53 protein-coding genes and 1 tRNA gene are annotated in these 54,796 nt (G+C 62.9%); 34 read left to right on the top strand and 20 right to left on the bottom strand.

Annotated elements, in window-relative coordinates; translation table 11 throughout:
* Positions 1–65 precede the first annotated feature (65 nt).
* Entirely contained in the window at positions 66–392 is a 327-nt protein-coding gene (locus tag DTW89_RS06590) for a DUF1653 domain-containing protein (protein ID WP_236637056.1), read from the bottom strand.
* Positions 393–585: 193 nt separating this feature from the next.
* On the opposite strand from DTW89_RS06590, the gene DTW89_RS06585 reads away from it, so the two are divergent.
* On the top strand, positions 586–1,860 hold the full coding sequence (locus tag DTW89_RS06585) for an RsmB/NOP family class I SAM-dependent RNA methyltransferase (RefSeq protein ID WP_114655355.1): 1,275 nt from the start codon (positions 586–588) through the stop codon (positions 1,858–1,860).
* A 207-nt stretch (positions 1,861–2,067) separates the two neighbouring features.
* Complete coding sequence (locus DTW89_RS06580; protein WP_114655361.1) at positions 2,068–3,282, top strand: DesA family fatty acid desaturase; 1,215 nt, start codon at positions 2,068–2,070, stop codon at positions 3,280–3,282.
* A 149-nt stretch (positions 3,283–3,431) separates the two neighbouring features.
* Here the strand turns inward: DTW89_RS06580 and rpmG are convergent, their stop codons facing one another.
* The 3 genes from rpmG to trxB all read right to left on the bottom strand — a co-directional run bounded on the left by rpmG (position 3,432) and on the right by trxB (position 5,067).
* The gene (gene rpmG / locus DTW89_RS06575) at positions 3,432–3,602 is read right to left on the bottom strand and encodes a 50S ribosomal protein L33 (protein WP_005797189.1); all 171 of its coding nucleotides are present in this window, start codon (positions 3,600–3,602) and stop codon (positions 3,432–3,434) included.
* 11 nt (positions 3,603–3,613) lie between these two features.
* Positions 3,614–3,847 (bottom strand): 50S ribosomal protein L28, encoded by a 234-nt coding sequence (rpmB, locus tag DTW89_RS06570; protein ID WP_007859763.1) that lies wholly within the window; start codon positions 3,845–3,847, stop codon positions 3,614–3,616.
* A gap of 266 nt (positions 3,848–4,113) precedes the next feature.
* Positions 4,114–5,067: a thioredoxin-disulfide reductase gene (gene trxB, locus DTW89_RS06565; protein ID WP_114655354.1), complete on the bottom strand. Its 954-nt coding sequence runs from the start codon at positions 5,065–5,067 to the stop codon at positions 4,114–4,116.
* Between the two features lie 335 nt (positions 5,068–5,402).
* Between trxB and DTW89_RS06560 the strand changes: the two genes are divergently transcribed.
* Together DTW89_RS06560 and lolA are read left to right on the top strand one after the other, a co-directional pair.
* Positions 5,403–7,733: a DNA translocase FtsK gene (locus DTW89_RS06560; RefSeq protein WP_114655353.1), complete on the top strand. Its 2,331-nt coding sequence runs from the start codon at positions 5,403–5,405 to the stop codon at positions 7,731–7,733.
* A 51-nt stretch (positions 7,734–7,784) separates the two neighbouring features.
* Entirely contained in the window at positions 7,785–8,417 is a 633-nt protein-coding gene (gene lolA / locus DTW89_RS06555) for an outer membrane lipoprotein chaperone LolA (protein ID WP_114655352.1), read from the top strand.
* A gap of 24 nt (positions 8,418–8,441) precedes the next feature.
* Here lolA and DTW89_RS06550 read toward each other — a convergent pair whose 3' ends face one another.
* Positions 8,442–9,326, bottom strand: coding sequence for a prenyltransferase (locus DTW89_RS06550; RefSeq protein WP_236637055.1), 885 nt, complete (start codon positions 9,324–9,326; stop codon positions 8,442–8,444).
* Between the two features lie 205 nt (positions 9,327–9,531).
* Here DTW89_RS06550 and DTW89_RS06545 point away from each other — a divergent pair, with 205 nt between their 5' ends.
* The 8 genes from DTW89_RS06545 to DTW89_RS06510 all read left to right on the top strand — a co-directional run bounded on the left by DTW89_RS06545 (position 9,532) and on the right by DTW89_RS06510 (position 17,155).
* Positions 9,532–10,884, top strand: a complete 1,353-nt coding sequence (locus DTW89_RS06545) for a replication-associated recombination protein A (RefSeq protein ID WP_114655351.1) — start codon at positions 9,532–9,534, stop codon at positions 10,882–10,884.
* Between the two features lie 347 nt (positions 10,885–11,231).
* Positions 11,232–12,161 (top strand): branched-chain amino acid ABC transporter permease, encoded by a 930-nt coding sequence (locus DTW89_RS06540; protein WP_114655350.1) that lies wholly within the window; start codon positions 11,232–11,234, stop codon positions 12,159–12,161.
* A gap of 13 nt (positions 12,162–12,174) precedes the next feature.
* Positions 12,175–13,251 (top strand): ABC transporter permease subunit, encoded by a 1,077-nt coding sequence (locus tag DTW89_RS06535; RefSeq protein WP_024814310.1) that lies wholly within the window; start codon positions 12,175–12,177, stop codon positions 13,249–13,251.
* Positions 13,252–13,271: 20 nt separating this feature from the next.
* Positions 13,272–14,054: an ABC transporter ATP-binding protein gene (locus tag DTW89_RS06530; protein WP_024814311.1), complete on the top strand. Its 783-nt coding sequence runs from the start codon at positions 13,272–13,274 to the stop codon at positions 14,052–14,054.
* Positions 14,055–14,056: 2 nt separating this feature from the next.
* Positions 14,057–14,785 carry an ABC transporter ATP-binding protein gene (locus DTW89_RS06525; RefSeq protein ID WP_114655349.1) on the top strand — a complete coding sequence of 243 codons (729 nt, stop codon included), beginning with the start codon at positions 14,057–14,059 and terminating at the stop codon, positions 14,783–14,785.
* Between the two features lie 182 nt (positions 14,786–14,967).
* Positions 14,968–15,330 carry a DMT family protein gene (locus DTW89_RS06520; RefSeq protein ID WP_024814313.1) on the top strand — a complete coding sequence of 121 codons (363 nt, stop codon included), beginning with the start codon at positions 14,968–14,970 and terminating at the stop codon, positions 15,328–15,330.
* A 148-nt stretch (positions 15,331–15,478) separates the two neighbouring features.
* A complete protein-coding gene (locus DTW89_RS06515; RefSeq protein WP_114655348.1) occupies positions 15,479–16,126 on the top strand; it encodes a DUF47 domain-containing protein in 648 nt (215 codons plus the stop codon).
* Positions 16,127–16,144: 18 nt separating this feature from the next.
* On the top strand, positions 16,145–17,155 hold the full coding sequence (locus tag DTW89_RS06510) for an inorganic phosphate transporter (protein ID WP_024814315.1): 1,011 nt from the start codon (positions 16,145–16,147) through the stop codon (positions 17,153–17,155).
* An 81-nt stretch (positions 17,156–17,236) separates the two neighbouring features.
* Here the strand turns inward: DTW89_RS06510 and DTW89_RS06505 are convergent, their stop codons facing one another.
* Entirely contained in the window at positions 17,237–17,683 is a 447-nt protein-coding gene (locus DTW89_RS06505) for a hypothetical protein (RefSeq protein WP_024814316.1), read from the bottom strand.
* A 256-nt stretch (positions 17,684–17,939) separates the two neighbouring features.
* On the bottom strand, positions 17,940–18,461 hold the full coding sequence (locus tag DTW89_RS06500) for a GNAT family N-acetyltransferase (RefSeq protein ID WP_024814317.1): 522 nt from the start codon (positions 18,459–18,461) through the stop codon (positions 17,940–17,942).
* Positions 18,462–18,608: 147 nt separating this feature from the next.
* Here DTW89_RS06500 and rpsP point away from each other — a divergent pair, with 147 nt between their 5' ends.
* From rpsP to DTW89_RS06470, 6 genes are all read left to right on the top strand, one after another.
* Positions 18,609–18,860 (top strand): 30S ribosomal protein S16, encoded by a 252-nt coding sequence (gene rpsP, locus DTW89_RS06495; RefSeq protein ID WP_024814318.1) that lies wholly within the window; start codon positions 18,609–18,611, stop codon positions 18,858–18,860.
* 75 nt (positions 18,861–18,935) lie between these two features.
* The gene (gene rimM / locus DTW89_RS06490; protein ID WP_114655347.1) at positions 18,936–19,505 is read left to right on the top strand and encodes a ribosome maturation factor RimM; all 570 of its coding nucleotides are present in this window, start codon (positions 18,936–18,938) and stop codon (positions 19,503–19,505) included.
* A gap of 28 nt (positions 19,506–19,533) precedes the next feature.
* Complete coding sequence (trmD, locus tag DTW89_RS06485; protein ID WP_114655346.1) at positions 19,534–20,292, top strand: tRNA (guanosine(37)-N1)-methyltransferase TrmD; 759 nt, start codon at positions 19,534–19,536, stop codon at positions 20,290–20,292.
* A gap of 127 nt (positions 20,293–20,419) precedes the next feature.
* The gene (gene rplS / locus DTW89_RS06480; RefSeq protein ID WP_024814321.1) at positions 20,420–20,806 is read left to right on the top strand and encodes a 50S ribosomal protein L19; all 387 of its coding nucleotides are present in this window, start codon (positions 20,420–20,422) and stop codon (positions 20,804–20,806) included.
* A gap of 97 nt (positions 20,807–20,903) precedes the next feature.
* The gene (locus DTW89_RS06475) at positions 20,904–21,623 is read left to right on the top strand and encodes a CoA pyrophosphatase (RefSeq protein ID WP_201740957.1); all 720 of its coding nucleotides are present in this window, start codon (positions 20,904–20,906) and stop codon (positions 21,621–21,623) included.
* Positions 21,624–21,681: 58 nt separating this feature from the next.
* On the top strand, positions 21,682–22,668 hold the full coding sequence (locus DTW89_RS06470) for a CobD/CbiB family protein (RefSeq protein WP_111866106.1): 987 nt from the start codon (positions 21,682–21,684) through the stop codon (positions 22,666–22,668).
* Positions 22,669–22,707: 39 nt separating this feature from the next.
* Here the strand turns inward: DTW89_RS06470 and rsgA are convergent, their stop codons facing one another.
* Genes rsgA through DTW89_RS06455 form a run of 3 tightly spaced genes read right to left on the bottom strand, consistent with a single transcriptional unit; the run spans position 22,708 to position 25,310 of the window.
* Positions 22,708–23,652 (bottom strand): ribosome small subunit-dependent GTPase A, encoded by a 945-nt coding sequence (gene rsgA, locus DTW89_RS06465; RefSeq protein ID WP_114655345.1) that lies wholly within the window; start codon positions 23,650–23,652, stop codon positions 22,708–22,710.
* Between the two features lie 18 nt (positions 23,653–23,670).
* On the bottom strand, positions 23,671–24,006 hold the full coding sequence (locus DTW89_RS06460) for a 4a-hydroxytetrahydrobiopterin dehydratase (protein ID WP_114655344.1): 336 nt from the start codon (positions 24,004–24,006) through the stop codon (positions 23,671–23,673).
* Entirely contained in the window at positions 24,003–25,310 is a 1,308-nt protein-coding gene (locus tag DTW89_RS06455) for a M48 family metallopeptidase (RefSeq protein WP_114655343.1), read from the bottom strand. Before DTW89_RS06455 ends, DTW89_RS06460 begins: the two co-directional genes overlap by 4 nt.
* 38 nt (positions 25,311–25,348) lie before the next feature.
* Between DTW89_RS06455 and orn the strand changes: the two genes are divergently transcribed.
* On the top strand, positions 25,349–25,927 hold the full coding sequence (gene orn / locus DTW89_RS06450; RefSeq protein WP_114655358.1) for an oligoribonuclease: 579 nt from the start codon (positions 25,349–25,351) through the stop codon (positions 25,925–25,927).
* Between the two features lie 326 nt (positions 25,928–26,253).
* Positions 26,254–28,134, top strand: a complete 1,881-nt coding sequence (locus DTW89_RS06445; protein ID WP_114655342.1) for a DEAD/DEAH box helicase — start codon at positions 26,254–26,256, stop codon at positions 28,132–28,134.
* A 99-nt stretch (positions 28,135–28,233) separates the two neighbouring features.
* Here DTW89_RS06445 and DTW89_RS06440 read toward each other — a convergent pair whose 3' ends face one another.
* Positions 28,234–29,373 carry an HD-GYP domain-containing protein gene (locus tag DTW89_RS06440; RefSeq protein ID WP_114655341.1) on the bottom strand — a complete coding sequence of 380 codons (1,140 nt, stop codon included), beginning with the start codon at positions 29,371–29,373 and terminating at the stop codon, positions 28,234–28,236.
* A gap of 107 nt (positions 29,374–29,480) precedes the next feature.
* Positions 29,481–30,713, bottom strand: coding sequence for a multidrug effflux MFS transporter (locus tag DTW89_RS06435; protein WP_114655340.1), 1,233 nt, complete (start codon positions 30,711–30,713; stop codon positions 29,481–29,483).
* A 437-nt stretch (positions 30,714–31,150) separates the two neighbouring features.
* Here DTW89_RS06435 and DTW89_RS06430 point away from each other — a divergent pair, with 437 nt between their 5' ends.
* The 10 genes from DTW89_RS06430 to DTW89_RS06385 all read left to right on the top strand — a co-directional run bounded on the left by DTW89_RS06430 (position 31,151) and on the right by DTW89_RS06385 (position 38,624).
* Complete coding sequence (locus tag DTW89_RS06430; RefSeq protein WP_114655339.1) at positions 31,151–32,485, top strand: tyrosine-type recombinase/integrase; 1,335 nt, start codon at positions 31,151–31,153, stop codon at positions 32,483–32,485.
* A 103-nt stretch (positions 32,486–32,588) separates the two neighbouring features.
* Positions 32,589–32,852 carry a hypothetical protein gene (locus tag DTW89_RS06425; RefSeq protein ID WP_114655338.1) on the top strand — a complete coding sequence of 88 codons (264 nt, stop codon included), beginning with the start codon at positions 32,589–32,591 and terminating at the stop codon, positions 32,850–32,852.
* A 95-nt stretch (positions 32,853–32,947) separates the two neighbouring features.
* A complete protein-coding gene (locus tag DTW89_RS19500; protein WP_201740956.1) occupies positions 32,948–33,766 on the top strand; it encodes a helix-turn-helix domain-containing protein in 819 nt (272 codons plus the stop codon).
* 359 nt (positions 33,767–34,125) lie between these two features.
* Positions 34,126–34,311, top strand: coding sequence for a hypothetical protein (locus tag DTW89_RS06410; protein ID WP_114655336.1), 186 nt, complete (start codon positions 34,126–34,128; stop codon positions 34,309–34,311).
* Between the two features lie 79 nt (positions 34,312–34,390).
* On the top strand, positions 34,391–34,876 hold the full coding sequence (locus tag DTW89_RS06405; protein ID WP_114655335.1) for a hypothetical protein: 486 nt from the start codon (positions 34,391–34,393) through the stop codon (positions 34,874–34,876).
* Positions 34,870–36,834, top strand: coding sequence for an AAA family ATPase (locus DTW89_RS06400; protein WP_236637054.1), 1,965 nt, complete (start codon positions 34,870–34,872; stop codon positions 36,832–36,834). Before DTW89_RS06405 ends, DTW89_RS06400 begins: the two co-directional genes overlap by 7 nt.
* A 117-nt stretch (positions 36,835–36,951) precedes the next feature.
* Entirely contained in the window at positions 36,952–37,311 is a 360-nt protein-coding gene (locus tag DTW89_RS06395; RefSeq protein ID WP_114655334.1) for a VRR-NUC domain-containing protein, read from the top strand.
* 21 nt (positions 37,312–37,332) lie between these two features.
* On the top strand, positions 37,333–37,758 hold the full coding sequence (locus DTW89_RS06390; protein ID WP_269089830.1) for a DUF5681 domain-containing protein: 426 nt from the start codon (positions 37,333–37,335) through the stop codon (positions 37,756–37,758).
* Complete coding sequence (locus tag DTW89_RS19285) at positions 37,745–38,014, top strand: hypothetical protein (protein ID WP_147277634.1); 270 nt, start codon at positions 37,745–37,747, stop codon at positions 38,012–38,014. Before DTW89_RS06390 ends, DTW89_RS19285 begins: the two co-directional genes overlap by 14 nt.
* A gap of 82 nt (positions 38,015–38,096) precedes the next feature.
* Positions 38,097–38,624, top strand: coding sequence for an SET domain-containing protein (locus DTW89_RS06385; protein WP_114655332.1), 528 nt, complete (start codon positions 38,097–38,099; stop codon positions 38,622–38,624).
* 208 nt (positions 38,625–38,832) lie between these two features.
* Here the strand turns inward: DTW89_RS06385 and DTW89_RS06380 are convergent.
* Together DTW89_RS06380 and DTW89_RS06375 are read right to left on the bottom strand one after the other, a co-directional pair.
* Positions 38,833–38,908 (bottom strand) — tRNA-Lys (locus DTW89_RS06380).
* A gap of 81 nt (positions 38,909–38,989) precedes the next feature.
* Positions 38,990–39,913, bottom strand: coding sequence for an NAD(P)-dependent oxidoreductase (locus tag DTW89_RS06375; RefSeq protein WP_406563444.1), 924 nt, complete (start codon positions 39,911–39,913; stop codon positions 38,990–38,992).
* 87 nt (positions 39,914–40,000) lie between these two features.
* Here DTW89_RS06375 and DTW89_RS06370 point away from each other — a divergent pair, with 87 nt between their 5' ends.
* Complete coding sequence (locus DTW89_RS06370; RefSeq protein WP_114655331.1) at positions 40,001–40,882, top strand: alpha/beta hydrolase; 882 nt, start codon at positions 40,001–40,003, stop codon at positions 40,880–40,882.
* A 27-nt stretch (positions 40,883–40,909) separates the two neighbouring features.
* Here the strand turns inward: DTW89_RS06370 and DTW89_RS06365 are convergent, their stop codons facing one another.
* The gene (locus DTW89_RS06365) at positions 40,910–41,887 is read right to left on the bottom strand and encodes a GMP reductase (protein WP_024814333.1); all 978 of its coding nucleotides are present in this window, start codon (positions 41,885–41,887) and stop codon (positions 40,910–40,912) included.
* A gap of 563 nt (positions 41,888–42,450) precedes the next feature.
* On the opposite strand from DTW89_RS06365, the gene DTW89_RS06360 reads away from it, so the two are divergent.
* Both DTW89_RS06360 and DTW89_RS06355 read left to right on the top strand, forming a co-directional pair.
* The gene (locus DTW89_RS06360; RefSeq protein WP_114655330.1) at positions 42,451–44,913 is read left to right on the top strand and encodes a UvrD-helicase domain-containing protein; all 2,463 of its coding nucleotides are present in this window, start codon (positions 42,451–42,453) and stop codon (positions 44,911–44,913) included.
* A 30-nt stretch (positions 44,914–44,943) separates the two neighbouring features.
* Positions 44,944–46,074 (top strand): FUSC family protein, encoded by a 1,131-nt coding sequence (locus DTW89_RS06355; RefSeq protein ID WP_114655329.1) that lies wholly within the window; start codon positions 44,944–44,946, stop codon positions 46,072–46,074.
* A gap of 195 nt (positions 46,075–46,269) precedes the next feature.
* Here DTW89_RS06355 and DTW89_RS06350 read toward each other — a convergent pair whose 3' ends face one another.
* The 5 genes from DTW89_RS06350 to DTW89_RS06330 all read right to left on the bottom strand — a co-directional run bounded on the left by DTW89_RS06350 (position 46,270) and on the right by DTW89_RS06330 (position 51,512).
* Positions 46,270–48,210, bottom strand: a complete 1,941-nt coding sequence (locus DTW89_RS06350; protein WP_114655328.1) for a PhoX family protein — start codon at positions 48,208–48,210, stop codon at positions 46,270–46,272.
* Positions 48,211–48,631: 421 nt separating this feature from the next.
* A complete protein-coding gene (locus tag DTW89_RS06345; protein WP_114655327.1) occupies positions 48,632–49,474 on the bottom strand; it encodes a BPSS1780 family membrane protein in 843 nt (280 codons plus the stop codon).
* Between the two features lie 100 nt (positions 49,475–49,574).
* Positions 49,575–50,525, bottom strand: coding sequence for a homoserine kinase (locus tag DTW89_RS06340; protein WP_114655326.1), 951 nt, complete (start codon positions 50,523–50,525; stop codon positions 49,575–49,577).
* Between the two features lie 57 nt (positions 50,526–50,582).
* The gene (locus tag DTW89_RS06335) at positions 50,583–50,942 is read right to left on the bottom strand and encodes a hypothetical protein (protein WP_114655325.1); all 360 of its coding nucleotides are present in this window, start codon (positions 50,940–50,942) and stop codon (positions 50,583–50,585) included.
* A gap of 150 nt (positions 50,943–51,092) precedes the next feature.
* Entirely contained in the window at positions 51,093–51,512 is a 420-nt protein-coding gene (locus DTW89_RS06330; RefSeq protein ID WP_111866073.1) for a hypothetical protein, read from the bottom strand.
* 211 nt (positions 51,513–51,723) lie between these two features.
* On the opposite strand from DTW89_RS06330, the gene polA reads away from it, so the two are divergent.
* A complete protein-coding gene (gene polA, locus DTW89_RS06325) occupies positions 51,724–54,516 on the top strand; it encodes a DNA polymerase I (RefSeq protein ID WP_114655324.1) in 2,793 nt (930 codons plus the stop codon).
* Positions 54,517–54,796: the final 280 nt, after the last annotated feature.

The raw sequence follows: 54,796 nt of genomic DNA, 5'->3' as shown, positions 1-54,796 counted from the left end.
GCGGTGTATGCACTGAACCACCGGCCACGCAAGTGCCTGGGCTGGCGTACTCCGCATGAGGTGTTCTATGGGCTGGAGATCACTCCGCTTAGACTTGAGACTCGCGCACTTCGTACTTGAATCCGCGACTCAAATTCATTGCCGGAGCCCGCGCAATCGCCGTACCGCTCAAACCGTGGCCGCACCACGCCGTCGATGAGCACCTGTTCTTCAAACATGGCGGCGGGGCGCACCCACAGGCCGCGCTGGCCATAGAGCGCGCGGTACAGCGTCATGGGCTCCAGGGTCTCGCTGTGGCGCACGGTGTCGAGCACCTCATAGAGCATTCCCTTGTAGTGGCGGTACAGGCCCGGTGGCGTGCGGATAAGTGCGGGCAGGTCGTCGTCGGTCATTGCGGCAGTGGCGGGTGATAAGAGAAACGCGGGGAGACGGATTGCAAACCCCGTAGATTGTCAACGCCCGCTGCGCAGGACTGGGCATGGCAGCGCTGCAGGAAGTGCGGGGGATGCAGCCGTGTCGCTGAACCTTGGGAACCTTGGATAGGGGGGCACGCGCTGATCGGGGTGTCGGTGGGACAATCGGGGCATGCACCCCAAAGTACTTATCGATGCTTGTGCCGAACTCATCCGGCTCACACTCACCTTTGAACACCCCGCCGACGCCGTGGTCTCGCGGTTTTTCCGCGACAACCGGGGCCTTGGTCCCCGCGAACGCGCCACGCTGGCCGAGACGGTCTACACCGTGTTGCGCAAAAAACTGTTGTTTGACCACATGGCCCCTTCGGGTTCCGGCCCCAAAGAGCGCCGCCTGGCCATCCTGGGGTTCCATGGCCCGCGCGACTTTTTGCTGGGCGGCCTGACCGATCAAGAAAAGAACTGGCTCGAACAATGCGACTCCGTCAAGCCCGATGACCTGATGGAGCGGCACCGCCATAACCTGCCCGAATGGCTGGTGCAGCCCCTCAAGGACCAGTTGGGCGCAGGCTTTTGGCCGCTGGTAGAGAGCCTGTCGCAAAGTGCGCCCCTCGATCTGCGCGTCAATGCCTTGAAGGAAAAACGGGCAGATGTGCAGAAGGAGCTTGCGAAAGCAGCTATTAAATCAGTAACGACTCCTTATTCTCCGTGGGGCCTGCGCATTGAGGGCAAGCCCGCGCTGACCAAGCTCGATGCGTTCACGCGCGGCGCCATCGAGGTGCAGGACGAAGGCTCGCAGCTGCTGGCCCTGCTGCTCGACGCCAAGCGTGGCGAGATGGTGGTGGATTTTTGCGCGGGCGCGGGCGGCAAGACGCTGGCCATTGGCGCCACCATGCGCAGCACCGGCCGGCTGTATGCGTTTGATGTGTCGGCCCACCGGCTCGATGCGCTCAAGCCCCGGCTGGCGCGCAGCGGCCTGTCGAACGTGCACCCGGCGGCCATTGCCCATGAGCGCGACGAGCGCATCAAGCGCCTGGCGGGCAAGATTGATCGCGTGCTGGTGGATGCACCTTGTTCGGGCCTGGGCACGCTGCGCCGCAACCCCGACCTCAAATGGCGCCAGTCGGCCAAAAGCGTGCAGGAACTGGTGGCCAAACAAACCGCCATCCTGGACAGCGCCGCCCGCCTGCTCAAGTCGGGTGGGCGACTGGTGTATGCCACCTGCAGCATCCTGCCCCAGGAAAACGAGGCCATCGCCGAGGCGTTCAGTGCCGCGCACCCGGATTTCGAGATGCTTGAGGCCGGTGAATTGCTGGAGCAACTGAAAGTGGCAGATGCCCGCAGCCTGTGCAGCGGCGGTGCCTCGGGCACTGGCTATTTGCGTCTGTGGCCCCACCTGCACCAGACCGACGGGTTTTTCGCGGCAGTCTGGGCCAAAAAGGCCTGAGAAGGGTGAAACAACCCGGGACGCCCGCTTAGGCGCTCCGGGTTCATTCACACTTTCTTACCCGATCAGCGGGGGCGCGCACCGGCTCCGTCGGTTGAAAATGGGCCTGAACGCGTTGCCATGCACCGAACTCACGCGAGGCGTGGCACTCCAGGAGTTGCAGTCCGTTCTGTTGGGTGCGGGTTTGCTGAAGCAAGGGGTCTGATGATGCTGTTACCCGATGGGGCTGTATTGAACGCCACCGTGGATTGGCTGGGCCATGGCTTGTGGCGCCTGACCTGGTGGCAGATCGTGCTGTACACCCTGGCAACCACCCACCTCACCATTGCAGCGGTCACGATTTTTCTGCACCGCTCACAGGCGCACCGCGCACTCGATCTGCACGCCATTCCCGCGCATTTCTTTCGTTTCTGGCTGTGGATGGGCACGGGCATGGTCACCAGGGAATGGGTGGCGATTCACCGCAAGCACCACGCCAGATGTGAAACCTTGGACGACCCCCACAGCCCGCAGACGCGCGGCCTGGGCACCGTGATGTGGCGCGGCGCCGAGCTGTACCGTGCCGAGTCGAAGAACCTGGAAACAATCAAAAAGTTTGGCCACGGCACACCGAACGACTGGATCGAGCGCAACCTGTACAGCCGCTTCAGCTGGCAGGGGGTGGCGCTGATGCTGATTCTGGATCTGGCCCTGTTTGGTGCGCTGGGCGCTGCTGTGTGGGCCGTGCAGATGGTCTGGATACCTTTTTGGGCGGCTGGCGTGGTCAATGGCGTGGGCCACTACTGGGGCTATCGCAACTTCGAGGCGCACGACGCCAGCACCAACCTCTTGCCCTGGGGCATCGTCATTGGCGGCGAAGAGCTGCACAACAACCACCACACTTACCCCACGTCGGCCAAGTTCTCGGTGAAGCGCTATGAGTTCGATATCGGATGGGCCTACATCCGCCTGATGCAGGCGATGGGCTGGGCCACGGTCAAAAAAGTGCCGCCCAGATTGCAACTAGGCGAGGTCAAGCCCGTGGCCGATGAAAAGACGCTGGAGGCCCTGATTGCCAACCGCTATGAAGTGATGGCCGCTTATGGGCGCGGTGTGCGCCAGGCCTGTCGTGCCGAGCTGGCCGCGTTGCAGGCGCGCCAGGCTGATGCAACGGTGCTCAAGGTGGCCAGGCGCTGGCTGCACCGTGATGTGGAAAAGGTGCCCGCCATGGCATTGCCGCAATTGGCGCAGGTGCGCGCCGCTTCGCCCGTGCTCGACACCATGATCACCATGCGCGAGGAGTTGCGCCAGCTGTGGCTGAACACCTCGCGCTCGCGTGAGCAGCTCACGCTGGATCTGCAGGCCTGGTGCCGCCGGGCCGAGGAGAGTGGCATTGCGGCGCTGCATGATTTTTCGATGCGCTTGCGCGCGGCGCAGGCCTGACGGTTGCCCTGATGATGATTGAGCCCCGCCCGCCGGGGCGACAACGCAGCGGGTGTTTTGGCAAATTCGCCTTCGCATGGTGGGCGCGGGCATGAAAAAACCGCCCAACCTTGCGGCAGGGCGGTTTTTCCGAAAGACCTGAGGCTGAATTACTTCAGCTTCATTTCCTTGTATTCCACATGCTTGCGAGCCTTGGGATCAAACTTCATGATCGCCATCTTCTCGGGCATGGTCTTCTTGTTCTTGGTCGTGGTGTAGAAATGACCGGTACCCGCAGTGGATTCCAGCTTGATCTTGTCGCGTCCGCCTTTGCTTGCCATGGTGCTTCTCCTTAAGCCTGACCACGTGCGCGCAGGTCTGCGAGCACCGAGTCGATACCGTTCTTGTCGATCAAACGCAGGGCAGCGCTCGAAACACGCAGGCGAACCCAGCGGTTTTCGGTCTCAACCCAGAAACGGCGGTATTGCAGGTTCGGCAGGAACCGGCGCTTGGTTTTATTGTTGGCGTGGGAAACGTTGTTCCCGACCATGGGCTTCTTGCCCGTTACGTCGCAGACGCGTGCCATGAGGACACTCCGATACTTTTTAACGGCCGTTCGCTGGGCCCTGGGCTTGTTTGCCCAGGTTGGCTAGCGGCCTCACCTCGCCAGAAAGGGTGGCGGTAACCCGATTTGCCTGTTTCGGAGGACCGCAAAAACGGGCCGAATTCAGCAAAGCCACAGATTATAGCCTGCGGCTCACTTTTTGTCGCCGGGCCGCCCCAAGACAGATAAGCCCCCAGCGGGAGGCGGCGACCCGCACAGCGACGGAGTCTGGGGACGCCCTGGCTTTCTCAAGACTCCTGTTCGAGGAAGCGCTGGGCGTCCAGGGCCGCCATGCAGCCGGTGCCTGCACTGGTGATGGCCTGGCGGTACACATGGTCCTGCACGTCGCCCGCGGCAAAGATGCCAGGCACGCTGGTCTGCGTGGCAAAGCCCTTGAGGCCGCCTTGCGTGACGATATAGCCATTTTCCATGGTCAGCTGGCCCTGGAAGATGTCGGTATTGGGCGCATGGCCAATGGCGATGAAGCAGCCTTGCAGCGCGATGTCCTGCGTGCTGCCATCCACCGTGCTCTTGATGCGGATGCCCGTCACGCCCGTGTTGTCGCCCAGCACCTCGTCGAGGGTGTGGAACACCTTGAGCTCGATCTTGCCGGCAGCCACCTTTTCGTTGAGCTTGTCCACCAGGATGGGCTCGGCCTTGAATTTGTCGCGCCGGTGCACCAGCGTCACCTTGCGTGCAATGTTCGACAGGTACAGGGCCTCTTCCACGGCCGTGTTGCCGCCGCCTACCACGCACACGTCCTGGTCGCGGTAGAAGAAGCCATCGCAGGTGGCACAGCCCGAAACGCCCTTGCCCATGAAAGCCTCTTCGGAGGGCAGGCCCAGGTATTTGGCCGATGCGCCGGTGGCGATGATGAGCGAGTCGCAGGTGTAGGTGCCGCTGTCGCCCGTCAGCGTGAAGGGGCGCTGGCTGAAATCGACCTTGTTGATGTGGTCAAAAATGATCTGTGTCTTGAAGCGCTCGGCATGCTCCAGAAAGCGCTGCATCAGGTCCGGGCCCTGCACGCCGTGCACGTCGGCTGGCCAGTTGTCCACCTCGGTGGTGGTCATGAGCTGGCCGCCCTGCGCGATGCCGGTGATGAGCACCGGGTTCAGGTTGGCGCGCGCCGCATAGACAGCCGCCGTATAGCCTGCAGGGCCAGATCCGAGGATCAGAACTTTCGCGTGTTGGGTGGTGGACATGGACTAAACCTGTGTTTTGCATTGGCCTCAAGCCAGATGCTGTTGAAAAAATGCGGAATCAACCGTCAAGTATCCACCGCACGCGGCCTTTTCAGGTGACCCCTTATCAATCAGCGCGATTGTAAGAACCCATGAAAAACCTGTTGCGGCACAGGTCGCATGGCACCAAAACAACGCGCGCTGTGCGTATGTGTGCGGTACGAGTGCCCTGTGTTCGCCCCAAAACAGCAAGATAGAGTCACTGGCGTTACCGGATGTTTATGGGTGGGGCTGGGTTGCCACTGCGGGACGGTGTGACCCCTGTGGTGCATGGGGTAAGCTTGCCCGGCACGCTTATGACCTATTCACTCAATACCCTGAATGCTTCTTCTTCGGCCCGGTCTGCACCCCGCACCGGTGCAGCCCGCTTCGGCCACGAAATAGGCCTTGTCGTGGGCCTGCTGGCGCTGGTTTTCTGGCTGCTGGCGCTGTCCAGCTACTCCGCACAGGACGCTGCCTGGTCCACCTCGGGCACGCGCGGCGACCGGTTGGTGGCCAACTGGGCAGGGCGGTTTGGTGCCTGGCTGGCTGACGGCAGCTATTTCATGCTGGGGTTTTCGGTGTGGTGGTGTGTGGCGGCAGGGGTGCGTGCCTGGATTGCTTCGCTGGCGCGCTGGATGCGTGGCGGCGAACCTGTGGTGGGTGCCGCAAGCCCCGCCGTGCGCCGTGCGTTGTTCTGGGGTGGGCTGGCGCTGCTCATGAGCGCCAGTACGGCGCTGGAATGGTCGCGCCTTTACCGCCTCGAAGCGCTGCTGCCGGGGCATGCGGGGGGCGTGCTGGGCTACATCGTGGGGCCTGCCAGTGTGAAATGGCTGGGTTTTACGGGCTCGGGCTTGCTGGGCATCGTGGTCCTGGTGCTGGGGGCTGCCCTGGTGTTCCGTTTTTCCTGGGGTCATGTGGCAGAGGTGCTGGGTGCCCGCATTGATACCCTGGTGCGGTCGCGCCTGGCCCGGCGCGAAGTGGCCAAGGATGTGGCCGTGGGCCGAAAGGCCGCGCGCGAGCGCGCTGTGGTGGTGCTGGAAGAGCGCACCGAAAGCGAAGAGCACCATCCTGCGCCGGTGCAGATCATCGAGCCGGTGCTGGCGGATGTGCCCCAAAGCGCCCGTGTGGTCAAAGAGCGGCAAAAGCCCCTGTTCACCGAAATGCCCGACAGCAAGCTGCCGCTGGTGGACCTGCTCGACGGCCCGCTGCTGCGCCAGGAGACCGTGGCACCCGAGACACTGGAGATGACCAGCCGCCTCATCGAGAAAAAGCTCAAGGACTTCGGCGTGGAGGTGCGCGTGGTGGCGGCCATGCCCGGCCCGGTGATCACCCGCTACGAAATCGAGCCGGCCACGGGCGTGAAAGGCTCGCAGATCGTGGGCCTGGCCAAGGACTTGGCGCGCTCGCTCAGCCTGGTGTCCATCCGCGTGGTGGAGACCATTCCCGGTAAAAACTATATGGCGCTGGAGCTGCCCAACGCCAAGCGCCAGTCCATCCGCCTGTCTGAAATTCTGGGCTCGCAGGTCTACCACGAAGCTAAGAGCATGCTCACCATGGGCCTGGGCAAGGACATCGTGGGCAACCCGGTGGTGGCCGACCTGGCCAAGATGCCGCATGTGCTGGTGGCCGGCACCACCGGATCGGGCAAATCGGTCGGTATCAACGCCATGATTTTGTCGCTGCTTTACAAGGCCGAGGCGCGCGATGTGCGCCTGTTGATGATCGACCCCAAAATGCTGGAAATGTCGGTGTACGAAGGCATTCCGCACCTGCTGGCGCCCGTAGTCACCGACATGAAGCAGGCCGCCAATGCACTGAACTGGTGTGTGGCCGAGATGGAGCGGCGCTACAAGCTCATGTCCAAGCTCGGTGTGCGCAACCTGGCGGGCTACAACGTCAAGATCGACGAAGCCAAGGCGCGCGAAGAATTCATCTACAACCCCTTCAGCCTCACGCCCGAAAGTCCTGAGCCGCTGCAGCGCCTGCCGCACATCGTGGTCATCATCGACGAGCTGGCCGACCTGATGATGGTGGTGGGCAAGAAGATCGAAGAGCTGATCGCGCGCCTGGCGCAGAAGGCGCGCGCGGCGGGCATTCACCTGATTTTGGCCACCCAGCGCCCCAGTGTGGATGTGATCACGGGCCTCATCAAGGCCAACATTCCCACCCGCATTGCGTTTTCGGTAGGCTCCAAGATCGACAGCCGCACCATCCTCGACCAGATGGGTGCCGAGGCCCTGCTGGGCATGGGCGACATGCTCTACATGGCCAGCGGCACCGGCCTGCCGATCCGTGTGCACGGCGCCTTTGTCAGTGACGAAGAGGTGCACCGCGTGGTGAGCTACCTCAAGAGCCAGGGCGACCCTGATTACATTGAGGGCGTGCTCGAAGGGGGAACTGTGGACGGCGACAGTGATCTGACCGCAGACGGTGGTGACGGCGGCGAGAAAGACCCCATGTACGACCAGGCCGTGGAAGTGGTGCTCAAAGACCGCAAGGCCAGCATCTCCTACGTGCAGCGCAAGCTGCGCATTGGCTACAACCGCTCGGCACGCCTGCTTGAAGACATGGAAAAGGCGGGTCTGGTCAGTGGCCTCACCACCAGCGGCCAGCGTGAAGTGCTGGTACCCGCACGCAGTGAATGACGGGGGCAGGGCAATGAGCCCGGCCCTGCGGTCACCCCAAAGGAGTTTCTGTTGAAAAAAATCGCTATTGCAATTTTGATAGCAGCTGGCGCACAGCTGGCAAGCGCTGACGGGCTAAAAAGCCTTGAATCCTTCATGAAGGGCAGCCAGACCGGCCGCGCCGACTTTACCCAGGTGGTCACCTCGCCCCCGAAAGACGGCCAGGTCGCGCGCACCAAAACCAGCAGTGGCACATTCGAGTTCCAGCGGCCGGGGCGGTTCAAGTTCGTTTACAAAAAGCCTTTCGAACAGACCATCGTGGCCGATGGGCAAACGCTGTGGCTTTACGACACCGATCTGAACCAGGTCACCCAGCGTGCCCAGTCCCAGGCTTTGGGCAGCACGCCCGCCGCGCTGCTGGCCTCTGCGCCCGACCTGTCGGCGCTGAAGGCCGATTTCACGCTGGAAGCCGCCCCCGACCAGGATGGCCTGCAATGGGTGCTGGCGCGTCCCAAGACCAAAGATGGCCAACTGCAGAGCGTGCGCGTAGGCTTTGCGGGTGAACAACTGGCCGCGCTCGACATTCTGGACAGCTTTGGCCAGCGCTCGGCCATCCGCTTCACTGGCATGCAGGCCAATGCAGCGCTGCCACCCGCCACCTTCCAGTTCAAGCCGCCGCAAGGGGCGGATGTAGTACGGCAGTAAATTTTTTGGCGACTGAATCGGGGTTCAGCCCCAGGCCAACGACATCAACCCGGCGGAAACCGCAAGCGCGTGGACCACAGCGGCGGCAATGGTGAGCACCATCGCCGGTTGCAGGCGTTGTGCCGCGTGGGCATGGTGCATCAGTGACGCGGCCGCTGCCAGGGACAGGGGCAGGGACACCATGCCCCACAACGCAGTCGTGGGCGGGATCAGCAGCCATACGCCGAGCGCGAGCCACCCGTGCGCCGCCAGGGCGATCCCCAGATAGAGCCAGGCGGCGCGGCGTGCTCCCATGCGCACCACCAGCGTCTTTTTGCCCACCTGTGCGTCCGAGGGGGCGTCTGCAAAGCCGGCAATCAACAGGATATTGGCGACCAGCAGCCCGAAACTCACGGCGGACACCGCCGGTATCAAGAAGAAATGGCGCCGCTGAACATAGTCGGCCCCCAGTACCACCAGCCACCAAGCGACGGCTGCGGTCACTTCACCGAGCCCTCGTGACATCAGCTTGAATGGCGGCGCAGAGTAAGCCCAGGCCAAAAAAAGCCCCGCCATGCCAATCAAGAGCAAGCCGCCGCCCGTTTTGACCGCCAGCAACAGGCCTGCGGGGATCAGCAACAGCAGCAGCAACGCTGCCCAGCGGGCCGTGTCCAGCGCGGACACCTGCCCCTGCTGGATCAGCCGGGCGCCACCCGAAAACGGATACAGCCCCTGCTGATTGGCCGCGTCTGCGCCGTTGCGGGCGTCGTGGTAGTCGTTGAGCACGTTGGCTCCTGCGTGCGCCATGATGGCCAGCACCATGGTGGCTGCCGCCCTGGCGGGATCGAACCCGCAGCCGCAGGCCACGGCAAATGACATCCCCAGCACGCACGCCGCTGCGGTCAAAAGCAAAAAGTGTGGCCGCGTCATGCGCAGCAGCATTCGCCAGCCCGGTGATGGCGGGGGCGTCGTGTCGAGGGATGCTGGGGGGAGGGGGATGGAAGGCACAGCGAATGGATCCGTAGGCGGTACCATTTTCGCCTGTGCTGCTGCACAGTGTGTTGTGCTCCGTCAGGTTGCCGTGGCGGTGGCATGATTGCCGTGCCAGGCATGTGAGCCGCAATGCCCGTTATTCATGACAGATGCCCCCAAAGCGGCCAGCGTGCCGCATTCTCATACTCCACTCGCCGAGTTGCTGCGCCCGCGCAGCCTTGCGCAGGTGATTGGCCAGCAGCATGTGCTGGGGCCGGGCATGCCGCTGCGCCTGGCGTTTGAGTCGGGGCGGCCGCACAGCTGCATTCTGTGGGGGCCGCCGGGTGTGGGCAAGACAACGATTGCGCGGCTCATGGCCTATGCGTTTGATGCGCAGTTCATCAGCATCAGCGCAGTGCTGGGCGGGGTCAAGGACATCCGCGAGGCTGTCGAGCGGGCACAGGTTGCGCGTGATGGGCTGATGCAGCAGCACACCCTGGTGTTCGTTGATGAAGTGCACCGCTTCAACAAGAGCCAGCAGGACGCGTTTTTGCCCCATGTCGAAAGCGGCCTGTTCACGTTCATCGGCGCGACCACTGAGAACCCGTCGTTTGAAGTCAACTCGGCCCTGCTGTCGCGCGCGGCGGTGTATGTGCTGCAGCCATTGTCGGTCGATGATTTGAAGCAAATTGTGGCTCTAGCCCAATCGCAGAAAGCGCTACGTGCTATTGAAAATGAAGCGGTCGAGCGGCTTGTGGCGTATTCCGATGGCGATGCCCGGCGCCTGCTCAACACGCTGGAGACGCTGGAGATGGCGGCGCAGCAGGAGCAGCTGGCCGAAATCACCGACGCCTGGCTGCTCAAGGTGCTGGGCGAGCGCATGCGACGCTATGACAAAGGCGGCGAGCAGTTCTACGACACCATCAGCGCGCTGCACAAATCGGTGCGCGGCTCCGACCCCGACGCGGCGCTGTACTGGCTGGTGCGCATGCTCGACGGCGGCGCCGACCCGCGCTACATGGCGCGCCGCCTGGTGCGCATGGCCAGCGAAGACATTGGCCTGGCCGACCCGCGCGCGCTGCGCCTGGCACTCGACTGCGCCGAGGTGTACGAGCGCCTGGGCAGCCCCGAGGGCGAGCTGGCGCTGGCCGAATGCGTGGTCTACCTGGCCGTGGCGCCCAAGTCCAACGCCGTCTACAAGGCCTACAACGCCGCCCGCGCCCTGGTAAAGCAGGACAGCACGCGCCCCGTGCCCATGCACCTGCGCAACGCGCCCACCAAGCTCATGAAAGCGCTGGACTATGGCAAGGGCTACCGCTACGCGCACGACGAGGAGGGCGGTTTTGCCGCCGGCGAGCGCTACCTGCCCGACGGCATGGACGAGCCGGGCTTCTACCAGCCGGTCGAGCGGGGCCTGGAAATCAAGATTGCGCAAAAGCTGCGGGACATGCGCGCGCGCAATGCGGCCGTCGCTGTCACAGCCGCTGCCATCGACCCGGATCCGCAGACGCCTTGAACGCAACCTGCGGGCTGCACTGAATGCCATGGCCGCAGACGCCGCGATGGGCGTTGGCGGTGTGGCGGACGCATGGGCACGCTTGCGGTGATAAATCTGAACGTCTTGTGCGGCAGGTCCATCAACCTTGCTTATGCACGGCGTCCCTGGCTGATGGGCCTGAAACCCAAGGGAAAACCCCGCCGACCAGGGCCCGGGCGGCCACAGACTACTCGCTACAATCCCGTCCTCAAACCCGCACAGCTGCACTCCTGGCGGGTTTTTTGCTACATGGCAGTCGGGCCCACAAGGCTGTACCGATTTCGGTGCCAAAGCGGTGGGTACGTCACAAACGAAGGACTTCTCTTATGGACATTTTGCTGCAGCAGATCATCAACGGTCTGGTTCTCGGCAGCATGTACGCCTTGATAGCCTTGGGCTACACGATGGTGTACGGCATTATTCAGCTGATCAATTTTGCCCATGGCGAAGTGCTCATGGTCGGCGCTCTCACCAGTTGGAGTTGCATAGGGCTCATGCAGGACGCCATGCCAGGCGCCCCCGGCTGGCTCATCCTGCTGCTGGCCACCATCATTGCCTGCGTGGTGGCTGCCACGCTCAATTTCGTGATCGAGAAGGTGGCTTACAAACCGCTGCGCACCAGCCCGCGCCTGGCGCCGCTGATCACGGCCATCGGCATGTCGATCCTGCTGCAGACGCTGGCCATGATCATCTGGAAGCCCAACTACAAGTCGTACCCCACCTTGCTGCCGGCCGCGCCGTTCGAGGTGGGCGGGGCGGTCATCACATCCACCCAGATTTTGATTCTGGGCGTGACCGTGGTGGCCCTGGCAGCGCTTATGTACCTGGTGAATTACACCAAGCTCGGCCGCGCCATGCGTGCCACGGCAGAAAACCCCCGCGTGGCCTCGCTCATGGGCGTCAAACCCGACATGGTGATCTCGGCCACCTTCATCATCGGCGCCGTCCTGGCCGCCATCGCCGGCATCATGTATGCGTCCAACTACGGCACGGCGCAGCACACCATGGGCTTCCTTCCAGGGCTCAAGGCCTTCACGGCGGCGGTTTTTGGCGGCATCGGCAATCTGGCCGGCGCCGTGGTGGGGGGCATCCTGCTGGGCCTGATCGAGGCCATCGGTTCGGGCTACATCGGTGCGCTCACGGGCGGTGTGCTGGGCAGCCACTACACCGACATCTTTGCGTTCATCGTGCTCATCATCATCCTGACGCTGCGCCCCTCGGGCCTGCTGGGTGAGCGTGTGGCGGATCGCGCCTGAGGAGCACCAGACCATGAAAAACACCAAACTCAACTGGATCCTGGGCGGCATTGCCCTGCTGGTCCTGCCACTGATCCTGCAATATTTCGGCAACGCCTGGGTGCGCATTGCCGACCTGGCGCTGCTCTATGTGATGCTGGCCCTGGGCCTGAACATCGTGGTCGGCTATGCCGGCCTGCTCGACCTGGGCTATGTGGCGTTTTATGCCGTGGGTGCCTACCTGTTTGCCCTGATGGCATCGCCGCACCTGGCGGACAACTTTGCGGCATTTGCCGCCATGTTTCCCAACGGGCTGCACACCTCGCTGTGGCTCGTGATACCACTGGCGGCGCTGGTGGCGGCGATCTTCGGGGCGGTGCTGGGGGCTCCGACGCTCAAGCTGCGCGGCGATTACCTGGCCATCGTGACCCTGGGCTTTGGCGAAATCATCCGCATCTTCCTGAACAACCTCGATCACCCCGTCAACCTGACCAACGGCCCCAAGGGCATGGGCCAGATCGACTCGGTCAAGATCTTCGGGCTCGATCTGGGCAAGCGGCTGGAGCTGTTTGGCTTTGACATCAACTCCGTCACGCTCTACTACTACCTGTTCCTGGTGCTGGTGGTCGTCAGCGTCATCATTTGCTACCGCCTGCAGGACTCGCGCATCGGCCGCGCCTGGATGGCCATCCGCGAAGACGAAATCGCCGCCAAGGCCATGGGCATCAACACGCGCAACATGAAGCTGCTGGCCTTTGGCATGGGGGCCTCGTTCGGCGGCGTGTCGGGCGCCATGTTCGGTGCCTTTCAGGGCTTTGTCTCGCCCGAATCCTTCAGCCTGATGGAGTCGGTCATGATCGTCGCCATGGTGGTGCTGGGCGGCATTGGCCACATTCCGGGCGTGATCCTGGGCGCCGTGCTGCTGTCGGCCCTGCCCGAGGTGCTGCGCTATGTGGCCGGCCCGCTGCAGGCCATGACCGACGGGCGCATTGACTCTGCCATCCTGCGCCAGCTGCTCATCGCGCTGGCCATGATCGTCATCATGCTGTTGCGTCCCCGTGGTCTGTGGCCAGCGCCCGAGCGCGGCAAGAGCCTCACACAGAAGACCTGAACACCACAGAGAGCGAAAACATGGCAGAACAAAACAAAGATGTGGTGCTGCGGGTTGCCGGCATCTCCAAGCGCTTTGGCGGCTTGCAGGCGCTGTCCGACGTGGGCATCACCATTGAACGCGGCCAGGTTTATGGCCTGATCGGCCCCAACGGTGCTGGCAAGACCACGTTTTTCAACGTGATCACCGGCCTCTATACCCCCGACAGCGGCACCTTCGAGCTGGCCGGCAAGCCCTACGAGCCCACCGCCGTGCACGAAGTGGCCAAGGCGGGCATCGCCCGCACCTTCCAGAACATTCGCCTGTTCGCCGAAATGACGGCCCTGGAGAACGTGATGGTGGGCCGCCATATCCGCACCAAATCGGGCCTGCTGGGCGCCGTGCTGCGCACCAAGAGCTTCAAGGAAGAAGAGGCCGCCATTGCCAAGCGGGCGCAAGAGCTGCTTGAATACGTGGGCATTGGCAAGTTTGCCGACTACAAGGCGCGCACCCTGAGCTATGGCGACCAACGCCGCCTGGAGATTGCCCGGGCCCTGGCCACCGACCCCCAGCTGATCGCGCTGGACGAGCCCGCCGCCGGCATGAACGCCACCGAAAAGGTGCAGCTGCGCGAGCTGATCGACCGCATTCGCAACGACAACCGCACCATCTTGCTGATCGAGCATGACGTGAAGCTGGTGATGGGCCTGTGCGACCGCGTGACGGTGCTCGACTACGGCAAGCAGATTGCCGAAGGCACCCCTGCCACCGTGCAGAAGAACGAAAAAGTGATTGAGGCCTATCTGGGCACCGGAGGACATTGAGAATGGCCGAGAAATCCAACAAGGTACTGCTGCAGGTCAAGGGCCTGAAGGTGGCCTACGGCGGTATCCAGGCCGTCAAGGGCGTGGACTTTGAAGTGCGCGAAGGCGAGCTGGTGTCGCTGATCGGCTCCAACGGCGCGGGCAAGACCACCACCATGAAGGCCATCACCGGCACACTGCCCATCAACGATGGCGACATCGAATACCTGGGCGAGAGCATCAAAGGCAAAGGCGCCTGGGACTTGGTGAAAAAGGGCTTGGTCATGGTGCCGGAAGGCCGCGGCGTGTTCGCCCGCATGACCATCACTGAAAACCTGCAGATGGGCGCCTACATCCGCAAGGACAAGGCGGGCATCCTGGCTGACATCGAGAAGATGTTCACCATCTTCCCGCGCCTGCGCGAACGCAAGGACCAGCTGGCCGGCACCATGTCGGGCGGTGAACAGCAAATGCTGGCCATGGGCCGCGCGCTGATGAGCCAGCCCAAGGTGCTGCTGCTCGACGAGCCCTCCATGGGCCTGTCGCCCATCATGGTGGACAAGATTTTTGAGGTGGTGCGCGACGTGTACCAGCTCGGCGTCACCATCTTGCTGGTCGAACAAAATGCCAGCCGCGCACTGGCCATTGCCGACCGCGGCTATGTGATGGAGTCGGGTCTGATCACCATGACCGGCCCTGGCCAGGAATTGCTGAGCGACCCGCGCGTGCGCGCCGCCTACCTGGGCGAGTGAGCGAGGCGCCCTTGGGCGCTGGCGTTCTTTCAAAGGCACTGCCGTGGCGGCAGTGCCTTTTTTTGTGACCGCGTGGTGGATATAAAATGCTATATTATTTATAGCTATTTGCGCTTATTCAATAAGGGCTAGAGCCGTATTTGGCTTGTATTTTGTTTTTATCGCTCTATGGCATGGTGTCCATGAACTATCTGCAATCGCTTCCCGTTGGTCTGCAAACCGTGATGTTGCTGGTGGCCGGCAATGTCTTCATGACCTTTGCCTGGTATGGCCACTTGAAGAACATGGCCACATCGCCCTGGTACATGGCGGCAGTGGTCAGTTGGGGCATTGCGCTGTTCGAGTATCTGCTGCAGGTGCCTGCCAACCGCATCGGCTACACGCAGTTCAATGTGGGGCAACTCAAGATCTTGCAAGAAGTCATCACGCTGTCGGTTTTTGTGCCTTTTGCGGTGTTTTATCTCGACCAGCCCCTGAAATGGGACTACCTGTGGGCGGGCCTGTGCATGCTGGGTGCGGTGTATTTCATCTTCCGCAGCGGGTGATTCTGGTGTGGCGCGCAGCGTCTGCGCCGGGCGTGAATTGGCGGGCGGTTAAACTTCGCGCATTCTTAAATGTCACAAATTGGTCACTTTTCCGTCATGAACGGATGGTAAGTGGCCATTTTTATTCCGATCCGTCCTAGGAGCTCCCATGCTGTTTGGCAAGCTATTGCCGCGCGAAGGCAATTTTTTCGAAATGTTCAACCAGCATGCGGACCGCATCGTCGAGGCCGCCCGGGCCTTTTCGCAGCTGGTGGCCAACTACAGTGATCCCCACCTGCGCGACAAGTACAACCAGGACGTGGACAACGCAGAGCGCGCTGCCGACCGCGTCACCCAGGATGTCAATCGGCTGATCCACAAGACGTTCATCACGCCGATCGACCGTGAGCAGATCCACTCGCTCATCAACACCATGGACGATGTGGCCGACCTGATCCAGGATTCGGCCGAGACCATGGCGCTGTACGACGTGCACCACATGACCGAGGAGATCACGCGCCTGACCGATCTGAGCCTTAAATGCTGCGAGCGTCTGCGCGACGCCGTGAAGCTGCTGGGCAAGATTGCGGACCCGGCCGTGGCGGAAGCCGCGCTCAAGACCTGTGAAGAAATCGACCGCCTCGAAAGCGATGCCGACCGCGTGATGCGCAGCGCCATGAGCAAGCTGTTTCGCGAAGAGCCCGATGTGCGCGAGGTAATCAAGCTCAAGGCCATTTACGAGCTGCTGGAGACCATCACCGACAAGTGCGAGGACGTGGCCAACTGCATCGAGGGCATCGTCCTCGAAAACTCCTGACCAACCGGGCGGATCAACATGGAAACCGTACAAGCAGCCCTGTGGGTTGTGGTTCTGCTCGTTGTCTTGGCGCTCCTGTTCGATTTCATGAACGGGTTTCACGACGCCGCCAATTCGATCGCCACGGTGGTGTCCACCGGCGTGCTCAAACCTGCCCAGGCCGTCCTGTTTGCCGCGTTCTTCAACGTGGTGGCCATTTTTGTCTTTCACCTGAGCGTGGCGGCCACGGTGGGCAAAGGCATTGTCCAGCCGGGCGTGGTGGACACCCATGTGGTGTTTGGCGCGCTGGTGGGGGCGATCACCTGGAACGTGATCACCTGGTACTACGGCATTCCCAGCAGCTCCTCGCATGCGCTGATTGGCGGCATCGTGGGTGCCGTGATCGCCAAGGCGGGTGCCGGCTCGCTGGTGTCCACCGGCATCCTCAAGACGGTGGCCTTCATTTTTGTGTCGCCATTGCTGGGCTTTTTGCTGGGCTCGCTGATGATGGTTGCGGTGTCATGGATGTTCAGGCGCGCACGCCCCAGCAGGGTGGACAAGTGGTTTCGCCGCCTGCAACTGGTATCGGCCGGAGCCTATAGCCTCGGGCACGGTGGTAACGATGCCCAAAAGACCATCGGCATCATCTGGCTGCTGCTGATCGCCACGGGTTATGCGTCGACCGCGGATGCCTCTCCGCCCACGTGGACCATCGTGAGCTGTTACCTGGCCATCGGTTTGGGCACCATGTTCGGTGGCTGGCGCATCGTGAAAACGATGGGGCAGAAAATCACCAAGCTCAAGCCCGTGGGCGGGTTCTGCGCCGAGACGGGCGGGGCGATGACGCTGTTCCTGGCCACCGCGATGGGGATTCCCGTGTCCACCACGCACACCATCACCGGCGCCATTGTCGGCGTGGGCTCCACGCAGCGCGCCAGCGCGGTGCGCTGGGGCGTGGCGGGCAACATCATCTGGGCCTGGGTTCTGACCATTCCGGCCAGCGCCTTCGTTGCGGCCATTGCCTACTGGGTCAGTCTACAGCTGTATTGATTCTGCAATTTGCTATCAAAAAAAGAGCTGCAGGCGCTTGTCAATAAAGCGCTTGCAGCTTTTTTTGCTTGAAATCAGCCGTTATTGAGAGATCTTGCGTGCTTCCTCGATCTGGTATTCAAAGTAGCGCTGAAAGCTGAACGCCAGACTGGCCATCAACACGGTCGTGCCGATCATCAGCGCGAGGCCGATGGCGAAAATGGTGGCCCACCGGGTGCGGCCAGCAGGTGCGTCCGGTGCGGCCGCCGGGTTGAAGCGGTCATTCCATTTCTCGGGGGCCATGAGGCCATACAGAATGGCTTGCAGCGCACAGCCTGCGATGGTGAACCCGAGCAGCGGGATCAGCACCCAGCTGTAGTGATCATCCTGCCCCAGCGCCTGCACCCGCTGGATGCCGTACAGGCCCAGTGCCGTGGGAATGGGCAGCAGCCAGCCGATCATGTCGGAAAGGCCATGCAGATAAAAGCGGTGCAGGCCCAAAGGCCCGCCCACAAAGGCGAGCCAGGCCGCCACGGTTTTGTTTTTCATCGTCGGGCCGCCCCAAGATGAAAAGCGGCCCCCTCGGGGGGCAGCGACCACACGGAGTGGGGAGCGTGGGGGTTATTTTTCATCGCCGGGCCGCCCCAAGATGAAAAGCGGCCCCCTCGGGGGGCAGCGACCACATGAAGTGGGGAGCGTGGGGGTTATTTTTCATCGCCGGGCCGCCCCAAGATGAAAAGCGGCCCCCTTGGGGGGCAGCGACCACACGAAGTGGGGAGCGTGGGGGTAATGTTTCATGCCCCGATTATTCTGGCGAAGTGGTATCGCCGGCGCCCAGGGTCTTTTCCATCAGCACGATGTCGCGCCAGGCGCCGAACTTCCAGCCCATCGACCGCAGGGTGCCCACGTCGGTGAAGCCCAGCGCACGGTGCAATCCGATCGAACCGGCGTTGGCCGAATCGCCAATCACGGCCAGCAGCTTGCGCACGCCGGCGGCTTCGGCCTGCAACGCCAGTTCTGCCAGCAGCTTGCGCCCTACGCCCATGCCGCGTGTGCTGTCGGCCACATAAATCGAGTCCTCGGCCGAGAAGCGGTAGGCCGGTCGTGGCTTGAACCAGTTGGCATAGGCAAAGCCCAGAATCTGCCCTTCTTTTTCGGCCACGAGCCAAGGCAGACCGCGCGCCAGCACGTCCGCGCGGCGTGTCGCCATGTCGGCTTCGGTGGGGGGATCGATCTCGAATGTGCCCGTGCCGTGCAGCACATGGTGTTGGTAAATGGCAGTGATGGCGGGAATATCGCTGTCGGTGCTGGGACGAATATTGGGCATGAAAGGGGGAAATGGATATAATCGCGGGCTTTGCAGCGTGTCGCTGGCCGGGTGGCCATGTCGCGTGTCTCAAGCGTTGCGAATATGGTTGCAAATACTGTGGCTCAAGGCAAATGTTGCCGGAGTTCACCACCCGAAGGATAAATCATGGTCGTCATTCGACTTTCCCGCGGCGGCTCCAAAGGTCGTCCTTTCTTCAACATCGTCGTTGCCGACAAGCGCGTGCGCCGTGATGGCCGCTTTATCGAGCGCATCGGTTTCTACAACCCCACCGCCAAGGAAAACGAAGAAGGCCTGCGCATCGTGCAAGACCGTCTGACGTACTGGAAGAGCGTGGGCGCCCAGTCTTCGCCTACGGTGGACCGCCTGATCAAGCAAGCCGCCAAGAAGGCTGCTTAAAGTCCCCCGAAAAGGGCGGGTTCCGTTGGCTTGCCCGGCGGAACCCGCCCTTTTCTTTTTTTCACGAGGTACACCATGGCCGCACCCCTGACGCTCGAACCCGCCGAACTCCCTGCCGATGCTGTTGAGGTCGGGCGCATTGCCGACGCCTGGGGCGTCAAGGGCTGGTTCAAGGTGTTGTCCCACAGTGCCAATGCAGAGGCGTTGTTTGCGGCGAAGCGCTGGTATTTGCAGCCCTCCGAGCGCGGGGCCAAGACATTCTCTGGCACGGTGCTGTTGCTGATTCGCCAGTCCAAGGTCCATTCCGACACGGTGGTGGCCTGGGCGCAGGGCATTGATGACCGTGATGCCGCAGAGGCGCTGCGTGGCGCGCGCATCTTTGTGCCCCGTTCGAGCTTTCCTGCTACCACGCAAGACGAGTATTACTGGGTCGATTTGATCGGTCTTCAGGTTGTCAACCGCGAAGGCGTGGAGCTGGGCCAGGTGCAGGAGCTGATGTCCACCGGCCCGCAGACGGTGCTGGTGCTAGCCTATGAGCAGGACGGCAAGTCCCTGGAGCGCATGATTCCGTTCGTCTCGGCATTTGTCGACAAGGTGGATCTGCCCGAGAAACGCATCACGGTTGACTGGCAGCCTGACTACTGACCGGCCTGGCTCCGGCGAGCCGCGCACCATGCGTTTTGACATCATCACCCTGTTCCCGGAGTTGTTTGCGCCGTTTCTGGCCGGCGGCGTAACCCGCCGCGCCTATGCCAGCGGGCAGGTCGATGTGCATCTGTGGAATCCGCGCGACCATGCCGAAGGCAACTACCGTCGCGTGGACGACCGCCCCTTTGGCGGTGGCCCCGGCATGGTGATGCTGGCCGAACCGCTGGCGCGGTGCCTTGCCGCCATCCGGGCCGAACGCGGCGAACCCGAAGACGCCCAGGCGCCGCTGGTCCTTTTTTCGCCCATCGGCGAAACCCTTAACCACGCGGCGGTAGAGCGCTGGTCGGCCAGTGCGGGCGCTGTTTTGTTGTGTGGGCGCTACGAAGGCATCGATCAGCGCTTCATCGACGCCCATGTCGATGTGCAGATGAGCCTGGGCGATTTCGTGCTGTCGGGTGGTGAAATTGCGGCCATGGCCTTGCTGGATGCCGTGGCGCGGTTGCAACCCGGCGTGCTCAACGATGAGGGCAGCCACCAGCTCGACAGCTTCAATCCGGCGCTCGATGGCCTGCTCGATTGCCCCCACTACACCCGCCCCGAGGAATGGGCGGGGCGCCCGGTGCCCGCGCCGCTGATGTCCGGGCACCACGCGCAGATTGAGCGCTGGCGGCGCGATCAGCGCCTGGCCATCACCGCAAAGCACCGGCCCGACCTGATCGATGCTGCGCGCAAGGCGGGGCGCTTGGTACCCGCCGATGAAGCGGTATTGGCCAAGCTCGGCTGAATTGCTATAATCAAAGGCTTTTCGATCCTCTGCCCGGCCGTTTTGACAGGGAGTTCTCCCGCAAAACACTGAGACGTCAATCCCGACGCAGCCATTTTTGGCGCGGACAAGATCGTTGGACACCAAAATGAACCTGATCCAGACCCTGGAAGCGGAAGAAATTGCCCGCTTGAACAAGACCATTCCCGTGTTTGCCCCTGGCGACACGGTCATCGTGAGCGTGAACGTGGTTGAAGGCACGCGCAAGCGCGTGCAGGCCTACGAAGGCGTGGTGATTGCCAAGCGCAATCGCGGCCTGAACAGCGGTTTCACGGTGCGCAAGATTTCCAGCGGCGAAGGCGTGGAGCGCACTTTCCAGACCTACAGCCCCCTGATCGCCAAGATCGAAGTCAAGCGCCGTGGTGACGTGCGCCGCGCCAAGCTGTACTACCTGCGTGAGCGCAGCGGCAAGTCGGCACGTATCAAGGAAAAGCTGCCTTCGCGTGTCAAGGTGGCTGCACCCGTCGCCGCATAAGGCACAGGCAACTTCCCCTGACCGGAGCCGCTACAGCATCTGCCTGTAGCGGCTTTTTGTTTTTTGCGGCCCTTGTGCCGTGTGTTCCTGGCTTGTCGTGAATCCGTCGCCCATTCCTGCTCCATCGGTCACGCCTGCGTCGCTTTCGACTCTGCCCGATTTTGATCCCCGTGCCGTTCCGGTGGTGGGGGTGGATGCGCATCTGCCCGCTGTTCCGCTACACGCACAGACACCGCAGGCCCTGCGGGCGCGCTTTGCCCACCCACCGCTTTGGACGCCTGAGGTGGTGCTGGAAAAGAAATTCATGAATCGCCAGCCTGCCCACGCCTCCGTGCTGGTGCCTATCGTGCTGCGCGAGCAGCCCATGGTGCTGCTGACGCAGCGGACGGCGCACCTGTCCACCCATTCGGGCCAGGTGGCTTTTCCCGGTGGACGGGCGGACGCGGAAGATGTCTCCACCGCTGACACGGCCTTGCGCGAGGCCGAGGAAGAAGTGGGCCTGGAGCGGCGCTTTGTCGAAGTGCTGGGCGTGCTGCCCACCTATGTCACCGGTTCATCGTTCATCATCACCCCGGTGGTGGCGCTGGTGCAGCCCGACTGCGTGCTGCACCCCAACCCCTACGAAGTGGCCGATGTGTTCGAGGTGCCCCTGGCGTTTTTGCTGAATCCTGCCCACCATCAGCGCCATATGTTCGAGTGGGAGGGTGTGCGCCGCGAGTGGTTCTCCATGCCCTATCAGGATGGCGAAAAGAATCGTTATATCTGGGGTGCCACGGCCGGTATGTTGCGCAATTTTTATCGATTCATGCTGGCGTGATGGCGGGGCGAGCGCTCGTGCGGCCCAAATGCACGCTACGCCAGTATCATTGCCCTCCATGAGTTTCTTTGCCATCCTGTTCGCTCTGCTGATCGAGCAGGCCCGTCCTCTGGCTCGCACCAACCCCATCCACGCGGGGCTCCGCGCGTGGGCCCTTTCAGTCAGCCGCAACTTTGACGCGGGCAAGCCGCACCACGGCTGGGTGGCTTGGGGTCTGGCTGTGCTGGTACCGGCGCTGGTCACCCTCGGAATTCACTGGTTGCTGATGTTGCTGCTGGGATGGCCGTTTGCGGTGGTCTGGAGTGTGGCGGTGCTGTATGTCACCCTGGGGTTTCGCCAGTTCAGCCACCATTTCACCGGCATCCGTGATGCGCTGGAAGAGGGCGATGAAGATCGTGCGCGTGAGCGCCTGGCCCATTGGCAGCAGGTGGATGTCGGCGCGCTGCCGCGCAGCGAGATCGTGCGCCATGTGATCGAATACTCGGTGTTGGCGGCGCACCGGCATGTGTTTGGTGTGCTGGCATGGTTTTCTGTGCTGGCTGCACTGGGTCTGGGGCCTAGTGGTGCGGTGCTGTACCGGCTGGCCGAATTTGTCTCGCGCCACTGGCATCACAGGGAGCGCTCGGGCGCACAACCTGCCAGCCAGTCGTTGCAGCAAGCCTCGGTGCGGGCCTGGACCATCATCGACTGGCTGCCCGCGCGCATGACTGCGTTGAGTTTTGCCGTGGTGGGCAGTTTTGAAGAGGCCATCGAGGGCTGGCGCTTTCATGCGCAGCGCTTTCCCAATGACAACGATGGCGTGGTGCTGGCCGCCACGGCGGGGGCCATCAATGTGCGCCTTGGCGGCGAGGCCCTGCGTGCCCGCGCCGATCTGCAGACACCACAGGGGCTTGAAATAGAGGCTGACATGGGTGACAGCGACAGCACTCCCGGCCGCGAGCCGGAGGTGGGGCATCTGCGCAGCGTGGTGGGCCTGGTCTGGCGCTCCGTGGTGGTGTGGATGCTGCTGCTGGCGCTGTTGACCTTGGCCCGCCTGCTGGGTTGACCGGATACCCCGGGCCGGGCGGCCAATGTGGGATGTGGCTCAGTAGCGGGTGTGGCTCAATTCGGCAAACAGGTCGCTATAAATTTTGTAGCGATTTGCACCTATTCCATCTGCTCCGGTGCCGTTTTTGAGTGCGGTGAGTACGCCGCAGCCCGGTTCGTGCAGGTGTGAGCAGTTGTAGAACTTGCAGTCGGTGGCGTGGGCCGCAATGTCGGGCATGCACGACGCCAGTTGCATGGGCGCGATGTGCTGCAGGCCAAACTCCTGAAAGCCTGGCGAATCGATCAAGGCAGTGGTGCGGGCGCTGTCCACCCAATACCAGTTGGTGCTGGTGGTGGTGTGCTTGCCCGAGTTCAAAGCCTGTGAGATCTCGCCCGTCAGCACGGTGGCGCCCGGCACCAGCAGGTTGATCAGCGTGCTCTTGCCCGAGCCCGAGGGCCCCAGCACCAGGGTGGTTTTGCCCTGCAGGTGTTGCATCAGCAGGGCGCGGTCCACGTCCCCCGACAGCGACAACGACAGCGGCAGCACGCCATAGTGGTGCCCGCCGCCCATGTGGCGGTAAGGCAGCAGGCGCTCCCAAGCGCGGGCAAAGGGCTCTACCAGATCGCTCTTGTTGAGCGCAATCAGGGGCTTGATGCCAGCGGCCTCCGCTGCGATCAGGGCGCGGGCCAGCTGGCTTTCGGAAAACACCGGCTCGGCGGCGATCAGGATCAGGATCTGATCGAGGTTGGCAGCAAAGGACTTGGTGCGGATCTCGTCCTGACGGTAAAACAGGTTGCGTCGCTCCAGCACTTTTTCGATGGTGCCTTCTTCGCCCTGGCCTTTCGGAGGGGCCTGCCACAGCACCCGGTCGCCCACGACGGCCTGGCTCTTCTTGCCGCGCGGATGACAGATGCGGCGCTGACCGTCGGCGGTCTCCACCATGCAGTGGCGCCCGTGTCCGGCCACCACAAATCCTTCCATGAGGGCGCTGCGTTCAGTCATGGGAGCACGCGGTGGGGTTCATGCCAGCAGGGCGTCGAACCGGGACGCGCAATCGAAATCGGTGGCAGAGATGCCCTGCACGTCGTGCGTGTTCAGGCGCACCACGCAGCGGTTGAACTGCACTGACAGGTCCGGGTGGTGGTCTTGTGCGTTGGCCACAAAGGCTACGGCATTCACGAAGGAAATGGTTTCGTAGTAGTTGGCGAAATGGTAGGTTTTTTCGATGGCCACCTGGGCGCCATCACCGCTGAGGGACCAGCCTTCGATCTTGGCCAGGTTTGCTACTATTTCCGTAGCTGTCAGCGCACGTCGGTTATGCGCCGACCAGTCTTTCTTCTTCAGCATTGTGGTCATGGTTGGGCGGACGATGGCATGCGTGCCAGCCGTTCAGTAGCGGGCGGGTGCGAGTAGTAGAACTTCACATACACCGGGTCGGGGGTGAGTGTGGAGGCGTTGTCTTCGTAGAGCTTGAGCAGCGCAGTGGAAAGATCGGCCCCGTTGGTCTGGGCCACTGCATAGGCGTCGGCTTCAAATTCGTGGCGACGCGAAAGCCCTGCAAAAACGGGCGCAATGAACAGCGTGAAAACGGGCACTGCCAGCAGGAACAGCAGCAGGGCCAGCGCATCGTTGGGCACTGAAGGCGCCGCCAGATCAAGGGAAATGTAGGGGCGCACGCCCAGCCCCGTGTAAAACCATACTTGGGTGGAGAGCCAACCGAGCAGGGCAAAGCCGGCCAGGCTCAGGGCAAATAGGCTGGCCACACGCTTGAGGATGTGGCGGTGCTTGAAGTGTCCCAGCTCATGGGCCAGTACGGCTTCTACTTCGCCTGGCGAGAGCTGGCGCAGCAGGGTGTCATAAAAAACCACGCGCTTGGCGGCGCCAAAGCCGGTGAAATAGGCGTTGGCATGGGCGCTGCGGCGGCTGCCATCCATCACGAACAGACCCTTGGCCGCAAAGCCGCAACGCTGCATCAGCGCCGTGACGCGGGTTTTGATCGATTCGTCTTCGAGTGGCTGGAACTTGTTGAACAGGGGGGCAATGAAGGTGGGGTAGATCACCATCAAAAGCAGGTTGAATGCCATCCACAGGCCCCAGGCCCACAGCCACCACGATGGCCCTGCAGCGCCCATCAGCCAAAGGATCAGCGCCGCAATCGGCAGACCGATGAGGGTGCCCACCAGGGTGGATTTGGCCAGATCCGCCAGCCACAGTGCCAGCGTCATCTTGTTGAAGCCAAAGCGCTGCTCGATCACGAAGGTCTGGTACAGCGTGACCGGCAGGTCGACGGCCGCACTGATGACGACAAACGCTCCCAGCAGTGCCAGTTGCTGCACCATGCCACCGCCCAATGCACCCAAAAGGGCCTGATTCAGGGCGTCGAGCCCGCCCAGCAGCGTCCAGCCCATCAACACAGCGGCGCCCAGCGCCATCTCCAGCAAACTCAAGCGTGCCTTGGTGATGGTGTAGTCGGCGGCCTTTTGGTGGGCTGCCAGTGAAATGCGCGCGGCAAAGGCGTCGGGCACGCTGGATCGGTTCTGGGCCACATGGCGAATCTGGCGTGAAGTCAGCCAGAATTTGAGCAGCAGACCGGCACAAATCGCAGCGGCAAAGGCGATGGTGAGGGCACTGGAGGGCGAAAAAGCGTCGGAGATAGGCATGTGGGCGCGAGTTTAGGCCATCAGCGACAATGCCCGCCATGTCTGAAGCCAACAACCCCGTACCCCCCGTGCTTTCCAAATCGGACCAGAACCTGGTCTGGCTGGACTGCGAAATGACCGGCCTGGAGCCCGATACCGACCGACTGCTGGAAATCGCTGTGATCGTGACAGGCCCCCAACTGGAGCCACGCATCGAAGGCCCTGTGTTTGCCATTCATCAGGCAGACGAATTGCTGAACAAGATGGACGCCTGGAACAAGGGCACGCACGGCCGCAGCGGCCTGATCGACAAGGTGAAAGCCTCTGCTGTGACCGAGGCCGAGGCCGAGCAACAGATACTGGAATTTCTGGCCCGTTACGTGCCCAAGGGCACCGCGCCCATGTGTGGCAACAGCATTGGACAGGATCGGCGCTTTCTGGTGCGCTACATGCCCAAGCTGGAGCGCTTCTTTCACTACCGCAACGTGGATGTGAGCACCCTGAAGGAGCTTGCCAAGCGCTGGAAGCCCGAGGCTTACAGCAGCTTCAAGAAGGCGCAAAAGCACACCGCCCTGGCCGATGTGCATGAAAGCATTGACGAGCTGGCGCACTATCGCAAGCACCTGCTGTCCGTTTGACGCTGGCTGGACGCCCCGTTGCAGTGGCGGATCACAAGCCACCTACAAGGCGGCTTGTGATGAACAGGGTGGGGGGGGGGCTTGCGGGGAAACCCCTATTCATGCGATAATTGCGGGCTGCGCAGGAAACTGTACGCAGATTGTGCATCTCCCCTCACACACCGGGCTTGCCAGCCGGCTGTCTCAGACAGCGCAGGACTGGCGAACAACGCCCACCAGCATCCGCCCAGAGCGCATGCAGGTTTCGTTTGATGGTTGATGTTTTTTAACCATTGACGAAGCCATCGCGGGCTACGCTTGCGACCGTCTTCGTGAGAGAAAAATTCATGACCGACACCACTTTGGTGCAGGGCGATTTCGCGCCTGCAGATACTTCTATTGCTGCCGTTATTGCCGAGCAGTCCACCCTTGACACTTCCATTGAATCCACCAGCGAGGCAGTCACTGCTGAGCCCAATGGTTTCATCGAGCTGGGCCTGGCCCCTGAACTGGTGCAGGCTGTGGCCGATCTGGGCTACACCCAGCCCACCAGCGTGCAGCTCAAGGCCATTCCCTTGGCAATGGGCAGCGATGCCTCCAAGTTCATCGACCTGATGGTTTCCAGCCAGACGGGTAGCGGCAAGACTGCCGCCTTCCTGCTGCCCGTGCTGCATACGCTGATCAACCAGCAAGCCGAAGCCGAAGCCGAAGAGCGCGCCGCCTTCGACCGCGCTGTGGCCGAAGCCGCTGCCCGTGGCGAACCCGCTCCCAAGCGCGCCAAGCGCAAGGACCCCACGAGCTCGCGCAACTTCAAGGCCGCCACCCCCGGCGCCCTGATCCTGTGCCCTACCCGTGAACTGGCACAGCAAGTCGCACACGACGCCATCGATCTGGTCAAGCATTGCCGTGGCCTGCGCGTGGCCAACGTGGTGGGTGGCATGCCTTACCAGTTGCAGATCGCCAAGCTGCAAAATGCAGACCTCGTGGTGGCCACTCCTGGTCGTCTGCTGGATCTGCAGCGCTCGATGCAGATCAAGCTCGACAAGGTGCAGTTTTTGGTTGTCGACGAAGCCGACCGCATGCTCGACCTGGGCTTCTCGGATGACCTGGCCGAGCTGAACCAGCTGACCGCCCAGCGCAAGCAGACCATGATGTTCAGCGCCACGTTTGCGCCCCGCATCCAACAGCTGGCCATGCGCGTGATGCATGACGGTGGTTCGTCGGTGCAGAAGGTCACCATCGATTCTCCGCAAGAGAAGCACGCCAACATCAAGCAGATGCTGTACTGGGCCGACAACGCCCAGCACAAGCGCAAGATGCTCGACCACTGGCTGCGTGACACCACAATCAACCAGGCCATCGTTTTTGCCAGCACCCAGGTGGAGTGCGACGGCCTGGCCAACGACCTGCAGCAGGAAGGCTTCTCGGCCGTTGCCCTGCACGGCGCCCTGAGCCAGGGTTTGCGCAACCGCCGTTTGATGGCGCTGCGCGCTGGCCAGGTGCAGATCCTGGTGGCCACCGATGTGGCGGCACGCGGTATTGACGTACCCACCATTACCCACGTGTTCAACTTCGGCCTGCCCATGAAGGCCGAGGACTACACCCACCGCATTGGCCGTACCGGCCGTGCGGGCCGCGATGGCCTGGCCATCACGTTTGCCGAGTTCCGCGATCGCCGCAAAATCTACGACATTGAGTCGTACAGCCGCCAGCAGTTCAAGGCCGAAGTGATTCCTGGCATGGAGCCCTCGCAGCGCGCGCCGCAGGCACCTCGCGGTGGCGATTTCGGTGGTGGTGGCCGTGGCGCCCCTGGCCGTTCGTATGACAACCGTGACAACCAGTCGCGCGGCCGCTTCGGTGGTCCCGCACGTGGCGGCAATGACCGTGGTGGCTTCGGCGGTGGTTTTGGCGGCGGCTTTGCTGGTCGTGACAACCGTGGCGCTCCTGCCTCCCGTGGTGAAGGCGGCGGTGGCGGCGGCTTTGCTGGCCGTGACGACCGTGGTGGTGACCGTGGTTTTGCGCCCCGCCGTGATGGCGAGTCGTTTGGCCGCAAGCCTGGGTTTGGCGACGCTGGCCGTGCTGGCTTTGCCCCCCGTGGCGATGCTGGCGCACCTCGCGGTGACTTCGCTCCCCGCAAGCCCGCTTTCTCCAAGCCGGCAGGTGCTGGTGGTGGCAAGCCTTTTGTGCCCCATGATGCCCGCAAACGCCCAGCGCGCCCTGCACGCTGAGTTGTCTGCAGAATTGCTGACGAGTTGAAGAGGGCTGGTTCCGAAAGGGGCCAGCCCTTTTTTCGTCAGGGGTGGCGGCTGTGGGGCCGCCGCGCACGCTCAGGTCAGCGCGCACGCCTGTGCATAGCCATAAAGGCGCTCGGGGGGCACCCGCGAAAGCAGGTGTTTGTCGTCTGCTGCGAGGCCGGTGATGGCATGGGCAGGGTCTGCGGTGTTGCGATGCAGGGTGGTGGTGACGCTGCGGCCCTGTGCGTCGGTGACGGCGGCCACCAAAGGTGTGCGAGCTTCTGTGCCACGGCGCATTACCACGCCCAGCTCACCAGAGGCGAGTTTCACCAGGTTGCCCGGTGGGTAGATGCCCAGTACCTTGATGATGGCGGACGACATCGCTCCCCCCTTGTCGTCCCGAAACATCTGGCGGGCGGCATCCTGGACAATCATGGGTGCGCGGATTGCCCGGGGGCTGATGCGCGCCATGAAAATATCGGCCATGCGCAGCATCTGGGCGAGTTCATCGATTTGCGTCAAGCCCCTGGGGTAGCCGCTGCCATTACCCTGTTCATGGTGTTGGCGAATGGCCTCCAGCCATGCGGCGTCGGTGATGCCTGCCTTGGCGAGCAATGCGGCACTATCGATGGGATGTGTGCGCAGTTGGGTGCGTTGCCGGTCCAGCACGGGATAGTCTTGGCTCGCCATCTGACCCTGCAAGTCGGCAATGCTGGCATTCATGGTGAGGGCGGCCAGCGTGATGAGGCGAACACGTGCGGCGGTCCACTCCATGCGCCGCGCCATCAGGATGCACAGCAGAGCGGTGTAGACGCTGTGGCTGTAACCATACCGCAGGTGCCTGGCCTGGTCCTGGCGGACCGCCAGGAAGATGGCGATATCGGCATCCAGGTCGGCCAACGTGATCAACTCCTGCGCCAGTTTTTCTATGTTGGCGGGGAATTCCGGCGCATGCGGCAACTCGTGCACCAGTGTTTCCAGGGTGTCGACGGTATCGGCCCAGCGCGTGTAAATACTTTTTACCGGCCCTGACTTGGGGACATAAAGGGCTTCTACTGCCCGCTTTTCCTCCAGGTCGACGTAGATGCCACGCTCAAGCAAGGCCTGCATCTGGGCCTCGCTGCTGACGATGTGCCCCCGTGCGAGAAGCAGGGCGCAATCGTGGTTGCGAACGTTCCACGGCAGCGCAACATCCATCTGGATCTCGGACTCCACCAGTTTCAATAGTTGCATGGCCAAACCTTGGTTGATCGCATTGTTTGGGTCGTGAATCCTTTGCGGGGGTGGGGCGCCTCTGGACGATTGTTGCAGAGTGACCGACGATTGAACATACCGTTGAGTCAGCCTGGCTCAGAGGTGCGTCCGATTTCGGGCCAGCGATGGTGCAGGTAGAACCAGGCCAGCATGCCGATGCCCATCATCAACAGCGATGCCACCGCCAGCCACAACGTGGAGTGCATCACGAGCGGCGCCACCACACCGGCCACCACCCCGTTGGCGGTGGACCCCACAAACGCCTGCAAAGACGATGCCATGCCGCGCCGTTGCGGGTAGAGGTCCAGTACCAGCAAGGTCACCACCGGCACCATCAACGCCCAGCCAAACGCAAACACGGCGATGGGAAAGAGCGCCCAGCTTGCGTGTGCAGTGAAAACAGCATTCGCGATCACGTTGACAACCGCAACAACGCACATGATGACAAAGCCATGCTGAATCTGCCGCTTGGGCGCAACCCGCCCCGCCAACCGGCCGCTCAGCCATGCTCCACCCATGATGCCGCAGATGGTCAGGCCAAAGAACCAGAAAAACTGCGTGGGTGCGAGCCCCAGGTGGTCGCTCAGAAAGGCAGGGGCTGAAAGCACATACAGGAACATGCCATTGAACGGCACCCCGCTGGCGAGGGCCAGCAGCAGGAAGCGCGGGCTGGAGCCGAGTTGCCAATAGCCCCGCATCAGGTGCGGAACATTGAAGGGCTGGCGGTGGTCCGCATGCAGGGTTTCGGGCAGGAACCGCAGGTTGGCGATCCAGAGCGCAACCCCCACCAGGGTCAGGAACCAGAAAATGCTGTGCCAGCCAAGATGCACAAACAGCCAGCCACCCACGACGGGGGCAATGGCCGGCGCGACACCAAAGTAGATGGTGACCTGGCTCATGACCCTCTGTGCCTGGGCGGGTGGGAACATGTCGCGGATCACCGCACGAGACACCACAATGCCAGCGCCGGTTGACAGGCCTTGTAAGGCGCGAAAAAGCACCAGTTGTTCAATGCTCTGCGAGAGCGCACACCCGGCCGATGCAATGGTGAACATTGCAATGCCGGCCAACACCACGGGTCTGCGGCCAAAGCTGTCTGCCAGCGCGCCATGAAAGAGATTCATGAAGGCAAAGCCGAACAGATACGCAGAGAGCGTCTGCTGCATCTGCACCGGCGTGGCGCCCAAGGCCGAGGCAATGCCCGAGAACGCCGGAAGGTACGTGTCGATCGAAAAAGGCCCCAGCATGCCCAGCAAGGCCAGCAGCACCGCCAGTGCCCAACGGGGTGCACGCCATAGCAGGTGGGCTTGTGGATTCATGAAGGACTTTGGATGTGCAGGATGAATGGAAGTTACCCGCATCAGCGGGAGTGACGATTGCGTTGTCCGGCGCACGGGTCGGATCCATTATCGGCGAGCGCTTTGATCCGGGCTTTGGGCGCAGCTCTGAGCGTTGTGTGCTGCGCCTCGCGCCTCGTATGTGGGAGCGGCCGGGCAGGCAGGCGCCGTAAATGAAAAAACCCCGCCATCTTGAAGACAGCGGGGTTTTGCAGTTTGGTGGGTCCTGAGTGACTCGAACACTCGACCTACGGATTAAGAGTCGGAGTAAATATATATTTGCCCCTGTTGATTGGTGTGGGTACAATCTATGTAAATCAACACGTTACGCAAGTTTTTAAGCGATGAACTGTTGATTTGCACATGTGTATATATGAGGCATTTGCCTACAGATTGCCTACAGATTTTCAGGGGGTGCCATGAGCAAGCTACAAAACCGCGTGAGGCTGACCGCTGGCAGGGTTGACGCCTTCACCTGCCCGCCCGGCAAATCACAGGCTTTCCTATGGGACACCGACACCCCCGCGCTGGCGCTGCGCGTGACGCCCACGGGCCGCAAAACCTACGTGTTTGAGTCGCGCCTGAACGGCGACACCATCCGCATCAACATAGGCACCGCTACAGACTGGCTGATTGAAAAGGCCCGAGGCGAGGCGCAGCGCCTGAAGGTGCTGGTGGACAGTGGGCAAGACCCCCGCGAGATAGAGCGCCAGCAACAGGCAGACAAAGCCGCCGCAAAGGCCGCCGCCGCCGTCCAAGCCGTTACCGTGGGCGAGGTGTGGGCCGTGTACCTTGAGGACCGCTGCCCGCACTGGGGGGAACGACACCATGCAGACCATGTGAAGCTGGTTCAAGCCGGGGGCGAGGTTTCCAAGCGTGGCACCCGTGGCCGTGGCGTGACTGTGGCCGGGCCGCTGCATCCGCTGATGGGGCTTGCGCTGCGTGACCTGACAGCGCCCGTTATCGAGGCATGGGCCGCACGCGAGGCACAGACCCGCCCAACGTCTGCCCGGCTGGCATGGCGCTGCCTGAAAGCCTTTTTGAGCTGGTGCGCAGAACAGCCGGAATATGCGCCGGTGCTGCCCAGCGTGAACCCTGCTAAGACAAAGAAAGCACGCGAGGCATTGGGCAAAGCCGGGGTGAAGCAGGATGCACTGCTGAAAGAGCAACTGCGCGCATGGTTCGATGCTGTGCAAAAAATCGGCAACCCTATCGCCGCAGCTTACTTGCAAGTGCTGGTGCTGACTGGCGCAAGGCCGGGCGAGGTGCTGGGGCTGCGCTGGGAGGACGTCAACACCAAGTGGAAGGGGTTGACCATCCGCGATAAGGTGGAGGGCGAGCGCGTGATACCCCTGACGCCCTACGTGTCGCACCTGCTGCATTCCCTGCCGCGCCGTAGTGACTGGGTGTTTCCCAGCACCGCACGGGGTAAGGACACAGAAGGGCAGACCCTGAGCATCCCGAGAGCCCCACACAATGCCGCCTGTGCTGTGGCTGGTATCGAGGGGTTAACTCTGCATGGCCTGCGCCGTTCATTCAAAAGCCTGACGGAGTGGCTCGAAATTCCCGCTGGCGTGGTGGCGCAAATCATGGGCCACAAGCCCAGCGCAACCGCTGAAAAGCACTACACCGTGCGCCCGCTAGACCTGCTGCGCGTACACCATGAGCGCATAGAGGCGTGGATTTTGGAGCAGGCCGGGATTGTGTTTGATGCCAAGGCCGCGCCCGGTGCGCTGCGTGTGGTGGCAAGTTAAACGCGAAGCCCTGGCGCGTTTCACCCAGGGCAAAACAGGCGGGGCTGCAAGGTGCAGGAACACCAGAGCAGCCCCTGACCACAACGAAAGAACGATTTTCATCATGGCTATTGAAAATTCTAAGCTGGACATGGACGCAACGAACATGCTCGAAAACCTGCGAACCATCCGACATGCATTGCATATTGGGCTTGAAAGCTACGGGGAAATTGAGCGCCTAACTGATGTTTTCAGTTTGTACAAGGATGCCGCCCAAGACCTGCCCGACCACATGAGGCCCATCCATCCGACAGGGTCAAACGACACCATAGGGGTTTTTTCCGCTGCGCTTCGGACGCTGGAGCTATTCGACCCGACAGACAAATAAACCCCATTTGCCCCAGCTAGGCCCGCGAACTGAAAAGCGGGTTTCCCTGCCCGCCTGCTGGGGTTCCTTTTCAGGGCTGCACTGAGGGGGTGCCCATGAATAACAAGACGCTACCGTATTGGCTGGCAGTAGAAGAAAGCAAGACCGTTCGCTTTTCTGAGCTGGCGCACCTGATGGCGAAGGCCATGCATCCAGGCGACCATGAGCTAACGAGCTATGCCGCCGCCCGCATCAATCTGGATAAGGAATTACCCCGCGCCGTACATGATGGACAGCTAAAGGTGCGCAACCGTGCCGGACTGAGTCCGCACACATTCCCGCATGGTGCAAGCCTGCAAAGCGCCGTAATGCTGCCTCAAGATTTACGGTCTTTCCTTGCTGAAAGAAGCATAGAACTGCGCCTTACACCGCATGGAAGCGGGCCAGACTATTGGACGCTGGAGAATGCCGCCGCTGCAATTGCCGAACAGGAACAGTGGCACGATGGCGCACGGGGCAGCCTCGAAAACGCGCTACTGGAAGCCGCATCAAGTCGTGCGCTTGTTGTCCGTCACCCGCATACAGACTTGCCCAGGACTGATGGGGATGTGAGGGCCTTTTATGAATTGGTTACGCCTTCCGATGTGAATGCATGGCTAGAAAAGCAAGGTGCGCCGTATCGTTGGAGTGTGGCCCGGCCAGAGATGAAGCCAGAGCCCCAGGCCGCAACGCCCGCGCCCGTGTCAGACAGCGCCAGCGATGCGCCCGACACAAGCAAGGGCACGCCGCCCAAGCTAACCGAAGTCGACAAGGCCGAAATTCAGCGCCTTTATAACCGTGGGCGAGGAGCACCCGTCAATGCCATGGCGAAGCAATTTAATGTGTCCCGCCCGACCATTGAAAAGGTTTTGCGGCGCGCCGGAATCAAGAAATAGTGCAATCCATGGGGTTGCATAGGGGCTGCAACAACCCCTGCGCAACCCGCATGAAATAAGGCTTTTTGCAAATTGCAAGGGGCTGCATATTGCGTGCAGCCGGGGTTGCAGCAAGCCAATACAGCCATCGCAACAAACCCGAAAGGGACTCAACGATGGCACACCAACTGCTTACCCCACTGGCGCAAGAAACCCGCGCTGCACTGCCCACTAGCGAGGCCGCCGGACACCTGAGCCGCGCACAGCAAACGCTGCGCATTTGGGCTTGCCGAGAGGACGGCCCAATCCGCCCCATACGCATAAATGGCCGCCTTGCGTGGCCCGTTTCGGAACTGCGCCGCGTGCTGGGGGTGGCGTAAATGGATGCGCTGTACCGACACCCTGACGGCATGGGCGAAATCATGTTCGAGGCTGCAACGGGCCGCCTGTTCACCTTGAACGATGCCGAGGGCCTGAGCGCCTATGCAGCGATTGGCCCGGCTGGCCTGCGCGACGTGGCTGCAAAGCTGCTGACGCTGGCCGCACTGGTGGAGGTGAAGCAATGAGCGCCTTTATCAATCGCCTGCTGCTGGCGCTGTGGTGCGCTGCCCCGTCACGCTGGTTTCAACGTGGGAGGGCTGCAAAATGAAAACGCCCGACACCGCAAAAACAGTATCGAGCGCTACCCGGCAAGGTGCGCAAATTCTACCCTTCACCTTCCCGGCCCGCACCAATACCGCCTGTTCCGAGATTCTGGCGCGCATGCTGTCTGGTGAAGTGCTGACCGGCATGGATGGCGTTTTCGAGGTGAGCACTACGCGCCTTGCCGCGCATGTTCACTACCTTGCCGAAAGCTATGGCGTACCGACCGAAGCCAACGACCGCGCCGTAGGCTGCAACGATGGCCGCGTGGTGACGGTCAAAGCCTACAGCCTGCCGCACAACGTTATCCAAAGCGCCCGCGCTGCTGGTGCTGCCCCGTGGATTGCCAGTGTTCGCGCCGACCGTGCTGCACTGCGCGCAAAAGCGGCACAGGCCCAGGCACAGGCCGCCCGCATGAATGCCGCACGCAAGCGCCACACCCCGCCGGGTCAAGGCGACTTGTTTGTAAATGGGGGGGCTGCGTGCTGACCGACACCGCAAAAGCAATCGACGCATTGCACGCCATCCCGCCCGACCTGCCCCGCGATGAATGGGTGAAGGTGGGCATGGGCGCACATGCCGCCGGGGTGGACTTCGACACCTTCGACACCTGGAGCGCCGGGGCTGGCAACTACGACGCCGCAGCATCCCGCGATGTGTGGCGCAGCATCAAACCGGGTAAGGGTGTGGGAGCTGGAACCCTTTACCGCGTGGCCGCTGAACATGGGTGGCGCATGGGTGAAGGCAAGCCCCAGCAAAGGCCCGTGCAAGCCCCCAGGAAGGCCGCAGAACCCCAGCGCAAGCCCGCCCCAGGCATGAGCCCTGCTGAGGTGTGGAACCGCTGCGAAGCGGCAACCGCTGCACATGGCTACATCACAGCAAAGGCCGCCGCCGGGGTGCCATTGGATGCCCTGCGCGTGGTGCCCGGTGGCGACGCCCTGCGCATTCAAGGGCAGAGCATGGCCGGGGCTTTGGTGGTGCCTGCCTATGGCCCGCAAGGGCTGCAAAGCCTGCAACTGATACCGCCGCCCGGTGCCGGTAAAAAAATGAACCTGCCCGGTGCGCCGATGGCCGGGGCATCCTTCACCGTGGGCACGCTGGTGCCCGGTGCGCCCGTGGCTTTGTGCGAGGGTGTGGGCACTGCATGGGCTTGCTGGCAGGCTACCGGGCATCCTGCCGTGGCGTGCTTTGGCTGGGGCAATGTGGGCAAGGTGGCCGAAGCCCTGCGCCAGCGTGACGCCGCCGCCCGTCTGGTGCTGGTGCCTGACGTGGGCAAAGAGGAAAGCGCCGCAGAGATTGCCCAGGCCGTGGGCTGCGCCGTGGCCTACATGCCCCAGGGCGAGGCGCAGAACTTCGACGCAAACGACTTGGCACAGCGTGAAGGGCACGACGTTTTAGCCGCGCTGCTGGAGGCAGCGACAGAGCCGCCCAAGCCTGAGCCCCGTTACAAGCTGCTGGGGGCTGATGAACTGCGCAACCTGCCGCCGCTGGCGTGGCGTGTGCGTGGTGTGCTGCCTGCCGTGGGGCTTGCTGCGCTGTATGGCCCGAGCGCATCCGGTAAATCATTCCTGGCCTTTGATATGGCCGCATCCATTGCCGAGGGGCAACGCTGGTTTGATTGCCGGGTGGAAGCCGCGCCCGTGGTGTATGCCGCGCTGGAGGGCGAAGCCGGGTTCAAGCTGCGTGCCCAGGCATGGGAGGTGAGCCGGGGCCGGGCCTTGCCTGATGGCCTGCGCATGATGCTGCAACCGTTCAAGCTGACCGATGGGCAGGACGTGCTAGACCTTGCCGCCGTGGTGCCCGATGGTGCTGTGGTGGTGGTGGACACCTTGAACCGCGCCGCGCCCACTGCCGACGAAAACAGTTCACGCGACATGGGCGAGATTCTGGAGGCAGCAAAGACCCTGCAAACCCTGACCGGTGGGCTGGTGGTGCTGGTTCACCACACGGGAAAGAATGCCGCCGCTGGCCTGCGTGGGCACAGTTCGCTATTCGCTGCAATGGATGCCGCAATCGAAGTTTCACGCGAAGGCGACCGCCGGGAATGGAAGGTGGCGAAATCCAAGGATGGCATTGATGGCGAGGCTTGCCCGTTCAAGCTGGCCGTGGAGGTGCTGGGCACTGAACCGACCGGGGAGGCCATTACAAGCTGCGTGGTGGTGCGTGATACCGCCGTGGAGGATGTGCGCGCCGTGAAGCTGCCCCAGGGTGGAAACCAGCGGGTGATTTTGGATGCCCTGCGCCCGATGTTCAAGGACGGGCAAACAGGCAAGCCCGGAGCCCCGCCGCTGCGCCCCTGCATTGAACTGGAGGCCGCTGTATCTGCTGGCGCTGCAAAGCTGACATGCCAGACCGACCGCCGCGCAACACGCACCAGAGAGGCAATCACTGGACTGGTGGCCCGTGGGGTTGTTGGCTGCAATGAGGGGTGGCTATGGCTGGCGTGATGAATAACCGAAATTCACCGTTCCGTCTGTTTTCGGTGAAATCCGTAACCGAAATTCACCGCCCCCTATATATAGGGGGTGGAAGTTCGGTGATTTTTTCGGTGGGGAGGTTTGGCAATGAATGCTGACCTTTTCGGCCTGGAACAACAGACACCCAGAACCAACCGCCGCCCCGAAGCTGCCGCCCTGGTGGAAGTCTTGAGAGCCCTTCGCACGCATCCCGCCGTGGCATGGGCAGAGCGCATGAATAGCGGGGCCGCCAAGGTAGAAGGCCGCTTTATCCGCTTTGGGTTCAAGGGCTGCCCCGATGTGCTGGGGCAATTGAAGGATGGCCGCTTGCTGGGTGTGGAAGTGAAAGCCCAGGCCGGACGCCTGCGCCCCGAGCAAGCCCTATTCCTGGCGCGTATCCGTGCCGCTGGTGGCGTGGCCTTTGTGGCGCGTGACCTGCGCGATGTGCGCGAACAACTCAACAACTGAAAAAGCACAAAAGGAACACCGATGGCGACAAGAAGAAAACCGCCCGCCGCTGCATGGAAGCCGGGCCAGTCTGGAAACCCAAAGGGCCGCCCGGCTGGGACGGGTGAAGTGGCAAAGCTGCGAGCCGCTATTGCAGACCGCGTGCCCGAACTACTGGCCGCGATGATGGCCCGCGCCCTTGATGGCGATGTGGGAGCCGCCCGCCTGCTGCTGGAGCGTGCCATAGCCCCATTGAAGGCCGCTGAACAGTCTCAAGCCCTGAGCCTGCCCGATGGCACCCTAACCCAACAAGGACGCGCCGTGCTGGCATCCGTGGCCGCTGGTGAGCTTGCACCCGGACAAGGTGCCGCGCTGCTGGGTGCCATTGGTACGCTGGCCCGCGTGACTGAGATTGACGAACTGGCGCGCCGTATCGAGGTGCTGGAGGAAAAGAATGCAAAGCCTTGAAAAGAGAATTGCCGAACTCGAAAAAGGGGCTTCAATGAATGAGGGGCCGTTAACCATTGTCATAAGGCCCCTGGCGCCTGGACACCTTGATGAAGAACTACAGGAACTGCATGACCAGAATGGAAGCCAGCGATGGACGCGCCAGCCTGGAGAGACTGAGCAAGAGCTAATAGACCGGGCATCCCGCGAGGTGACGCGCAACAGGCCGGGCTGTGCTTTGCTGATGGCTGGCAACCGGCTGCCGCGTGGGGCATAGCAGCGCCACGCAGCGGGGGAGTGTTTGACCTTTCGCGGGCGCCAATCAATGATTGGCACATCGCAACAAAGTAATTGATGCCATGCAGAACCAAGAGCGCTATGACTTTGACGACCTTGAGCGTGAGGCGCGGATGATGGAGCTAGCAAAGAATGTTGCCGCTATCAAAGATGTCGCTAGGCATATTGACTATCGACTGGAATCTGAAGGACCGAGCCAAAAAGACTTCGAAGCATTCATTGCGGAGATGCAGATTGACCGCGACCTGATGAATGCTCAAGTTCACGATGAGCGCGACCAGGTGCCGTTTCCGCCGGGGCCCTGGCCTGTGGAGGTGAGGCCTTCGACGCTGCACGGGCTGGGTTTATTCGCTACCCGTGGCATCGAGTACGGCGAGTTAATTGCGCCTGCTAGGTTTTTTGGCATGAGGACGCCCGCAGGCAGGTACACCAACCACCACCCAGAGCCCAACGCCGAGGCCTTAGCGTCTGGTGCTGACATCCTTCTGGTGTGCATCCGTAAGATACCTGCTGGCGCTGAGGTGCTGCTGAACTATCGGCAGGTGCTTGCCGTGAACCTGGCGAGTTTTGACGGCGCGCCAGAACGATGACAAGCAGAGACTGATGGCCAACTGATGGCACCACAGCCACACCCGAACAGACCCAGCCTAACCCGCCGGGTTTTTTCTTGTCTGGTGCTGGGGGCTGCATTCGGGCAACTTGCCTACAGATTGCCTACAAGCTACGGACGGAAACCCAAAACAAAAAACCCTGCTACCGGTTTGATAGCAGGGTTTCGTTTGCCCGTGCGGGCTAGTCTGGTGGGTCCTGAGTGACTCGAACACTCGACCTACGGATTAAGAGTCCGCTGCTCTACCAACTGAGCTAAGAACCCAAACTTTTTAATCTGTCAGCATTGCTGCTGAGCCTCGAATTATGCACCAAAAATTCTGGCGTTGGCAAGCTGGTACAAAAATTATTGCATGGCGTTGCGGCTGGCCAGCTCGACAAACAAGCCGCTGTGGTCCAGCTGGCCCAGTCCGTGTTCGACGCCATCTTTGTACAGCGCTTCAAAAAGCGCCGTGATGGGGGCATCAAAGCCGATTTCCTGGGCGGTGATCAGGGCGTTGTCGAGATCCTTGAGTTGAACCGTCATGCGGCCACGTGGAGCGAAGTCGCGGTCCACCATGCGCTGACCATGCAGTTGAAGAATCCGGCTGTCAGCAAAGCCGCCGCTGATGGCCTCTCGCACCTTGGCCATGTCGGCGCCGCCTTTGGCGGCAAAGAGCAGTGCCTCTGCCACCGCGCCAATGGTGATGCCCACGATCATTTGATTGGCCAGCTTGGCCAGCTGGCCCGCGCCGTGGGGGCCGACATGGGTGGCGCGTCCAAAGATGGCAAAGATGGGCTGTGCGCGCGCAAACTCCTGCGGCCGGCCGCCTGCCATGATGGCCAGGGTGCCGTTTTCGGCGCCCACCGTGCCGCCGGAGACCGGCGCATCCAGGTGGGTCAGCCCCATTTCCTCCAGGCGAGTCGCGTGGTCGCGGGCTTCCCGGGGTTGTATCGAGGCCATGTCGATAAACAGGGCGCCTGCACGCATGGCTTGCGCCGTGCCCAGCCCGAAAAGCACCTGGTCCACCACCGAGCCGTTCTCCAGAAGGCTGATGACAAAGTCGGCATCGCGCACGGCGTCTGTGGGTGTGTTGTGCACCGTGGCGCCAGCGGACGCCAGTGGATCGGCCTTGGCGCGGGTGCGGTTCCAGGCGCGTACCTGGTGGCCTGCCGCGCACAGGCGTCGGGCCATGGGCAATCCCATCATGCCGATACCGAGGACGGCAACGCGAAGCGGCGGGGTGGTGGTCATGGGCGCATCCTTGGAAGCTGTTTTGTCTGCCGCCATCATGGGCTTTTTCACTGCCACTCCCTGTCAGCGAGCTTGCAGTGTGCTGAATATGCCGGGATGATGGCACGCACAAGGAGACGCGCCATGAACTTCCCCCACCACGATCCGGCCTGGCTGGAGCGTATGTACAACAACCGGGCCTTGGTGCCGGACCACGTGGATTATCTGCAGCGCTGGGCCGACGCGTCTGCCCTGGCGCGCACCAGTGGGGCGTGCGCGCTGGACATTGCCTACGGCAGCGGCACTGGTGAGGCGCTCGACATCTTTGCGCCCCACGTGCCGGGCCGCTCGCCGGCCCCGGTGCTGGTTTTCATCCACGGGGGGTACTGGCGCGCACTCGACAAGTCTGAGCATTCCTTTCTGGCGCCTGCGTTCACACGCGAGGGAGTCTGCGTGGTGATGGTGAACTATGCGCTGTGCCCCGGCACGCCCCAGGCTCCCGTCACGGTGCCCCAGATCGTGCGCCAGGTCGAGAGGGCGCTGGGCTGGGTGTGGGGCAACATTGAGCGCCATGGAGGTGACCCTGGCCGCATCACGGTGGCAGGCCATTCCGCAGGTGGGCAACTGGCGGCCATGCTGCTGACAAGCGTGTGGCCGCTGCTGGGCGACGGATGGCCGGACGGGCTGGTGCGCAACGCGCTTTCGATCTCGGGGATTCACGACCTGGAGCCCATCATGCACACCCCATTTTTGCAGTCGGTGCTGCACCTGACCGCGCAGCATGTGCTGCAAGCCAGCCCGGCGAGGCTGCAGGCGCCCAGCCAGGGCATTGTGTACAGCGCGGTCGGTGGCGACGAAAGCGCCGAGTTCCTGCGGCAGGCCCGGCTGCTGCGGGACGCCTGGGGCTCACGCGCCGTGCCGCGCCACCAGGTGCTGGCCGGGCTGAACCATTTCAGTATTCTCGATGCGCTGGCACAGCCCGGGCATGACCTGCACCACATGGCCCTGAACCTGCTGCGGGCCTGAACACGCGCCCGCAGCCCGATGGGTGGCCTACATCAGCAGGTGTTCGCCCGCGTTGTCGCCGCCCAGAATCACGTAGTTGACCTTGCGCACGTCCATCAGCCGGGTGCCGCCCGCGTAGCTGATGGAGCTTTGCACGTCCTGTTCCATCTCGATGAGTGTGTCGGCAAGTTTGCCCTTGATGGGCTCGAGAATGCGCTTGCCTTCCACGTGCTTGTATTCGCCCTTGTTGAAGTCGCTGGCCGAGCCGTAGTACTCCTTGAACAGTTCTCCATCCACTTCCACGGTCTTGCCGGGAGACTCTTCGTGGCCCGCAAACAGCGAGCCGATCATCACCATGCTGGCGCCAAAGCGGATGCTCTTGGCGATGTCGCCATGGCTGCGGATGCCGCCGTCGGCAATGATGGGCTTGGTGGCCACGCGCGCGCACCACTTGAGCGCACTGAGCTGCCAGCCGCCCGTGCCAAAGCCGGTTTTGAGTTTGGTGATGCACACCTTGCCTGGCCCCACGCCCACTTTGGTGGCGTCGGCGCCCCAGTTTTCCAGGTCGATGATGGCCTCGGGCGTGGCCACGTTGCCAGCAATCACAAAGGCCTTGGGCAGGTGCTGCTTGAGGTAAGCGATCATGGCTTTCACGCTGTCGGCATGGCCGTGGGCGATGTCGATGGTGATGTACTCGGGGCACAGGCCCTCGGCCACCAGCTGGTCCACGGTGGCGTAGTCGGGCGGTTTCACGCCCAGCGAGACCGAGGCATAGCAACCCTTGGCGTGCATGTCGCGCACGAACTGCAGGTTGTCCAGGTCAAAGCGGTGCATGACATAGAAGTAGCCGTTTTGCGCCATCCAGGTGCAGATGCTTTCGTCCACCACCGTCTTCATGTTGGCGGGCACCACCGGGATGCGAAAGCTGCGCCCGCCCAGTTCTACGCTGGCGTCGCATTCCGAGCGGCTTTCCACGCGGCACTTGCGGGGCAGCAGCAAAACATTGTCGTAGTCGAAGATTTCCATGAGATTCCAAGCTCCATCAAGGGACGCAGCCAAACAATTTTGACTGCGGTGGGCGCTTGGCCTGGCGACCGGTTGTGTGGACGGGGCCGTGGTGGCCGCTCCGAACCCTGCTGAGCGCAGGCACAAAAAAACCGGACGTCAAGAAACTTGGGCCCGGTGATTGATTCTACCCGCGCGCGGCTTTGCCGGAATGCCCCTGCCTGCTGCCGGGCTGTGCCGGTCGTCGCAATGCGCCGCACCCACGGCGGGGCGCTGCGCCTCGGGCCCCATCCCACCGCCGCACACACGCCAGTGGGCCGGACGGGCGCCCTGGGCAATGCGCACAGGGTTTGTTCGCAAGTGGTAGAAGTGCTCTGCTTTATATAGCTGCAAGCGCTTATTGCATAAGCGCTAGAGCCTGTTTTTGCTAATACTTTTATCGCAAGGTGACCGTGATCATTCGATCTGTCCAGCACGCATGATCACACCCCGTTGGGGGCCGATGCCAGCGCCCAGGTCATTCGCAGGGGCCCTACTGGCCCTGCGGCTATACCCAGCGGCGGGGTGCTTTCTACAATGGCTGCATGTTTCCACAAGACCCGTTTTCGGGCGCACCAGATGCCCTGGTGCCCCCACACGCCGGTGCTGCCTCGGCAGCATCGCCCCTTCTGGCCAATCTGAACGACGAGCAACTGGCCGCCGTCACCCTGCCTGCGGGCCACGCGCTCATCCTGGCTGGCGCCGGCTCGGGCAAGACGCGCGTGCTCACCACGCGTATCGCCTGGCTGCTGCAAAACGGCTATGCCACGCCCGGCGGCATTCTGGCCGTGACCTTTACCAACAAGGCCGCCAAGGAAATGGTGGCCCGCCTGTCGGCCATGCTGCCCGTCAGCGTGCGCGGCATGTGGATTGGCACTTTTCACGGCCTGTGCAACCGCCTTTTACGCGCGCACCACAAGGCGGCAGGCCTGGCGCAGTCGTTCCAGATCCTCGACACGCAAGACCAGCTCTCGGCCATCAAGCGCCTGTGCAAGCAGCACAACGTGGACGACGAGCGTTTTCCGCCCAAGCAGCTGGCCTACTTCATTGCCCACTGCAAGGAAGAAGGCATGCGCCCCGGCGATGTGCCCACGCATGACAGCGATGCGCGCAAGAAGGTCGAGATCTACCAGTTGTACGAAGAGCAATGCCAGCGCGAAGGCGTGGTGGACTTTGGCGAGCTGATGCTGCGCTCTTACGAATTGCTGCGCGACAACGACCCCATCCGCGAGCACTACCAGCGCCGGTTTCAGCACATGCTGGTCGATGAGTTTCAGGACACCAACAAGCTGCAGTACGCCTGGCTCAAGCAGCTGGCGGGCAACGAGGTGGGCGGGCGTTTTGAGGCGCGCGGCAGCGTGATTGCCGTGGGCGATGACGACCAAAGCATCTATGCGTTTCGCGGCGCGCGCGTGGGCAACATGGCCGACTTTGTGCGCGAATTTGATGTGCAGCGCCAGATCAAGCTCGAGCAAAACTACCGCAGCTACAGCAACATTCTCGACTCGGCCAACGCCCTCATCAGCCACAACAGCCGCCGCCTGGGCAAAAACCTGCGCACCACGCAGGGCGCGGGCGAGCCGGTGCGCGTGTACGAGGCCAGCTCCGACCTGGCCGAGGCGCAGTGGATGGTGGATGAGATCAAGCAGCTGGTAAAGAGCGATGGTTTCGAGCGCAAGGAAATCGCCGTGCTTTACCGCAGCAATGCCCAAAGCCGCGTAATCGAATCGGCCCTGTTCAATGCCAGTGTGCCTTACCGTGTGTATGGCGGCCTGCGTTTTTTTGAACGCGCGGAAATCAAGCACGCGCTGGCGTATCTGCGCCTCCTGGAGAACCCGCACGACGACACCAGCTTCAGTCGCGTGGTCAACTTTCCGCCGCGCGGCATTGGTGCGCGCAGCATCGAGGTGCTGCAAGACGCCGCCCGCGCCGCCGGTTGCTCGCTGCACGACGCGGTGAGCGCCGTGCCAGGCAAGGCGGGCGCCAACCTGGGCGCGTTTGTGGCCATGGTCGACGTGCTGCGTGAGCAAACCCAGGGGCTGAACCTGCGCGGCATCATCGAGCAAATGCTCGAATCCACCGGGCTGGTGGAGCACTTTCGTACCGAAAAAGAAGGCGCCGACCGCATCGAGAATCTGGAAGAACTCGTCAACGCTGCCGAGAGCTTTGTCACCCACGAGGGCTTTGGCCGCGACGCGGTGGCCCTGCCGCTGGATGAGCATGGCACGCCGCTGGGGCAGGGCACGCAAAGTCCGGTGAGCCAGGGGCTGGACCCCAACGCGCCGGTGCTGGATGAGCAGCTCTCGCCCGCAGTGCCCGGCATCGTGGACATCGACACTGGCGAAACCCTCTCGCCCCTGGCCGCCTTCCTGACGCATGCCGCGCTCGAAGCCGGCGACAACCAGGCCCAGGCCGGGCAGGACGCCGTGCAACTGATGACCGTGCACGCCAGCAAGGGCCTGGAGTTTGATGGCGTGTTCATCGGCGGCCTCGAAGAGGGCCTGTTCCCCCACGAAAACTCGGCCAGCGACCGCGACGGCCTGGAGGAAGAACGCCGCCTGATGTACGTGGCCATCACCCGCGCCCGCAAGCGCTTGTATCTGAGCCACTCGCAAACGCGCATGCTGCACGGCCAGACGCGCTACAACGTCAAGAGCCGGTTCTTTGACGAACTGCCCGAGGCCGCGCTCAAGTGGATTACGCCCAAGCAGCAGGGGTTTGGCTCATTTGCTCCTAAATCAGGAGCAATTAGTCCTTATTCTTCAAGCGCTAGAGGCCAATTTGGCTTCAATTCGGACACCTTTGCCAGCCCGCCGGTGCCGGTGCAGAAGGCGGCACCGTCCCACGGCCTGCGTGCAGGCCTGGCCGTGTTCCACACCAAGTTTGGCGAGGGCAAGGTGCTGGCCATCGAGGGCACTGGCGATGATGCGCGGGCGCAGGTCAGCTTTCCGCGCCACGGCACCAAGTGGCTGGCGCTCTCCGTGGCCAAGCTGACGGTGGTGGAGTGAACGCGCCCCCCGCCTGCCATGAAGACTTCCATGCCTGAACCCGGCGATTCGTCCCAAAAGCGCCGGCGTCAGCGCAGTGCCACGCACGGCGCATCGGCGCGCCATCTGGTGAGCCCGGCGCAGTGGCGGGAGAGCATGGCCCTGGGCGCGCCGCCTTCGCTGCGCATCTTTGCCATTGCGGGCCTTCAGTCTGCGCTGGCCGTGCTGCTGGCGATCGTGGTCACGCATTTCTCGCCCTGGCCCGAAATGGTGGGGTTCGCCTCGATCGGTGCGCTGGCGGCCCTGTTCGGGCGCTTTTCCACGGTGCAGCGGCGCATGCGCATCGTCGTGATCTGTGCGCTGCTGCTGGCGCTGGGGGTGCTGGTGCCCTCGCTCGCATCGTGGGCTGGCGCGCTGCCGTGGATGATGGTGCTGGCGCTGGCCCTGGTGGCCGGCGCGTCCACCGTGGCGGTGTCGTGGTGGAGCCTGGGCGGGCCCGGGGCCGTGATCATCGTGTTTGCGGCCGGGGCGGCCTACCACCCCGTGGACGGTGGCGCCGAGGTGCTGGCCCGGTTGCTGGCCACGCTCTTCGGTGGCGTGATGGCGGCAGGGACTTGCCTGGTGACGGACCGGTGGCGCGCCCCTGAACTCAATGCTTTGCGCTTGCCGCCCGTGCATGTGCCCCCCTGGTCGCACCAGTGGATTGCGGCCGTGCGCATCACCGCATGTGCCGGGTTGGCGGCCTGGATTGCCTTCATGGCCGGCTGGCACCATCCCGCATGGGCGGCGATTGGTGCGGTGTCGGTGATGCAGGGCGGGCACCTGCATGTCACCATGAACCGCGCATTGCAGCGCATGGCGGGGACCGTCGTGGGCTCTTTCATTGTGTGGGCCATGCTGGCGCAGCAGCCTTCGTTCTGGGTGGTGGTGGCTGCGATCGTGCTGTTCCAGTTTCTGACCGAGGTGATCATTGGCTACAACTACGCGCTTGGCCAGATCACCGTGACGCCCATGGCGCTGCTCATGACGTACCTGGCATCGCCCGCGGTGGTCGCGAGCATGCCGGTCGAGCGCGTGCTCGACACCATTTTGGGCGCGGCGCTGGGCATCGTGTTTGCCGTTGTCTTCTCCAGTGTGGATGACCGCGCGCACCTGCACCGACATCGCCGCAAGGCGGGCTGAGCTGGGTTGAATTTCGGGTGCTTCTGAATTGATTGGGCTATCGCCCTGTTTCTGCTGAATTCATTAGCCATGGTGCCCCACTGCTGCGCTTGGCTGTAGCCCCTTGCGGTGCTGCGCCCATGAAAAAAGGCGGGGCTTTTGGCCCCGCCTTTTGCGTGCAAGGCATGCAGCGCATGCCCGTATCTGGTCAGCGGATCAGCCCAGCTTCATCTGGGTTGGCGTGCCCGTGAGGTAGCCCACTGCGGCGCCAGATTTGTTCTTGTAGTTGGCATTGATCAGAGGATCGAGCTGGCCCTTGACCACGTTGTGGATGCCGCCCCAGTCACCGGCGTGCTGGAAGTTGCTCATGATGTAGGTCCAGCCGTTGATCTCGTCCACGGCGTGCAGGCCGGTGGCTTCGCCGCCCGCAGGGATCGACATGATGCGCGAGAGTTGCTTGGTGTCGATGTGGTAAGCCCACAGGAAGTTGTTGACGTGCTGGCCACTGTCTTCGCCGATGAACAGGGTGCGCATCTTTTCCGAGAACTTCAGGTTGTCGGGGTTGGCGATGTTGTTGGGGTTGGCGGTGTTGCCCAGGGCATCGGCGGTGATGTCTTCACCGGCCAGCAGCGCCTTGGTGTCCACAGGCATCCATTCGCTGTTGATGGCAGCGCTCGCCGTGTCCTTTTGGCCACCCTTGAGGTTGAGCGCCATGACGGCGCCGGCATTCAGGGCCTTGGGGATGGAGATGCCATTGCCAGGCACGTTCGACGCGTTGCCGGCCACCATGGAGTCTCGGCAATTCTGCAGGGCAGAGTAGGCCACCTTGTCCTTGATGTTGACAGTCGTGCCTTCCATCTTCGAGAAGCCCGTGCTGGCGCCCAGGTAGGCGGCGTAGCGGTGGGTTTCCAGGAAAGCGGCGGCCTTTTCCATGCCGGCATTGATCTTGATCCACTCGGTCTTGCCGTTGGCGACGATCTTGGTGTAGCTGGCGTCGTTCGGGTCCGCCTTCACCATGGTCATGATGTCCGTGGGCTTGAGCGTGCTGGCCAGCTTTTCAATTTCAGCGCTGGTGGCCGAGCCCATCTTGATCCAGGTGAGCGGGGCAGCCGTGCCGACCTTGGGATCGATGGAGAAGCCACTACCTACCTTGGCCACGTAAAGTGTGCCGGACGACAGGTCTTTTTCCTTGTCGGCCACGAACACGAAATAGCCGGCGTTGGTGGCGTCATCGCCCATCAGCACGGTGCGATTGTCGGGCATGACCTGCACCAGCTCGTGCGAGATGCGGCCCATGCAGAAATGCTTCTTGATGCTGCCGGTGCCGTCTGGATTGACCGTGACTTCGGGCATGTGGCCGTAGTTGTAAGGGTTGGCCTTGGCGGCATCTCCATACAGGTTCTTGCTGAAGTCGTCCATGAAGTTGGCGCTGCGGGCGGCAAATGCGTCGGGCTCGTACTCTTCGCTCGACAGGTGCGTGCCCCAGGGGGAGATGCTGGCACCGCAGGTGATCCACAGGCCGTGCACCTTGGAGGTGTCCACGTTGTGGTATTTCACCAGGCTCAGTTTGCCGGTGGCCTGGTCCTGGTCGAGCGTCAGCACGGCGATGGGCGAGGGCAGCTTGCCGTACATGCCGGTCTTGCCATCTTGTGCCCAGGTGGTGTATTCAAACTGCACCACGGCAAACACGGCCTTGCCCTTGAGGCCGGTGACCGTGGGGTTGGCCACCGTCAGCAGCGAGGTGCCATCGGGTGCGTCGGAGAAGTAATGGCGCTCCTTGCCTGGCACCGTGGCGTCGATGATGGGCTTGTTGTTGATGTCGTAGTAGCCGCCCGACAGGGTCGTGCCGCCTTTTCCGTCAGAGACCATGTCGCCCGTCACGAAGAAGGGCTGGTAGGCCAGCTGGTACGAGCGCACCGAGTCGTCGCTGAACTTAATGTTCAGCGTGGAGCCCACGGTCGTGGTGGCCATGGCCGCTGCATTGGCCAGCGTGGGCGCAGCCATCGACGTGAAGCTGGCAGAAACATAGCTGGGGTCGTCACTGCCACCGCAGGCAGTCAGCAGGGCGGCTGAAGCGCTGGCGCCCAGCGGAAGCATCGGAACGCCGGCCAACAGTTGCAGGGCTTTGCGGCGGGTGGGCATCGTCGGTTGGGTCATTTTGGGGAGATTTCCAGGTTGGTGTGCGGACAAGCAGAGAGCGCCTTCGCATGCCACCGCCGGCCACGGGTGTGGCTGTGCCGGGGCAGAGTGCTGCTTCCAGCCGCAGATACTAGAAATGCCCCGTGACAGACGTTTGACGGTTGCGTGACAAACTGTCATCCGCAGCGGGTTTTAACGCGCGGTATATGCACTGCGCAGGCAGTGTGTCTGTCACGCCGCACAGGGCGGCAGAGGCTGCCAGGAAGCCATGCGCAGGCACCAGTCGGCCACCGTACCGGGCGGCTCTTGCGCTGGATGCGTGCTGTACCGTGTGCGAACGATGGGGCAGGGCACGCGGTACGCGGCCCAGGGCGTTGGCAAGGGCTGCACTGGCGCTTGCTGCCGCAGCCTTGGGGCCGGCTGCCCCGCCGCGCGCTCGTTACACCGTGCCGCCAGGCCCCGGTGCCGCATCGGACGGATTGCCGTGCGGGGCTTGCAGCTCGGGCTTTTCGGGTGGTTCGAAACAATCACGGAAAGTGAACACCACCGAGGTGAAGAACATGGCCGCCATCATCATGGCCGCGCCCACCATGATGCCGCCCACCACCGAGGTGAGCCCGCCCACGGCCAGCAGGCCCGCCACCAGGCTGATCACCAGGCCGCCCAGCAGAAACACGCCCATCCAGGCCAACCCATAGACCGTGAAGGCGCCAAAATTGCGCAGGCAGGCCACGATGCTGAAGAACAGGCTTTTCACTGGCGGCACGCCATGCCAGTGCACCAGGCCGGGTGCATGCCAGAACAGCAGCGACAGGGGCAGGTACAACGCCATCGAAAGCCACATGGCCCCTTGGAACGCGGGCGTTTCGGCCATCTCGCGGGTGAGGGGGGCGCCGCCCAGGTACACCTGCGCGAACTGGCCCCCGTCGATCAGTGCCGACAGGCCCATCACGCCGAGAAACCCCACCGCATACAGCGCCCCCAGCACCAGCATGTCGCGCAGGTGCTGCCGCCCGGTGCGAAAGGCCACCAGCAACACGGCGGGCGTGGGAAAGCGGCCTTGCACGGCCTCGGCAGCAGCCACCATCATGGCCAGTGTGGCCGAGGGCAGCAGGGCCAGCGCCACGGCCGGGCCCACCAGCGGGATCATGGTGGCCACCGACATGGCCGCCATGGTCATGAAAAACAGGGCCGCCAGTGCCATGGGTTGCCGCCAGAACGCCCGAATGCCAAGCTTGACCCAGGCCAGGCCGGTGCGTGCGGGGACGATGTGGAGTTTCATGGAAAGGTTTTGACAATCAGAAAGAGCCCCGGGCCGTGGGTGGCGGGACGGTAGCGGCGAATTTAACCCAGCACCCTAAAAGACGCCGGGGTGAAGGGGATCAGGCGTGCACCGGCCGGGCAATGCGGCCTCGCAGAACGCGCTCGAAATGTGTGGGGTCGTGCGGGGTGAGCATGGACGCCTCGCGGGGCAGGTAAAAATCCCACAGCCGCGAAATCCAGAACCGCAGGGCACCCGCACGCAGCATGGCGGGCAGCAGCTCGCGCTCGGCGGCGGTCAAAGGGCGCTCGGCCTGGTAGGCGTTCAACATGCTGGCGGCGCGTGTGGCGTCGTGGGCGCCTTGGGCCAAGTCGATGCACCAGTCGTTCAGGCACACGGCCAGGTCAAACAGCCAGGTGTCCACGCCCGCGAAATAAAAGTCGAAGAAGCCGGTGAGTTCTTCGCCGTCAAACATCACGTTGTCGCGGAACAGGTCGGCATGCACCGGCCCGCGTGGCAGCGCCGCATAGGCCGATGAAGCGGCCACATGGTTCTGGTACGCCAGCTCGGAGCGCAGCAGCGCGGCCTGCTCCGGGCCAATGTGGGGCAACACCACGGGCACGGTTTCGTTCCACCAGGGCAGACCGCGCAGGTTGGGCTGGAGGCGGTCGTAATCACGCCCCGCCAGGTGCATGCGCGCCAGCATGGTGCCCACGGCGGCGCAGTGCACGGGCTGCGGTGCCAGCTGGCTTTTGCCGCGCAGCTTGTTCACCACGGCTGCGGGCTTGCCGCATACGCTGTGCAGGATGTCACCGTTCTGGTCGGGCCTGGGGTCGGGCACCGGCATGCCGTGGTGGGCAAGGTGCTTCATCAGGTACAGATAGAACGGCAGCTGGGCGGCAGTGAGGCGCTCGAACAGCGTGAGCACAAACTCACCCTGGTCGCTGGTCAGGAAGTAATTGGTGTTCTCGATGCCCCCCTCAATGCCGCGCAGCGCCACCAGGTCACCCAGTTGCAAACGGCGCAGCAGTTCGCGCGCCTCATTCGTCGAGACTTCGGTAAAAACGGCCATCGCTCAAAAGAAAAACGGGTAAGACAAAAACAAGGGAATGGGCAGCCAGGGGCAGCGTCAGAACTTGATCACGTTCCAGACGCGCGGGGCGGTGTTGGTTTCGGCGCCGTTGCGGCTGCCGGCGCGGCTGCGGGCTCCGTCGGGCGACTGCACTTCATATTCGGGCATGTCGCCCGTCTTGGGCTGCACGGTGATGCTCTGGGTCTGGCCGCCCACACGCAGCTCGTCCACGCGGCTGCCCTCGTCTTCCACGCGAATGCGCTCGGTGCGCTGGTTGTTGCGGCCTTGCATCTGCTCTGGATTTGGGAGCTGCTCACGCTTGTCCGCATTGCCTTGCGGGGCAATTGGAGGGGTGGTCTGGGCCAGCAGGGGGCTGGCAGCCAGGCCCAGCAGCAAAAAGAGGTGAACGGCGCGCATGGCGCCATTGTAGGCGGCGCGTGCGGGCGGTATGGCGCATGGTTTTGTGCCCCAAACCGGGGGGCAGCACTTGCCATGCTGCGGTTGGCGCCAAGCCCTTCTATTTGGGGGCAGACGGCAGGCGGCCCGCCGCAGTGCCTTGAAAATCGATCAGGGGTGCTTGGGGCAGGTGCCCGCTTCGCACTGCACCGTGCGCTGGCCGATGAAGGTGCCGAAGTTCTTGCCCAGCTGCCCCATCTGCTCACACACGTTGCCCCGGGCGTCAAAGGCAAAGCCCTGTGCGCCAGTGGCGTTGAGCAGCTCCACCCGCGTCAGGGCCAACTTGGCAAATTGCTCGGGGTTGTGCCATTGTTCGGCGCAGATGTTGTGAAAGACAAAGGTGGAATACACCAGTTCGGTGATCACCGGCTTGTCCATTTGCAGCCGCATCACGCCGTTGTCCAGATGCACCGTCTTGAGCGCGTTGCCGCGCAGTGCTTTTTGCATTGGCACCGGGATGTTCTTGAACTCCGTGTTTGCCATCGCCAGCGTGCATACCGCACCGATCAACAACGCGAGCATTTTCTTCATGGGGATCACCTTAAAAATTGAGCAATGTTCCAGCCCAGGGTGCAGGGGCATCGCACCATCTGCTGGGTGGCGCCCTGACGGCGCCAGTCAACGCAGGGGCCCAAGGCAGGCACGGGCTAGAAAAACACGTATTTTGCCGCTTTCCGGGCGCAGTAACCAAGAGCGGGCATCCCAGGCCGCGCGGGGATGAGCGAGTGTGCACAATCGCCGCATGAGTGACAAAAAGACCCTGCTGCTGGTGGACGGCTCCAGCTACCTCTACCGCGCCTTCTTCGCGGGCGGCGAAACCATGAGCACCACCCTGCCCGACGGCACGGTGCAAAAGACCGGTGCCATCCGCATCATCATCAACATGGTGCAGAAGCTCCTGAAGGACCATCCCTGCACCTACGCAGCCTGCGTGTTCGACGCCAAGGGCCCCACCTTCCGCGATGCGCTCTACCCCGAATACAAGGCGCAGCGCAGCCCCATGCCCGACGACCTGCGCAGCCAGATCGCGCCCATCCACGAGGTGGTGCGGCTCATGGGCTGGCCGGTGCTCGACGTGCCCGGCGTGGAGGCAGACGACGTGATCGGCACCCTGGCCGTGGCGGCCGCGCGCCAGGGCATCGACGTGGTCATCTCCAGCGGCGACAAGGACCTGGCCCAGCTGGTGAACGAGCACATCTCCATCATCGACACCATGAGCGGCAAGGTGCGCGACCTGGCCGGGGTGGAGGCCGAATTCGGTGTGCCCGCCCGCCTGATGCTGGACTACCAGATGCTGGTGGGCGACACGGTGGACAACGTGCCCGGCGTGCACAAGGTGGGCCCCAAGACCGCCGTCAAGCTCCTGCAGGAATACGGCTCGGTGGACGCCCTGGTGGCGCGGGCCGGCGAGATCAAGGGCGCCGTGGGCGAGAACCTGCGCAAGGCGATCGACTGGCTGCCCACCAGCCGCCAGCTGCTCACCATCAAGACCGACTGCGACCTGAACGGCTGGGTGCCCGGCATGCCCGCGCTGGACGCCATCCGCATCGGCCAGCCCCAGACCGCGCCGCTCATGGCCTTCTGCGACACCTATGGCTTCAAGGGCCTGGCGCGCACGCTGGCGGGCACTACCCCGGCCGCCGCGCCCGCCCCGGTGGTGGCCATGCCCGGCGAGAGTGGCGACCTGTTCGCCGACCACTCCGCCAGCCCCGTGGCCGAGGCCGCGCAGCACCGCCCGGTGGTGTACGACACCATCTTCAACTGGACCGACTTTGACCACTGGCTGCAGCGCCTGCAAAAGGCCGAGCTGGTGGCGCTGGACACAGAAACCACCTCGCTCGACGAGATGCGCGCCGAGATCGTGGGCATCTCCTTCAGCGTGCAGCCCGGCGAGGCGGCCTACATCCCGCTGGCCCATGCCGGGCCGGACGCCCCGGCGCAGCTGTCGCGCGATGAAGTGCTGGCACGACTCAAACCCTGGCTGGAAGATGGCAAACGCCACAAGCTGGGCCAGCACGTCAAATACGACCGCCATGTGTTCGCCAACCATGGCATCGAAGTGCAGGGCTATGTGCACGACACCATGCTGCAAAGCTACGTGCTCGAAGTGCACAAGCCCCACGGCCTGTCCAGCCTGGCCGAGCGCCACACGGGCCGCACCGGCATCAGCTACGAAGACCTGTGCGGCAAGGGCGCGCACCAGATCCCGTTCGCCCAAGTGCCGGTGGACAAGGCAGCCGCCTATTCGTGCGAAGACTCGGACCAGACGCTGGACGTGCACCTGGCGCTGTGGCCGCTGCTGCAGGCCGACGAGAAACTGCGCTTCATCTACGAGCTGGAGATGCAGAGCAGCGAGGCGCTCTACCGCATCGAGCGCAACGGCGTGCTCATCGACGCGCCCACGCTCGCGCAGCAAAGCCATGAGCTGGGCCAGCGCATCCTTCAGCTGGAAACCGAGGCGTATGAGATCGCCGGCCAGCCCTTCAACCTCAGCAGCCCCAAGCAGCTCGGCGAAATCTTCTTCGACAAGCTGGGCATGCCCGTGGTCAAAAAAACCGCCACCGGCGCGCGCAGCACCGACGAAGAAGTGCTGGAAAAGCTGGCCGAAGACTACCCCCTGCCCGCCAAGCTGCTGGAGCACCGGGGCCTGGTCAAGCTCAAGGGCACCTACACCGACAAGCTCGCGCAACTGGCCCTCCCGCGCACCGGCCGCGTGCACACGCACTACGCGCAGGCCGTGGCCGTTACCGGGCGCTTGTCGAGCAACGACCCGAACCTGCAGAACATCCCCATCCGCACGGCCGAGGGCCGGCGCGTGCGCGAGGCCTTCGTGGCGCCGCCCGGCTGCGTGATCGCCAGTGCCGACTACAGCCAGATCGAGCTGCGCATCATGGCCCACATCAGCGGCGACCACGCGCTGCTGCACGCCTTCCACGCCGGTCTGGACGTGCACCGCGCCACCGCCGCCGAGGTGTTTGGCGTGGCGCTGGACCAGGTGACGAGCGAGCAGCGCCGCTATGCCAAGGTCATCAACTTCGGCCTGATCTACGGCATGAGCAGCTTTGGCCTGGCGAAAAACCTGGGCATCGAAACCAAGGCCGCTGCCGCCTACATCGACCGTTACTTCCAGCGCTACCCCGGCGTGAAGCAGTACATGGACGAAACCAAGGCCGCCGCGCGATCCATGGGCTACGTCGAGACGGTGTTCGGCCGCCGCCTGTACCTGCCCGAGATCGCCGCCAGCGGCCCGCGCCGCGCGGGCGCAGAGCGCGCCGCCATCAACGCGCCCATGCAGGGTACGGCGGCCGACCTCATCAAGCTGGCCATGGTGAAGGTGCAGCAGGTGCTGGACGCTGAAAAGCCGGCCATCAAAATGATCATGCAGGTGCACGACGAGCTGGTGTTCGAGCTGCCCGAGGGCGAGGTGGACTGGCTCAAGAGCCACATCCCGCGCCTCATGGCCGGCGTGGCGGCGCTCAAGGTGCCCCTGCTGGCCGAGGTGGGCGTGGGGCCGAACTGGGACAAGGCGCATTGAGCACCGGCGCTGCCAGGCCTGCCGCAATGGCGGCGGCATGAGCGGCGCATGCAAGGGGCGGGGCACGGCGCAGGTATGGGGTCAGATCACGATTTCGCGCAGCGAAACTCGTGCTCTGACCCCATACCGGACCACAAGGCGCCGCATGGCCCATCCGCCCGCCATCCCGGCCACTCACCAGCCAACATGCTGAAGTTTCAGGTGTTTTTGGCCTCCAGCGCTTATCCAGCAAGCGCAACAAGCTATCAAATTTGAAGTCGATGAATCCCCACCCACCCAC

Origin of the sequence: Acidovorax sp. BoFeN1, assembly GCF_003345135.1 — a bacterium.
Lineage (GTDB): Bacteria > Pseudomonadota > Gammaproteobacteria > Burkholderiales > Burkholderiaceae_C > Acidovorax > Acidovorax defluvii.
This window is presented reverse-complemented; position numbering and strand designations above follow the sequence as displayed.

Coding starts and splice junctions, on each gene's coding strand:
- DTW89_RS06590 (WP_236637056.1), bottom strand. CDS start 392: ATGACCGACGACGACCTGCCCGCACTTATCCGCACGCCACCGGGCCTG.
- DTW89_RS06585 (WP_114655355.1), top strand. CDS start 586: ATGCACCCCAAAGTACTTATCGATGCTTGTGCCGAACTCATCCGGCTC.
- DTW89_RS06580 (WP_114655361.1), top strand. CDS start 2,068: ATGCTGTTACCCGATGGGGCTGTATTGAACGCCACCGTGGATTGGCTG.
- rpmG (WP_005797189.1), bottom strand. CDS start 3,602: ATGGCAAGCAAAGGCGGACGCGACAAGATCAAGCTGGAATCCACTGCG.
- rpmB (WP_007859763.1), bottom strand. CDS start 3,847: ATGGCACGCGTCTGCGACGTAACGGGCAAGAAGCCCATGGTCGGGAAC.
- trxB (WP_114655354.1), bottom strand. CDS start 5,067: ATGTCCACCACCCAACACGCGAAAGTTCTGATCCTCGGATCTGGCCCT.
- DTW89_RS06560 (WP_114655353.1), top strand. CDS start 5,403: ATGACCTATTCACTCAATACCCTGAATGCTTCTTCTTCGGCCCGGTCT.
- DTW89_RS06550 (WP_236637055.1), bottom strand. CDS start 9,326: ATGACGCGGCCACACTTTTTGCTTTTGACCGCAGCGGCGTGCGTGCTG.
- DTW89_RS06545 (WP_114655351.1), top strand. CDS start 9,532: ATGACAGATGCCCCCAAAGCGGCCAGCGTGCCGCATTCTCATACTCCA.
- DTW89_RS06540 (WP_114655350.1), top strand. CDS start 11,232: ATGGACATTTTGCTGCAGCAGATCATCAACGGTCTGGTTCTCGGCAGC.
- DTW89_RS06535 (WP_024814310.1), top strand. CDS start 12,175: ATGAAAAACACCAAACTCAACTGGATCCTGGGCGGCATTGCCCTGCTG.
- DTW89_RS06530 (WP_024814311.1), top strand. CDS start 13,272: ATGGCAGAACAAAACAAAGATGTGGTGCTGCGGGTTGCCGGCATCTCC.
- DTW89_RS06525 (WP_114655349.1), top strand. CDS start 14,057: ATGGCCGAGAAATCCAACAAGGTACTGCTGCAGGTCAAGGGCCTGAAG.
- DTW89_RS06520 (WP_024814313.1), top strand. CDS start 14,968: ATGAACTATCTGCAATCGCTTCCCGTTGGTCTGCAAACCGTGATGTTG.
- DTW89_RS06515 (WP_114655348.1), top strand. CDS start 15,479: ATGCTGTTTGGCAAGCTATTGCCGCGCGAAGGCAATTTTTTCGAAATG.
- DTW89_RS06510 (WP_024814315.1), top strand. CDS start 16,145: ATGGAAACCGTACAAGCAGCCCTGTGGGTTGTGGTTCTGCTCGTTGTC.
- DTW89_RS06505 (WP_024814316.1), bottom strand. CDS start 17,683: ATGAAAAACAAAACCGTGGCGGCCTGGCTCGCCTTTGTGGGCGGGCCT.
- DTW89_RS06500 (WP_024814317.1), bottom strand. CDS start 18,461: ATGCCCAATATTCGTCCCAGCACCGACAGCGATATTCCCGCCATCACT.
- rpsP (WP_024814318.1), top strand. CDS start 18,609: ATGGTCGTCATTCGACTTTCCCGCGGCGGCTCCAAAGGTCGTCCTTTC.
- rimM (WP_114655347.1), top strand. CDS start 18,936: ATGGCCGCACCCCTGACGCTCGAACCCGCCGAACTCCCTGCCGATGCT.
- trmD (WP_114655346.1), top strand. CDS start 19,534: ATGCGTTTTGACATCATCACCCTGTTCCCGGAGTTGTTTGCGCCGTTT.
- rplS (WP_024814321.1), top strand. CDS start 20,420: ATGAACCTGATCCAGACCCTGGAAGCGGAAGAAATTGCCCGCTTGAAC.
- DTW89_RS06470 (WP_111866106.1), top strand. CDS start 21,682: ATGAGTTTCTTTGCCATCCTGTTCGCTCTGCTGATCGAGCAGGCCCGT.
- rsgA (WP_114655345.1), bottom strand. CDS start 23,652: ATGACTGAACGCAGCGCCCTCATGGAAGGATTTGTGGTGGCCGGACAC.
- DTW89_RS06460 (WP_114655344.1), bottom strand. CDS start 24,006: ATGACCACAATGCTGAAGAAGAAAGACTGGTCGGCGCATAACCGACGT.
- DTW89_RS06455 (WP_114655343.1), bottom strand. CDS start 25,310: ATGCCTATCTCCGACGCTTTTTCGCCCTCCAGTGCCCTCACCATCGCC.
- orn (WP_114655358.1), top strand. CDS start 25,349: ATGTCTGAAGCCAACAACCCCGTACCCCCCGTGCTTTCCAAATCGGAC.
- DTW89_RS06445 (WP_114655342.1), top strand. CDS start 26,254: ATGACCGACACCACTTTGGTGCAGGGCGATTTCGCGCCTGCAGATACT.
- DTW89_RS06440 (WP_114655341.1), bottom strand. CDS start 29,373: ATGCAACTATTGAAACTGGTGGAGTCCGAGATCCAGATGGATGTTGCG.
- DTW89_RS06435 (WP_114655340.1), bottom strand. CDS start 30,713: ATGAATCCACAAGCCCACCTGCTATGGCGTGCACCCCGTTGGGCACTG.
- DTW89_RS06430 (WP_114655339.1), top strand. CDS start 31,151: ATGAGCAAGCTACAAAACCGCGTGAGGCTGACCGCTGGCAGGGTTGAC.
- DTW89_RS06425 (WP_114655338.1), top strand. CDS start 32,589: ATGGCTATTGAAAATTCTAAGCTGGACATGGACGCAACGAACATGCTC.
- DTW89_RS19500 (WP_201740956.1), top strand. CDS start 32,948: ATGAATAACAAGACGCTACCGTATTGGCTGGCAGTAGAAGAAAGCAAG.
- DTW89_RS06410 (WP_114655336.1), top strand. CDS start 34,126: ATGGATGCGCTGTACCGACACCCTGACGGCATGGGCGAAATCATGTTC.
- DTW89_RS06405 (WP_114655335.1), top strand. CDS start 34,391: ATGAAAACGCCCGACACCGCAAAAACAGTATCGAGCGCTACCCGGCAA.
- DTW89_RS06395 (WP_114655334.1), top strand. CDS start 36,952: ATGAATGCTGACCTTTTCGGCCTGGAACAACAGACACCCAGAACCAAC.
- DTW89_RS06390 (WP_269089830.1), top strand. CDS start 37,333: ATGGCGACAAGAAGAAAACCGCCCGCCGCTGCATGGAAGCCGGGCCAG.
- DTW89_RS19285 (WP_147277634.1), top strand. CDS start 37,745: ATGCAAAGCCTTGAAAAGAGAATTGCCGAACTCGAAAAAGGGGCTTCA.
- DTW89_RS06385 (WP_114655332.1), top strand. CDS start 38,097: ATGCAGAACCAAGAGCGCTATGACTTTGACGACCTTGAGCGTGAGGCG.
- DTW89_RS06375 (WP_406563444.1), bottom strand. CDS start 39,913: ATGGCGGCAGACAAAACAGCTTCCAAGGATGCGCCCATGACCACCACC.
- DTW89_RS06370 (WP_114655331.1), top strand. CDS start 40,001: ATGAACTTCCCCCACCACGATCCGGCCTGGCTGGAGCGTATGTACAAC.
- DTW89_RS06365 (WP_024814333.1), bottom strand. CDS start 41,887: ATGGAAATCTTCGACTACGACAATGTTTTGCTGCTGCCCCGCAAGTGC.
- DTW89_RS06360 (WP_114655330.1), top strand. CDS start 42,451: ATGTTTCCACAAGACCCGTTTTCGGGCGCACCAGATGCCCTGGTGCCC.
- DTW89_RS06355 (WP_114655329.1), top strand. CDS start 44,944: ATGCCTGAACCCGGCGATTCGTCCCAAAAGCGCCGGCGTCAGCGCAGT.
- DTW89_RS06350 (WP_114655328.1), bottom strand. CDS start 48,210: ATGACCCAACCGACGATGCCCACCCGCCGCAAAGCCCTGCAACTGTTG.
- DTW89_RS06345 (WP_114655327.1), bottom strand. CDS start 49,474: ATGAAACTCCACATCGTCCCCGCACGCACCGGCCTGGCCTGGGTCAAG.
- DTW89_RS06340 (WP_114655326.1), bottom strand. CDS start 50,525: ATGGCCGTTTTTACCGAAGTCTCGACGAATGAGGCGCGCGAACTGCTG.
- DTW89_RS06335 (WP_114655325.1), bottom strand. CDS start 50,942: ATGCGCGCCGTTCACCTCTTTTTGCTGCTGGGCCTGGCTGCCAGCCCC.
- DTW89_RS06330 (WP_111866073.1), bottom strand. CDS start 51,512: ATGAAGAAAATGCTCGCGTTGTTGATCGGTGCGGTATGCACGCTGGCG.
- polA (WP_114655324.1), top strand. CDS start 51,724: ATGAGTGACAAAAAGACCCTGCTGCTGGTGGACGGCTCCAGCTACCTC.